At 63.8% G+C, this 56,320-nt stretch carries 51 protein-coding genes and 1 tRNA gene (2 of these 52 running past the window's edge); 28 read left to right on the top strand and 24 right to left on the bottom strand.

Annotated elements, in window-relative coordinates; all coding sequences use genetic code 11:
• Positions 1–168 carry the end of a DNA ligase D gene (gene ligD, locus FJ979_RS06420; protein ID WP_140580273.1) on the top strand. 2,346 nt of this gene lie to the left of the window's left edge, so only the last 168 of its 2,514 coding nucleotides appear in the window; the start codon falls outside the window, past its left edge; its stop codon occupies positions 166–168.
• A gap of 78 nt (positions 169–246) precedes the next feature.
• Here ligD and FJ979_RS06425 read toward each other — a convergent pair whose 3' ends face one another.
• Positions 247–921 carry a winged helix-turn-helix domain-containing protein gene (locus FJ979_RS06425; RefSeq protein ID WP_140554711.1) on the bottom strand — a complete coding sequence of 225 codons (675 nt, stop codon included), beginning with the start codon at positions 919–921 and terminating at the stop codon, positions 247–249.
• A gap of 162 nt (positions 922–1,083) precedes the next feature.
• On the opposite strand from FJ979_RS06425, the gene FJ979_RS06430 reads away from it, so the two are divergent.
• Both FJ979_RS06430 and FJ979_RS06435 read left to right on the top strand, forming a co-directional pair.
• Positions 1,084–1,416 carry an NIPSNAP family protein gene (locus FJ979_RS06430; protein WP_140491782.1) on the top strand — a complete coding sequence of 111 codons (333 nt, stop codon included), beginning with the start codon at positions 1,084–1,086 and terminating at the stop codon, positions 1,414–1,416.
• Positions 1,413–1,757, top strand: a complete 345-nt coding sequence (locus FJ979_RS06435) for an antibiotic biosynthesis monooxygenase (protein WP_140580275.1) — start codon at positions 1,413–1,415, stop codon at positions 1,755–1,757. The genes FJ979_RS06430 and FJ979_RS06435 overlap by 4 nt, the downstream gene beginning before the upstream one ends.
• A gap of 17 nt (positions 1,758–1,774) precedes the next feature.
• Here FJ979_RS06435 and mbfA read toward each other — a convergent pair whose 3' ends face one another.
• On the bottom strand, positions 1,775–2,758 hold the full coding sequence (gene mbfA / locus FJ979_RS06440; protein WP_140491779.1) for an iron exporter MbfA: 984 nt from the start codon (positions 2,756–2,758) through the stop codon (positions 1,775–1,777).
• Between the two features lie 177 nt (positions 2,759–2,935).
• Between mbfA and FJ979_RS06445 the strand changes: the two genes are divergently transcribed.
• Both FJ979_RS06445 and FJ979_RS06450 read left to right on the top strand, forming a co-directional pair.
• Positions 2,936–3,259, top strand: a complete 324-nt coding sequence (locus FJ979_RS06445; protein WP_140491777.1) for a hypothetical protein — start codon at positions 2,936–2,938, stop codon at positions 3,257–3,259.
• Between the two features lie 147 nt (positions 3,260–3,406).
• A complete protein-coding gene (locus tag FJ979_RS06450; protein ID WP_140580276.1) occupies positions 3,407–4,387 on the top strand; it encodes a threonine/serine dehydratase in 981 nt (326 codons plus the stop codon).
• Positions 4,388–4,499: 112 nt separating this feature from the next.
• Here the strand turns inward: FJ979_RS06450 and FJ979_RS06455 are convergent, their stop codons facing one another.
• The 5 genes from FJ979_RS06455 to FJ979_RS06475 form a co-directional block, all read right to left on the bottom strand.
• A complete protein-coding gene (locus FJ979_RS06455) occupies positions 4,500–4,805 on the bottom strand; it encodes a DUF1236 domain-containing protein (protein WP_140491773.1) in 306 nt (101 codons plus the stop codon).
• 257 nt (positions 4,806–5,062) lie between these two features.
• A complete protein-coding gene (locus FJ979_RS06460; protein WP_140559144.1) occupies positions 5,063–6,199 on the bottom strand; it encodes an ABC transporter permease in 1,137 nt (378 codons plus the stop codon).
• Positions 6,196–7,116 (bottom strand): ABC transporter ATP-binding protein, encoded by a 921-nt coding sequence (locus tag FJ979_RS06465; RefSeq protein WP_140563813.1) that lies wholly within the window; start codon positions 7,114–7,116, stop codon positions 6,196–6,198. Before FJ979_RS06465 ends, FJ979_RS06460 begins: the two co-directional genes overlap by 4 nt.
• On the bottom strand, positions 7,113–8,066 hold the full coding sequence (locus FJ979_RS06470) for an HlyD family efflux transporter periplasmic adaptor subunit (protein WP_140524405.1): 954 nt from the start codon (positions 8,064–8,066) through the stop codon (positions 7,113–7,115). The genes FJ979_RS06465 and FJ979_RS06470 overlap by 4 nt, the downstream gene beginning before the upstream one ends.
• On the bottom strand, positions 8,063–8,722 hold the full coding sequence (locus FJ979_RS06475) for a CerR family C-terminal domain-containing protein (protein WP_140580278.1): 660 nt from the start codon (positions 8,720–8,722) through the stop codon (positions 8,063–8,065). Before FJ979_RS06475 ends, FJ979_RS06470 begins: the two co-directional genes overlap by 4 nt.
• A 92-nt stretch (positions 8,723–8,814) precedes the next feature.
• Between FJ979_RS06475 and FJ979_RS06480 the strand changes: the two genes are divergently transcribed.
• From FJ979_RS06480 to FJ979_RS06490, 3 genes are all read left to right on the top strand, one after another.
• Positions 8,815–9,288: a CYTH domain-containing protein gene (locus FJ979_RS06480; RefSeq protein ID WP_140559142.1), complete on the top strand. Its 474-nt coding sequence runs from the start codon at positions 8,815–8,817 to the stop codon at positions 9,286–9,288.
• Positions 9,285–10,223 (top strand): CHAD domain-containing protein, encoded by a 939-nt coding sequence (locus tag FJ979_RS06485; protein ID WP_140554707.1) that lies wholly within the window; start codon positions 9,285–9,287, stop codon positions 10,221–10,223. The genes FJ979_RS06480 and FJ979_RS06485 overlap by 4 nt, the downstream gene beginning before the upstream one ends.
• A 237-nt stretch (positions 10,224–10,460) precedes the next feature.
• Positions 10,461–11,060 (top strand): DNA-3-methyladenine glycosylase, encoded by a 600-nt coding sequence (locus FJ979_RS06490; protein ID WP_140580320.1) that lies wholly within the window; start codon positions 10,461–10,463, stop codon positions 11,058–11,060.
• A 40-nt stretch (positions 11,061–11,100) separates the two neighbouring features.
• Here the strand turns inward: FJ979_RS06490 and FJ979_RS06495 are convergent, their stop codons facing one another.
• The 4 genes from FJ979_RS06495 to FJ979_RS06510 form a co-directional block, all read right to left on the bottom strand.
• Entirely contained in the window at positions 11,101–12,834 is a 1,734-nt protein-coding gene (locus tag FJ979_RS06495) for a SulP family inorganic anion transporter (protein ID WP_140491759.1), read from the bottom strand.
• 67 nt (positions 12,835–12,901) lie between these two features.
• Positions 12,902–13,180: a helix-turn-helix transcriptional regulator gene (locus tag FJ979_RS06500; RefSeq protein ID WP_140491757.1), complete on the bottom strand. Its 279-nt coding sequence runs from the start codon at positions 13,178–13,180 to the stop codon at positions 12,902–12,904.
• A gap of 290 nt (positions 13,181–13,470) precedes the next feature.
• Entirely contained in the window at positions 13,471–14,172 is a 702-nt protein-coding gene (locus FJ979_RS06505) for a phosphatase PAP2 family protein (protein WP_140563805.1), read from the bottom strand.
• 31 nt (positions 14,173–14,203) lie between these two features.
• Positions 14,204–14,542 carry a hypothetical protein gene (locus tag FJ979_RS06510; RefSeq protein ID WP_140493450.1) on the bottom strand — a complete coding sequence of 113 codons (339 nt, stop codon included), beginning with the start codon at positions 14,540–14,542 and terminating at the stop codon, positions 14,204–14,206.
• A 159-nt stretch (positions 14,543–14,701) separates the two neighbouring features.
• Here FJ979_RS06510 and FJ979_RS06515 point away from each other — a divergent pair, with 159 nt between their 5' ends.
• Positions 14,702–16,093, top strand: coding sequence for a sensor histidine kinase (locus FJ979_RS06515; protein WP_140491753.1), 1,392 nt, complete (start codon positions 14,702–14,704; stop codon positions 16,091–16,093).
• Positions 16,090–16,746 (top strand): response regulator transcription factor, encoded by a 657-nt coding sequence (locus FJ979_RS06520; RefSeq protein ID WP_140491751.1) that lies wholly within the window; start codon positions 16,090–16,092, stop codon positions 16,744–16,746. Before FJ979_RS06515 ends, FJ979_RS06520 begins: the two co-directional genes overlap by 4 nt.
• A gap of 190 nt (positions 16,747–16,936) precedes the next feature.
• Here FJ979_RS06520 and FJ979_RS06525 read toward each other — a convergent pair whose 3' ends face one another.
• On the bottom strand, positions 16,937–17,431 hold the full coding sequence (locus FJ979_RS06525) for a hypothetical protein (RefSeq protein ID WP_140580279.1): 495 nt from the start codon (positions 17,429–17,431) through the stop codon (positions 16,937–16,939).
• Positions 17,432–17,712: 281 nt separating this feature from the next.
• On the opposite strand from FJ979_RS06525, the gene FJ979_RS06530 reads away from it, so the two are divergent.
• Positions 17,713–19,716, top strand: a complete 2,004-nt coding sequence (locus FJ979_RS06530) for a PhoX family phosphatase (RefSeq protein ID WP_140580281.1) — start codon at positions 17,713–17,715, stop codon at positions 19,714–19,716.
• Between the two features lie 59 nt (positions 19,717–19,775).
• On the opposite strand, the gene FJ979_RS06535 is transcribed toward FJ979_RS06530, so the two are convergent.
• Positions 19,776–20,957 (bottom strand): NAD(P)/FAD-dependent oxidoreductase, encoded by a 1,182-nt coding sequence (locus tag FJ979_RS06535; protein ID WP_140580283.1) that lies wholly within the window; start codon positions 20,955–20,957, stop codon positions 19,776–19,778.
• 331 nt (positions 20,958–21,288) lie between these two features.
• Here FJ979_RS06535 and FJ979_RS06540 point away from each other — a divergent pair, with 331 nt between their 5' ends.
• Positions 21,289–22,326 (top strand): phosphatidylglycerol lysyltransferase domain-containing protein, encoded by a 1,038-nt coding sequence (locus FJ979_RS06540; RefSeq protein WP_140491743.1) that lies wholly within the window; start codon positions 21,289–21,291, stop codon positions 22,324–22,326.
• A gap of 31 nt (positions 22,327–22,357) precedes the next feature.
• On the opposite strand, the gene FJ979_RS06545 is transcribed toward FJ979_RS06540, so the two are convergent.
• Complete coding sequence (locus FJ979_RS06545; protein ID WP_140491741.1) at positions 22,358–23,119, bottom strand: ABC transporter permease; 762 nt, start codon at positions 23,117–23,119, stop codon at positions 22,358–22,360.
• Complete coding sequence (locus FJ979_RS06550) at positions 23,116–24,042, bottom strand: ABC transporter ATP-binding protein (protein WP_140491739.1); 927 nt, start codon at positions 24,040–24,042, stop codon at positions 23,116–23,118. The genes FJ979_RS06545 and FJ979_RS06550 overlap by 4 nt, the downstream gene beginning before the upstream one ends.
• Positions 24,043–24,244: 202 nt before the next feature.
• On the opposite strand from FJ979_RS06550, the gene FJ979_RS06555 reads away from it, so the two are divergent.
• The 3 genes from FJ979_RS06555 to FJ979_RS06565 all read left to right on the top strand — a co-directional run bounded on the left by FJ979_RS06555 (position 24,245) and on the right by FJ979_RS06565 (position 29,376).
• Complete coding sequence (locus FJ979_RS06555) at positions 24,245–25,606, top strand: cytochrome ubiquinol oxidase subunit I (protein ID WP_140524387.1); 1,362 nt, start codon at positions 24,245–24,247, stop codon at positions 25,604–25,606.
• A gap of 11 nt (positions 25,607–25,617) precedes the next feature.
• Positions 25,618–26,622, top strand: a complete 1,005-nt coding sequence (locus FJ979_RS06560; protein ID WP_140524385.1) for a cytochrome d ubiquinol oxidase subunit II — start codon at positions 25,618–25,620, stop codon at positions 26,620–26,622.
• A gap of 141 nt (positions 26,623–26,763) precedes the next feature.
• Entirely contained in the window at positions 26,764–29,376 is a 2,613-nt protein-coding gene (locus FJ979_RS06565) for a mechanosensitive ion channel family protein (RefSeq protein WP_140580284.1), read from the top strand.
• A 228-nt stretch (positions 29,377–29,604) separates the two neighbouring features.
• Here FJ979_RS06565 and msrA read toward each other — a convergent pair whose 3' ends face one another.
• The 4 genes from msrA to FJ979_RS06585 form a co-directional block, all read right to left on the bottom strand.
• The gene (gene msrA / locus FJ979_RS06570; RefSeq protein WP_140580286.1) at positions 29,605–30,330 is read right to left on the bottom strand and encodes a peptide-methionine (S)-S-oxide reductase MsrA; all 726 of its coding nucleotides are present in this window, start codon (positions 30,328–30,330) and stop codon (positions 29,605–29,607) included.
• Between the two features lie 133 nt (positions 30,331–30,463).
• Complete coding sequence (locus FJ979_RS06575) at positions 30,464–30,733, bottom strand: hypothetical protein (RefSeq protein ID WP_140580287.1); 270 nt, start codon at positions 30,731–30,733, stop codon at positions 30,464–30,466.
• A gap of 127 nt (positions 30,734–30,860) precedes the next feature.
• Complete coding sequence (locus tag FJ979_RS06580; protein WP_140580289.1) at positions 30,861–31,565, bottom strand: DUF1223 domain-containing protein; 705 nt, start codon at positions 31,563–31,565, stop codon at positions 30,861–30,863.
• Between the two features lie 366 nt (positions 31,566–31,931).
• Complete coding sequence (locus FJ979_RS06585) at positions 31,932–33,011, bottom strand: TadE/TadG family type IV pilus assembly protein (protein WP_140580290.1); 1,080 nt, start codon at positions 33,009–33,011, stop codon at positions 31,932–31,934.
• A 210-nt stretch (positions 33,012–33,221) separates the two neighbouring features.
• Between FJ979_RS06585 and lepA the strand changes: the two genes are divergently transcribed.
• The gene (lepA, locus tag FJ979_RS06590) at positions 33,222–35,027 is read left to right on the top strand and encodes a translation elongation factor 4 (protein ID WP_140514160.1); all 1,806 of its coding nucleotides are present in this window, start codon (positions 33,222–33,224) and stop codon (positions 35,025–35,027) included.
• A 74-nt stretch (positions 35,028–35,101) separates the two neighbouring features.
• On the opposite strand, the gene FJ979_RS06595 is transcribed toward lepA, so the two are convergent.
• Positions 35,102–36,931, bottom strand: coding sequence for an ATP-binding protein (locus FJ979_RS06595; RefSeq protein WP_140580292.1), 1,830 nt, complete (start codon positions 36,929–36,931; stop codon positions 35,102–35,104).
• Positions 36,932–37,692: 761 nt separating this feature from the next.
• On the opposite strand from FJ979_RS06595, the gene FJ979_RS06600 reads away from it, so the two are divergent.
• A complete protein-coding gene (locus tag FJ979_RS06600) occupies positions 37,693–37,884 on the top strand; it encodes a hypothetical protein (protein WP_246679277.1) in 192 nt (63 codons plus the stop codon).
• 417 nt (positions 37,885–38,301) lie between these two features.
• Here the strand turns inward: FJ979_RS06600 and FJ979_RS06605 are convergent, their stop codons facing one another.
• Both FJ979_RS06605 and FJ979_RS06610 read right to left on the bottom strand, forming a co-directional pair.
• On the bottom strand, positions 38,302–39,942 hold the full coding sequence (locus FJ979_RS06605; protein ID WP_140580294.1) for an ABC transporter substrate-binding protein: 1,641 nt from the start codon (positions 39,940–39,942) through the stop codon (positions 38,302–38,304).
• A 244-nt stretch (positions 39,943–40,186) separates the two neighbouring features.
• Positions 40,187–40,993: an undecaprenyl-diphosphate phosphatase gene (locus FJ979_RS06610; RefSeq protein ID WP_140580296.1), complete on the bottom strand. Its 807-nt coding sequence runs from the start codon at positions 40,991–40,993 to the stop codon at positions 40,187–40,189.
• A 317-nt stretch (positions 40,994–41,310) separates the two neighbouring features.
• On the opposite strand from FJ979_RS06610, the gene FJ979_RS06615 reads away from it, so the two are divergent.
• The 11 genes from FJ979_RS06615 (at position 41,311) to FJ979_RS06670 (ending at position 55,009) form a co-directional block, all read left to right on the top strand.
• Positions 41,311–42,003, top strand: a complete 693-nt coding sequence (locus FJ979_RS06615; RefSeq protein WP_140491712.1) for a glutathione S-transferase family protein — start codon at positions 41,311–41,313, stop codon at positions 42,001–42,003.
• Positions 41,984–43,138, top strand: a complete 1,155-nt coding sequence (queG, locus tag FJ979_RS06620) for a tRNA epoxyqueuosine(34) reductase QueG (protein ID WP_140580298.1) — start codon at positions 41,984–41,986, stop codon at positions 43,136–43,138. Before FJ979_RS06615 ends, queG begins: the two co-directional genes overlap by 20 nt.
• Complete coding sequence (locus tag FJ979_RS06625) at positions 43,135–44,037, top strand: SDR family oxidoreductase (protein WP_140580300.1); 903 nt, start codon at positions 43,135–43,137, stop codon at positions 44,035–44,037. Before queG ends, FJ979_RS06625 begins: the two co-directional genes overlap by 4 nt.
• Positions 44,038–44,183: 146 nt before the next feature.
• The gene (gene mepA, locus FJ979_RS06630) at positions 44,184–45,266 is read left to right on the top strand and encodes a penicillin-insensitive murein endopeptidase (protein ID WP_140580301.1); all 1,083 of its coding nucleotides are present in this window, start codon (positions 44,184–44,186) and stop codon (positions 45,264–45,266) included.
• A 67-nt stretch (positions 45,267–45,333) separates the two neighbouring features.
• Positions 45,334–45,924, top strand: a complete 591-nt coding sequence (locus FJ979_RS06635) for a cation transporter (RefSeq protein WP_140491703.1) — start codon at positions 45,334–45,336, stop codon at positions 45,922–45,924.
• 133 nt (positions 45,925–46,057) lie between these two features.
• Positions 46,058–47,083: a glucokinase gene (locus tag FJ979_RS06640; protein WP_140554690.1), complete on the top strand. Its 1,026-nt coding sequence runs from the start codon at positions 46,058–46,060 to the stop codon at positions 47,081–47,083.
• Between the two features lie 108 nt (positions 47,084–47,191).
• On the top strand, positions 47,192–49,114 hold the full coding sequence (locus FJ979_RS06645) for an ABC transporter ATP-binding protein (RefSeq protein ID WP_140524356.1): 1,923 nt from the start codon (positions 47,192–47,194) through the stop codon (positions 49,112–49,114).
• Positions 49,111–49,953, top strand: a complete 843-nt coding sequence (gene dapB, locus FJ979_RS06650; RefSeq protein WP_140554689.1) for a 4-hydroxy-tetrahydrodipicolinate reductase — start codon at positions 49,111–49,113, stop codon at positions 49,951–49,953. Before FJ979_RS06645 ends, dapB begins: the two co-directional genes overlap by 4 nt.
• Positions 49,954–50,046: 93 nt before the next feature.
• Positions 50,047–50,667 (top strand): 2,3-bisphosphoglycerate-dependent phosphoglycerate mutase, encoded by a 621-nt coding sequence (locus FJ979_RS06655; protein ID WP_140559122.1) that lies wholly within the window; start codon positions 50,047–50,049, stop codon positions 50,665–50,667.
• Positions 50,668–50,952: 285 nt separating this feature from the next.
• Positions 50,953–51,037, top strand: a tRNA-Leu gene (locus FJ979_RS06665).
• A gap of 171 nt (positions 51,038–51,208) precedes the next feature.
• On the top strand, positions 51,209–55,009 hold the full coding sequence (locus FJ979_RS06670; RefSeq protein ID WP_140580303.1) for a hypothetical protein: 3,801 nt from the start codon (positions 51,209–51,211) through the stop codon (positions 55,007–55,009).
• Positions 55,010–55,227: 218 nt separating this feature from the next.
• On the opposite strand, the gene FJ979_RS06675 is transcribed toward FJ979_RS06670, so the two are convergent.
• Both FJ979_RS06675 and FJ979_RS06680 read right to left on the bottom strand, forming a co-directional pair.
• Positions 55,228–55,404 carry a hypothetical protein gene (locus FJ979_RS06675; protein WP_181165187.1) on the bottom strand — a complete coding sequence of 59 codons (177 nt, stop codon included), beginning with the start codon at positions 55,402–55,404 and terminating at the stop codon, positions 55,228–55,230.
• A gap of 97 nt (positions 55,405–55,501) precedes the next feature.
• Positions 55,502–56,320, bottom strand: partial view of a transcriptional regulator gene (locus tag FJ979_RS06680; protein WP_140580322.1) — the 3' end only. It continues 1,266 nt past the right edge of the window; the window shows 819 of its 2,085 coding nt (coding positions 1,267–2,085); its start codon lies beyond the right edge, outside the window; its stop codon occupies positions 55,502–55,504.

Consider the following 56,320-nt stretch of genomic DNA (forward strand, 5'->3'; position numbering starts at 1 on the left):
GCCAAGAAGGGTGCCACGGTGTCGATGCCGGTGACCTGGGCCGAGATCGAGGCCGGCCTGCCGCCGAACGCATTCCCCATCGGCGACAAGACGACGCTGAAGCAACTCGCGGAAGCCGATCCGTGGAAGGATTTCTTCAAGAAGGGGAAGGTGTTGAAGCGGGGGTAATCCTGCCCGCATTTGCAGTGCGGCGATCCTTCGCGCCTGTCCCGCCGACGAATCGATGCTGGCAACAGCGCCGATAGCTCAAGCCAAAAACACCTTCTCGAACGCCTGTTTGCCGGGCGGCGAAAAAATCACGGCGCGGCTGTCCTTCTCCCGGCGCGCCCATTTCTCGGTGAGGATCTTGTCGAGGATGGCGGCGCCCAGCGTGCCGGCGAGATGCGAGCGCCGTACGCTCCAGTCGAGGCAGGCGCGGCACACCGGCCGCCGGGCCTTCGCCTCCACATCGATCCCTAGCGCCGCGAAATGCGAGGCGGCCGAAGGCGCCAAGCGGATTTCGCCGTGGTCTCGCAGCAGCAGTCTCCGGTCGATGAGGCGGTCGAGCATCGCCACCGCCTGCTCGCCGGCAAGATGATCGTAGCAGACGCGCGCCACGCGCATCGCCCCGTCGCGCGGGCCCGGCCGCACGCGCCTGGGGCCGATGGTTTCGGCGACGCCGGCGATGGCTTCGATCATTTCAGCCACCTGCGGCCCGGCGAGCCCGTAATAGCGATGCCGGCCCTGGCTTGCCACGGTCAGCAGCCCGCCTTCCATCAGTTTCGACAGATGCGAGGAGGCGGTCGGCATCGAGACGCCGGCCTCGAGCGCCAGTTCGCTTGCCGTCAGCGCCGTGCCGCCCATCAGTGCGTTGAGCATGTTGGCGCGGGCCGGGTCGCCGATCAGGCTGGCGATGCGGGCAATGTCGGGTCCTTCGCGTATAGTTTCATCCCTATCGAAGCATTCTCGCCAGATAATCACTATCCTTCGCTGAGCTCAAGGAGCGCTGACGATGCTCCTGACAGGAAACTGCTTAGCACACCGGCGTGGGCGACGTTTCGACAGAGATCGAATTATCTGTGCGTCAAATTCAGGGAGACCGAAATGACCATCACCTGCTTCATCCGCTACGAGATCGATCCGTTCGGCAAGGCCGCGTTCGAGGAATATGCCCGCAACTGGGGCCAGGCCATTCCGCGCTGCGGCGCCGACCTGATCGGCTACTACGCGCCGCATGAAGGCTCGGCCACGACCGCCTATGCCGCCTACAACATAGAAAGCCTGGCTGCCTATGAAGCCTATAGGGCCCGGCTTGCCGCCGACCCGGCCGGCAAGGCAAACTACGAATTCGCCCGCCGTGAAAAATTCATCCTCAAGGAGGACCGCATGTTCCTGAAACTGGCGTCCGGCCCGCACGCGAAGCTGGTGCTGCCGTGATCGCCGTCATCTTCGAGGTCGAGCCGGCCGCGGGCAGGCGCGATGCCTATCTGGACATCGCCGCGCAGTTGCGGCCGCTGCTTGAAAGCATCGATGGCTTCATCTCGGTCGAGCGCTTCCAGAGCCTCGCCAATCCGGACCGCATCCTGTCACTATCGTTCTGGCGCGACGAGGAAGCGGTAAAGGCCTGGCGCAACACGCAAGAACACCGGCAGGCCCAGCAGGCCGGGCGCGGCGGCATCTTTGCCGGCTACCGCCTGCGCATCGCGCACGTCGTGCGCGATTATGGCTTGAGTGAAAGGCAACAGGCGCCGGTGGATAGCCGGGCGGTGCACGGGTAATCGGCAGGTCCTTCCCCCTATGCGTTCCCGATCAGCACGCCCGCCGCGAACACCAGCGCGCCGCCGAGCACCACCTGGAAGGCCGCGCGCAGGAAGGGTGTCTGCATGTAGCGGTTCTGGACGAAGGCGATGGCCCAGAGTTCGAAGAACACCACCACGGCGGCAACCGCTGTCGCCGTCCAGAAATGCGGGATCAGGTAGGGCAGCGCATGGCCGAGGCCGCCGAGCGTCGTCATGATGCCCACGGTCAGGCCGCGCTTGACCGGCGAACCCCGACCCGACAGCTTGCCGTCGTCGGAGGCGACCTCGGTGAAGCCCATCGAGATGCCGGCGCCGATCGAGGCGGCGAGGCCGACGAGAAGCGTCTGCCACGTGTCATGCGTGGCAAAGGCGGCGGCGAAGATCGGCGCCAGCGTCGATACCGAGCCGTCCATCAGTCCGGCCAGTCCCGGCTGCACATAGGTGAGGATGAACTGGCGCTGCTCGGCCGTCGCCTCCTCGACCTTCACGGTGCCCGGCACGTGCTGCTGCTCCAGCCGCTGCGCCATGCTCTCATGGCTCTGTTCCGCCGCCGCCAGTTCGTCGAGCAGCTTTCTGGTCGAGGCATCGGTGGTGCGCCTGGCCGCCTCGACATAGAACAGATAGGCCTGCCGCTCCATCGCCTCGGCCTGGCGGCGTACCTGCTCGATGCCGAGCGGCTTGACCAGCCAGTCGGGCTTGCGCTCGTAATAGCCCTTCACATGCTCGCGCCGGATCAGCGGAATGCGCTCCCCGAAACGCCTGCGGAAAAGCTCGATCAGCGCGTCGCGATGACCGTCCTCCTCCTCGGCCATGTCCTCGAACATCTTGGCCGATTGCGGAAAATCCTCCGCCAGCCCATCCGCATAGGCGCGATAGATGCGCCCGTCGTCTTCTTCCGACGAGATGGCAAGCGCCAGGATCTCCTGTTCGGAGAGCGAATCGAAGGAGCGGCGGCCGAAGCCGAAAACACGGGAAAGCATGAGGAAATCACCCTAGTTTAGAATTGTTCTAAACTAAAGTTTGCTGCCGCATCGGTCAATCGTGCGCCTGGGCAGCGGTCAAGATTTGTTGAAGCCGCCATTCGGCGCCGGCTCTTCATTATCGGCAAATGTTCACTTATATGACCAAACTCAAGCCAACAACCGAGGAAGCCGCCGATGACTGCAAAGCCGCACGCCCATCACTTCGACCCGAAACCCGTCCTCGACCTCATAGCCAGCATCGAGGCCGATCTGCAGCGCCTGAAAGGTCTGGTCGAGCAGCAGATCGAGAAGTTCGATCCCGCCAACCCGCACAACAAGACCCTCGACGGCAAGCTGACCGAGGAAGGCGTCGAGTGCTGCTACCGCATGTTCGACGAAGGCAAGTCGCGCTATTCGGTCTCCCAGCAGATGAAGATTTCCTTTGCCGCCGCCACCCATCGCTTCAATGCCTGGCGCAAGGCCGGCGGCAACAAGCGGCAGCGGACGTTGTTGGGGTGAGGGTTGAACTGGACGGACCGGCAGGCAGGTGACTGCCAGCACTGCCGGCCGTCGTGATCCCAAACCTTGTGACGGTTACATTTTTTTGTTGGCCTCGCGCGGCCCTTTGCGTGCACCATGGCCGGACCACATCTTACAGGACCCGCCATGACCACGCCTCCCGGCATCGCCGATATCCACGCCGCCGCCGCCCGGCTCTCCGGCCTTATCGTCGAGACGCCGCTGATCGAATCGCCCGAGCTCAACAGCCGCTTCGGCGGCCGCATCCTGTTCAAGCCGGAAACGCTGCAGCGTACCGGCTCGTTCAAGTTCCGCGGCGCCTACAACAAGCTGTCCTCGCTATCGGCCGAGGAGCGTGGCCGCGGCGTGGTCGCCTTTTCCTCGGGTAATCATGCGCAAGGCGTTGCCGCTTCCGCCGCCATGTTCGGCGTCAGGGCGGTCATCGCCATGCCGTCGGACGCACCGGCCATGAAGATCGGCAATGTCCGCAAGATGGGCGCCGAAGTGGTCGCCTTCGATCGCGTCCGCGAAGACCGCGTGGCCGTGGTTCGGCCTTACGTGGAGAAGGGCATGGTCCTGGTGCCGCCCTATGACGATCCCGCCATCATCGCCGGCCAGGGCACGATCGGCCTCGAACTGCTGCGTCAGGCCAAGGCGCTTGGCGTGAGCCTCGACGCCGTCATCGTTCCCTGTGGCGGCGGCGGGCTGAGCAGCGGGATTTCGATCGCGGTCAAGGACGGTTCGCCCCCCACCGCCGTCTGGGCGGCAGAGCCGGAATTTTTCGACGACACCAGCCGGTCGCTGGCCAAGGGCACCAGGGTAGCGAATGAGCCCGGCCACACCTCGATCTGCGATTCACTTCTCGTCGCCGAGCCGGGCGCGCTCACTTTCGAGATCAATCGCAAGACGCTGGCCGGCGGGATTGCCGTCTCGGAGGAGGCGACGAAGCAGGCCATGCGCGACGCCATGGCCCATCTCAAGCTCGTCGTGGAGCCCGGCGGCTGCGTCGGGCTCGCCGCGCTCTCGTCGGGCAGGATCGACTTGGCCGGCAAATGCGTGGCCGTGGTGCTGTCTGGCGGCAATGTCGATTTCGACGCCTATGCCAAGATCATGGCTGCTGCCGCTTGACGCCCGCCCTGCATGGCAGGGCGGGCAGCCTTGTTGTTTCGCAATTCCGGATGGAAACCGCTGCGCACTTTTCCTGGAATTGCCCAGTGCCCGTCAGCTGATGACGGTGCCGTCAGTCGATGACTTTCACGATGCGACGGGTTCCGGGATCGACGAGGACGGTCTGACCGTTGACGACGACATAGCGGTACTGCACATCAGGAACATCGATCGCATGCAGCTCAACAGTGTCCGGCAAGGTCGAGCCGATGGCCAGCTGGACGCCCAGCAGGTCGACCGAGGCGATCGGCTTCTTGTGCACATATTCGCGGATAACGGTCTCCTGCTGCGGCTCGATGATCACGTCCTGAGCAGCGGCGGCACCGATGCCGGCGGCTAGCAGAAGCCCGGCCGCGGTGGCGGAAAGATACAGTCTCATCATTGCCTCCATTGCTGGTCGATAGAGCGCAATACACTTGCAAGTCTGCGCTCTATCTCGTTGTTTTGATGGCGTTCCGCCTCCCGCCAGATGATCCGGCCGGACTTCGGAGTGCCAAAGGCTTCGCTTGCACTGAGGGGGCCGTCTTGGCCCGCAAGTGGCAGCGGCGAGGCTGATCGACAACGCCGGGGCAGAAGCATGGTTCCAACGGGAGGGTCCAGGTTCGATGGAACCCTGGACCGCCCCAGCGGCTGTTTTCAGTCCAGTGTGCGGCGGAAGCGGACAAGGGCGACGCCGGCAAACAGCGCCACGAATACCACCAGCCAGCCGATCTCCACGGCCACCGCCGGCAGCTGCGCGCCCTTCAGCATGACGGCACGGGTAATGCGCAGGAAATGCGTGAGTGGAAAGATCTCGCCGAAGATCTGCGCCCAGCCCGGCATGCCGCGATAGGGAAACATGAAGCCTGAAAGCATGATCGACGGCAGGAAGAAGAAGAAGGTGAGCTGCAACGCCTGCATCTGCGTGCGCGCAACGGTCGAAATCGTGTAGCCGAGCAGCACCAGGGACAGCACGAACACCAGCACCGCCGACAAGAGCAGCGTCATCGACCCCGTGAAAGGGATGGCGAACAGAAGCTTCGACGCCGCCAGCACCACCACGACCTGCACCGCGCCGACCGCCAGATAGGGCAGCACCTTGCCCAGCATGATCTCGAGCGGGCTCGACGGCATGGCGAGCAGGTTCTCCATCGTGCCGCGCTCTGTCTCGCGTGTCAGCGCGATCGAGGTCATCATCACCATCGTCATCTGCAGGATGACGCCGAGCAGGCCGGGGACGATGTTGTATTGCGAGATGCCCTCCGGATTGTATCGCCGGTGCACGACCACATCGAGCTGGCCCCGGGCGGCCTCGGCGGCGGCCTCCTGCATGCCTTGCGCTCTGAGCAGCGCCTGGCCGGCGACGGTGCTGAGCGTCGAGATGGCGCCGCTGGCAACCGCCGGGTCGGTGGCGTCGGCCTCGATCAGGATCTGCGGATTGTCGCCGCGCTCCACCCGCCGCGCGAAATCGGCCGGAATGGTGACGACGAAGGCGACGTCGCCGCGCGCCATCAGGAATTCGGCCTCCTCGGCACTTTGCGCCACATGGTCGAAACGGTAGTAGCCGGTGGTCTGCAGCGCCGAGACCATGGCGCGCGTATAGGGATCGCTGCTCGTCGCCACGAGTGCCGCCGGCAGGCTCTTCGGGTCGTTGTTGATGGCGTAGCCGAACAGCACCAGCTGGATCAGCGGCACGCCCAGCATCATGGCGAAGGTGATGCGGTCGCGGCGCATCTGGATGAACTCCTTGATCAGCAGCGCGCCGAGCCGGGCGAAGGAGAAGACCGCGTTCATGCCATGTTGTCCTTCGAGCCGGACATGAACTGGATGAAGACGTCCTCGAGGCTGGTTTCGCCCGGCGCCACCGTCACGCCCTTGTGCTCCTTCTCGACATCGGCCAGCGCCGCCTCCAGCTTCTTCTTGTCGGCTCCCACGACATGCAGCGTCGCGCCGAACGGCGCCACCTGGTCGACGCCCGGCCGGCCTTCGAGCGCTTGCGCCACCTGGTCGAGGCGCGGGCCCTGCAGGACGAAAGTGGTCAGGCCGGCATTCCTGACCACCTCGGCGACGGTGCCCGTCGCCAGCATCTTGCCGTAGGAGATATAGCTGATGCGATGGCACCGCTCGGCCTCGTCCATGTAGTGGGTGGAGACCAGCACGGTCAGCCCGCCGCTCGCCAGCCGGTGGATCTCGTCCCAGAACTCGCGCCGCGCCTTGGGGTCGACGCCGGCCGTCGGCTCGTCGAGCAGAAGCAGCTTGGGCTTGTGCATGATGCAAGCGGCCAGCGCCAGCCGCTGCTTCCAGCCGCCCGACAGCGTCCCGGCGAGCTGGTTGCGGCGTGTCGTCAGGCCGAGTTCCTCCAGGGTCCTGGCGACATGCTCCTCGACCGGCTTCAGCCGGTAGAGCCGCGCCACGAATTCGAGGTTCTCGCCGATCGTCAGATCCTCGTAGAACGAGAATTTCTGCGTCATGTAGCCGACCTCGCGCTTGATGCGCAGGCTGTCGGTGAGGATGTCGAAACCCAGCACCGTGCCTTCGCCCTCGTCCGGGGTCAGCAGGCCGCACATGATGCGGATGGTGGTGGTCTTGCCCGAGCCGTTGGGGCCGAGGAAGCCGACGATCTCGCCTTCCGCCACCGTCATCGTGACATGGTCGACGACGGTCTTGTCGCCGAAGCGCTTGACCAGGCCGTGCACGTCGATGACGTTCATTTCCCTGAAACCGCCAGCTCGACGTCGACGATCTGGCCCGGCTGCAAGGCGCCGGCGCCGCCCTCCGGCCGCGCCTCGACGAGGTAGACCAGCTTCTGCCGGTTCTCCAGCGAATAGATCACCGGCGGGGTGAATTCCGGATCGGGCGAGACATAGCTGACGCGCGCCTTTACATCCGGGCCGCAGCCGTCGCAATGGACGCGGAGCAAGGTGCCGACCTTGACCGAGGAGAAGGCGGCTTCCGGTATATAGACGCTGAGCTTCACCGCGCCGTCGGGCAGCACGGAGATGACGGGCGCGGTCGGACCTGCCGTGTCGCCCGGATTGCGAATGACGTCGCTGACGCGGCCCGGAGAAGGGGCCGCCAGGGTGCGCTTGGATAGCCGCCACGCCGCTTGGTCGAGCGCGGCCTGTGCCTGCTTGACCTGACTTTCGGCGGCCTTGATCGTCTCGGGACGCGCCGGCAGGCCGCCGGCGGCGAGATTGGCCTGCGCCTGTCCGACCTGCGCGTTGGCCGTCTCCAGCGTGGCCGAGGCGGTGTCGTAGTCGGCCTGCGTGCCGGTGCCGCGCTTGAAGAGGTCGGCGGCGCGGTCGTATTTGCGTCTGGCGTCGTCAGCCTGAGCCTTGGCCATGTCGACCTGGGCCTTGAGGGCCGCGATTTCTTCCGGCCGCTTGCCTACCTGCAGATCGGCAAGCTGCGCCCGCGCCTGGGCGAGACTTGCCGTGGCCTGTGCGACCGCGATTTTCGCGTCGGCGTTTTCCAGCGTCACGATCGTGGTGCCCGATGTGACGCGATCGCCGCGCTTGACCGCGACGGTCTCGACCTGCGCCACCTCGATCGGCGCCAGCAGCACATAGTCGCCTTCGACATAGCCGACGGCCAGCGGCGAAGCCGGTGCGCAGGCGCCGAAGAGTTGAGCGGCAAGCGGCAGCGAACAAAGAAAGCTCATCGTCTCGATCCCTTCCGGGCGGCCAGTATGGCGCTGAGGTTGTCCGATGTGACGGCCGCCACCTTGGCGGCCTCGGCGGCGCCGATCTCGCGCCAGCCCATTCGGCGCATGACCGCCTCGCGGCCGATGCGGAAATAGATGACCTGTCCGATCAGCGTGAACACGGTGAGCCGGGTCGCCTCGCTCTCGGCCGCCTCGCCGGTCGCCTGTTCCCAGAGCAGGCAGAGGCGCCGATGCGTCGGCTCGAACACGCCGTCATAGATGCGGTCGAGCGCCGCGGTCGGGTGCGAGAGCTCGCGCAGCACGAACTGCACGATCTCACCGGCCTGCGGCTGCGCCACGACGAATGCCACCATCCGCTCCAGCGCGGCGAACAGCTGCGCGCGCGCCGTCTCGGCGTTCGCGATTGCCGGCGCCCGCGTCTCGCCGAGTGCCTGGCCGGCGACCGATTGTATGGTGTCCACGATATGGTCGGCGGCGGCGAGGCGCAGCCCCTCCTTGCTGCCGAAGTGATAGGCGATGGAACCGATATTGGCCTTGGCCTCCGCCGCGATTTCGCGCGTGGAGGTGCCGTCGAAGCCTTGTCGTCCGAACAGCTTGAGCGCCGCGCGGACCAGCGCTTCACGCGTCATCTCCGCAGCGGGCGGCTTGATCATGTGGCATACTTTAATCAATCGATTGATTAAAGTCAAATCCGAGTTCGGACATGGCTTGCCATGCCGGCCCGCGCGGGCTTTAGTGCGCGGCCATGGGCAAGGAAGTCGAGCGCAAGTTCCTGGTCTCCGGCACGGCATGGCGGGATCTGGTCGAGACGGACGTCCGCATCCTCCAGTTCTATCTCGCCGCCGCGCCAGGACGCACGGTGCGCGTGCGCATCAGCAACGGCGCCTCGGCCAGGTTGACGCTCAAATTCGGCAGCACGGCGCGGGAGCGCGACGAATTCGAATATCCCATTCCGCTGGCCGACGCCGTGGAGATGCTCGGCTTCGCCATCGGGCGTGTCATCGAGAAGACACGTCATCATGTTAGGCATGGCGGCTATCTCTACGAAGTCGATGTCTTCGGCGGCGCGCTGGCGGGGCTTGTGATGGCCGAACTCGAAACGCCGGACGATGTTCCGGATGAAATGCTGCCAGACTGGCTCGGCCGCGAAGTGACTGGCGAACAGAAATTCTACAACGCGTCGCTCGCCCTCGGGGGGATTCCGGAGATCGCCGCATGAGCTTTCGCATCGATCCGCGCCTGCCGCTGACCGGCGAGGTCAGGCGTATCCTGGCCGAGGAAATCGGCAAGGCGCTTGCTCATCTCGACATGGCGCGTGACAGGCCGGAACAGGGACTGCACAAATCCCGCAAACGACTGAAGAGCGTGCGTGCCTTGTTGCGTCTGGTTCGTTCCGGTGACGAAACATTCTGCCGCACGGAGAATGAATGTTACAGGCAGGTCTCGGCATTGCTCGCCGGACCGCGCGAGGCGACCGCCTTGATCGAGACGATCGACCGCCTGGCCGACACCTTTCCGGGGCAAAGCGCCGGTCACGGCCTCGGCCCCGCCCGCGATCGCCTGGTGATGCGCCAGCACGCGCTTCATGCCGGCGCCGGTCTCGACGCGGCCATAAAAGCTGCCATCGCCGCCTGCCAGGAGGGCCTCGAACGCGTCGACAGGCTGTCCTTGCCGGACCAGCCGGAGCAGGCCGCCGACATTCTGGCGGAGGGCGCCCGCGCCACATTGCGGCGCGCGCGCAAAGCACTGGACAAGGCGGCCTCGAGCGGCGGGGCCGAGGATTTCCACGACCTGCGCAAGGCGGCCAAGACCCACAGCATGCATCTGTCGCTGCTCGGCCGCCTGTGGCCGACGCCAATCAAGGCTCGTCGCAAGGCGGTCGACAAGCTCGCAGAGCAACTCGGCGAACTGCACGACGTCTTCGTCATGCGCGCGATGCTGGAGGCCGGCGGCGAGCCGCTTGGGCCGCCCGGGGATACGAAACTCCTTGGCAAACTCCTGAAGCATTCCGAAAAGAGCCTGAGGAAGTCCTGCCTTGCCGAGGCGGCCGAACTGTTCGGCGACAGTCCCAGGCGCTCGACGAAGAAGCTGGCCCGCAAGGCGCGCGACGATCTTGCCGGCGCTCCGCCCGCGGAGGAATTGGCGGCGAGGTGACGCAACGGCATTCATCGCCGGTCATGCCGGCATTGGCCGTGTATGGCTCGCCGGGAGGGGCTGGCCCTTCATTCGCGCACCGGCATCGGTACCGACGGCAAGTCGATCCTCTATATCCCGCTGATGAACGAGGGCGAAGTCGCGGCGCTGAAGCTGGATTGAGAAGATTTTCGGAGCCGGCCGCACGAGAGCCTTTGCCACATGGGCCGGGCGGATCTAAAACCAGCCGCCATGAGGATGGTCGTCCGCCGCCCGCTCGCTCGTTCGGAACTGCCGCACGATACGGCCGCTCTCGCGCGCTATCTCATCGGCAAGATCGTGGTCCGGGAATTGCCCGAAGGCATTGCCAGCGGCCGCATCGTCGAGACCGAGGCGTATGTCGCCGGCGATGCTGCCGGGCACGGCTTCAGGGGAATGACCCCGCGCAATCGCTCGCTGTTCCTCGAGCGCGGGCATGCCTATGTCTATCTCGCCTACGGCATCTCATACATGCTGAATGTCTCGAGCGAGATGCCCGGCATCGGAACCGGCGTCCTGATCAGGGCACTGGAGCCGCTCGACGGCATTCCGATCATGCAGCTCAATCGCGGCATCGAGCGCCTGCGTGACCTGGCGCGAGGACCGGGAAGGCTCGCCATGGCGTTGCGGATCGACCGTTCGCTCGACGGGCTCGATCTTTGCCGGGAAGGCCCTCTATGGCTTGCAAGCGATGGCCGCGACCCCGGCGAAATCGGGCAGAGCGTTCGGATCGGCATTTCGAAGGATGCCGACCGCCTGCTGCGATTTTACGTCCGGGAAAGTCCGTTTGTCAGCGGTTCACGATCGCTCAACCCATGAGAGGTGCTTCCCGGCGCGTTGAAAGGAAGAAGAATGCAAGCTACTGCGCTGCCCTTTTTCCCTCCAACTGCGCCTGCGCTGCCCGGATCGAGGCGGCGTAGGTCACCAGCGGGCGCTTGAGGCCGTGGTTGATCAGCGTGCGTCTTGTCTGCGGCGAAGCGCCAGATATGACAAAGCGCACGCCGGCGCGCCTGGCCTTGTGCGCCGCACCCTCGATGACATTGGCCGCGGTCGAATCGAAGAACGGCACCGCCGAGCAGTCGAGGATGAAGTTCTTGCGCTGGTCGGCGATGCGGTCGAGCACCGCGCCGACGGTCGAAGCGGCGCCGAAGAAGAATGCGCCGGAGATGCGGTAGACGACGGTGTCGGCGTCGGTCGCGTCCCTGGAATCATAGACGCTCTCGCGGTCGGCGACGTCCTCGGGCACCAGCGTCTGGTCGGCCTCGACGGCGATGGATTTCGCCATGCGGTCGATGAACAGGATCGAGCCCAGCGCGAATCCGACAACGATGCCTTCGGTCAAGTCGCGGAAGACCACGATCAGGAAGGTGGCCATCAGCACCAGCGCATCGCCGCGCGAGGCGCGCAGCAGCGTGGCGAAAGCCTGCTTCTCGAACATGTTCCAGCACACCACCGCCAGCACGCCGGCGAGGGCGGAGAGCGGGATGTAGCTGGCGAGCGGCGCTGCCGCCAGCATCAGGACGAGCAGGATCATGGAGTGGATCATGCCCGAAACCGGCCCGTGCGCGCCGGCCCGCACATTGGTGGCGGTACGGGCAATGGTGCCGGTGGTGCAGATGCCGCCGAACAGGGCCGAGGCGATGTTGGCGAAGCCTTGCGCCACCAGTTCGCAGTTGGAACGGTGCCGGCGGCCGGTCATGCCGTCGGCGACGACGGCCGACAGCAAGGATTCGATGGCGCCCAGCAACGCGAAGGCGATGGCGTCCGGCAGCACGTCGATCATCCTGTCGAGGCTGACGGGGGGAAGCGCCGGCCATTGCAGGCTGCGCGGGATCCCGCCAAAGCGCGTGCCGATCGTCTCGGCCGGCAGCGCAAACAGCGCCACCGCGAGCGACGCCAGACCGATGGCGATCAACATCGCCGGCCATTTCGGCCGCCAGCGCTTCAGGAAAGCGATGGTTGCGATTGTCAGCACCGCCACGAAGGTCGCCGCGAGATTGATCGTGCCGGCCGCCTCGCCGATCGCCGTCAGCTTCGGCACCAGCGGGCCTGGCTCCTTGCCGGCGAGCTTCAGCCCGAACAGTTCGACGATCTGGCCCGAGAAGATGATGACGGCGATACCGGCGGTAAAGCCGACCGTCACCGGATAGGGAATGAACTTTATGTAGGTGCCGAGCCGCAGGTACCCGATGGCGATGAGGAAGATGCCGGCCATCATCGTCGCCAGCAACAGCCCGTCCACGCCGACCCGCGCGACCGTCGCCGCCACCAGCACGATGAAGGCGCCCGCGGGGCCGCCGATCTGGAAACGGCTGCCGCCGAACGCCGAGATGATGAAGCCGCCGATGATCGATGTGTAGAGCCCGCGCTCCGGCGTCACCCCTGATGCGATGGCGATTGCCATCGACAGCGGCAAGGCGACGATGGCAACGGTCAGCCCGGCAATGGCATCGGCCCTGAGATGTTCGAGCCTGTAGCCTTCGCGCCAGACCGTCACCAGTTTCGGTGTGAACAGTTCGGAAAAAGTCGGCTTTGCCGGCCCATGGGTCGGTTTGCGCGCGGTTTCGTTGAGCGTCTGCCCGATCTCGTCCATGGACTTCCTTCCGCACCTGAAAGGCGGCGGGATCGTCGGCAGGACTGTCGGCGGTCGCCGTCGCGACTTATGCCGGCTCAGCTTTCGGATTGGGCGGCACGGCAGGCTTGAGGCGCACGCCCCGGCCGCCGCGCTCACTGGGTTGATTCTCGCCGATCAGCTCCACCCCGGCCTCGTCGAGGGCCTGGATGACCTTCATCAGCGTATCGACCACACCCCTGACCACGCCGTCGCTCGCTTCCATGCGCTGGATGGTGGGAAGCGAAACGCCGGCGCGCTCGGCGAGCGTCTTCTGATCGATGCCGGCCAGCGCCCTCGCGGCGCGCATCTGCGCGGCAGTGATCATCGGCCGGGATCCCCGTCTGAGTCTGCGGATATGATGTATAATACGATCATTATGATGTTTCAAGCATCAGGATGTACGCTTGAGCCTTGATCATCATCGCTATCGAGCATTTTTCGGATACTTCCCGAGCATTGAGAGCTATGGTGTTCCATCTGGGGCAGGGGATAACGTGGTTGACCATTTTCAAGACATTGACGACATCGGCATGCCTGGTATCGGTGGTCCTTCTGCTAACGGGCTGCGGACACTTGATCAACCGGCTGATCTGACCGCTTCCCGGTCGAGCGTCGTCAGACGTCGTCACGCACCACCCTGCGCCGTTGCAGGACCCTTGCCGCCAACCAGCACAGCATGGCCCAGGCAAAGCCCGCGCACCAGCCGGCCAGCACGTCCGACGGCCAGTGGACGCCGAGATAGATGCGGCTGATGCCGACCAGCACCGTCGTCAGCACGGCGAGCGCCAGAACATAGATCTTCGTCGTCCGGCCCTGCAGGAAGCGCGCCGCAAGCGAGCCCAATGTGAGATAGGTCACCGCCGAAAGCATCGCGTGGCCGCTCGGGAAGGAAAGCGAGGTCTCGTTGACCAGATGCGAGACGAGTTCGGGCCGCGGCCGGTCGACGCCGAGCTTCAGCAGGCTCGACAGCATCTGGCCGCCCGCCACGGCGACGAAGATGAGAAGCGCGGTCCCGGGCCTGCGGATCAACAGCAGATAGATGATCGTCGCCGCCGTGATCAGCACCAGCACGCTGGTGCTGCCGAGGCTGGTGATGTCGCGCATCGCCCCTTCCATCCATGGCGGGCCGATCGGGATACCGGGTTGGCCGGCCTGGCGGAAGGCAAGCATGATTTCAGCGTCGAAGGCGTGCGGCGTGGTGGCCCGTGCCACCTCCATCAACTCCACGAAGCCCCACAGGCCGGCGGCGACGACAAGGCCGGCCAGCAGCACCGGGAATTCGACCCGGCTCAGCAGAGCCTTTGCCGCAGTTCTCATCGGACCTCGTTTCGCAACCATGGTTTGCCGGTCATCGCCCTTGCACATAGGGCCCGAGCGTGATCAGCGCCACGGCGGCAATCGCCAGCACGATGCCGGCCGCCTGCAGCGTATTGATGCGCTCGCCGAAGAATATCAGCGCCACCAGATTGACCGATACCAGCTGGATGACCGCCGACAGGCTGAACGACACCGACATGCCGAACTCGCGAATCAGCCGCAGCATGATCAGGTTGCCCAGCGAATAGAGCGCAAGCGTCAGCACGATCTTGCCCAGGCTGGGCGCCATCCCCCATTGCTTGGCGGCCGCCGCCGCCAGCAGAAAGATCACGGTCGAAAGACCGAGCTGAAGTAACCCCGAAAAACTCACGCTGCCCTCGATATTGATGCCGGTCGTCCGTGCCTTGTTTCGCAAGCGCGTCGCGACGTCAAGCAGCTGCCGTGGGACCAGGCTCTTGTGTCGGCAGGACCGAAGCGCCAAAGTCGCGGCCACTACCCTGCCCCTGCGGGTGGGGGCGAGGAGCGTGGCGTGCGATTTCTCGAAACCTTGTCGCGGCGCTGGAACGGGCTTACGCTGGCGCTGCAGTTCATCATTGCCGGCGGCTTCGGGCTGCTTGCGGTGATGCTGGTGGTCGGCTTCTGGGTCACCGCGCAAATCCGCGAAAGCGTGCTCCACAATTCGGCGGCCACGACTGCCCTTTATGTCGACAGCGTGATCGCTCCGCTGCTCCCCGATCTGCGCACGAACCATCAGCTCGATGACGCCGTCAAACGGGCGCTTGACGAGACCCTCGGCCAAGGCGCGCTCGGCAAACGGCTGTTTTCCTTCAAGTTGTGGCGTCGGGACGGCACGGTGCTGTATTCGAAGGACACGGCCTTGATCGGCCGGCAGTTCGGCCCGAGCGCCAACCTGCGTGCCGCCTTCGCCGGTAATGTCGTCGCCGAGTTCAACGAGCTAGGCGACGAGGACGACAAGGAGGAGAGGGCCGCGGGCGTGCCGCTGCTGGAAATCTACAATCCAGTCCGCGAACCCTGGTCGGGCGAGGTGGTCGCCGTCACCGAATTCTACGAGATCGCCGACGATTTCCAGGCGGCTCTGGCTTCCGCCTTGCTGTCGAGCTGGCTGATCGTGGCCGGCGCCACGCTGACGGCGCTGCTGCTGTTGTCGGGGATCGTCATACGTGGCAGCCGCACCATCGACAAGCAGCGCGGCGTTCTGCAGGGCCAGGTCTCCGAGCTGCAGGCGCTGGTCTCGCAAAACCGGGCGCTGCGCCTGCGCGTCCAGCAGGCGTCGCGCCGTGCCACGGCGCTCAATGAACGATACCTGCGTCGCATCGGTGCCGACCTTCATGACGGGCCGGCTCAGCTCGTCGCGCTGGCGGCGCTGCGTGTGGACAGCCCCGCCATTTCCGGCGAGGGTGCCTCCAGCGACAGCCGCAACGCCGAGATCGCCATGATCCGCATGGCGCTGGACGACGCGATGCGTGAAATCCGCGGCATCTGCAACGGCCTCGTCCTGCCGCAGATAGAAACGGCCGCGACCGGCGACATTCTGCGTCTTGCCGTCGACGAGCATCAACGCAGGACCCGCAGTTCCGTGGCGCTGACCCTATCCAGGCAGTTGCCCGAACTGGGCGCTTCGGAGAAGATCAGCATCTATCGCTTCGTCCAGGAGGGGCTGAACAACGCTTATCGTCATGGGCAGGGCAAGGATCAGGAGGTGAAGGCCGGGATGACAGGCGGCAAGTTCTTCGTTGAAGTGTCGGATGGCGGGCCCGGATTCGACCCGAGGCGAGCCGAGGGCCTGGGGCTCGCCGGCATCAGGGAACGTATCGAAAGCATTGGTGGCCAGTTCGAGACCACGACCGGGCCACAGGGAACACGATTGATGATTACGCTAGCCGTCGAGGATCAACCATGATCGGTACCATCCGTGTCGCCATTGTCGACGACCACCCGCTGTTTCGCGAAGGCGTTACCCGCAGCCTGTCGGAGATCGGCGGCTTCGAAATGGTGGCCCAGGGCGCCACGGCGCAGGATGCCGAACGCATCGCCTCGACTTTGCAGCCCGACATACTGCTGCTCGACATCAGCATGCCGGGTGACGGCCTTGCGTCGGTGGCCGGCATACTGGGTGCCAATCCCGGGCAGAAGATCGTCATGCTGACGGTCTCGGAGGCCAATGCCGACGTGGCGCGGGCGCTGAACGCCGGTGTGCGCGGCTATGTGCTGAAGGGGGTCGGCTCGCGCATGCTGGCCGAAATCCTGCATGGTGTCGCGGCCGGCGAGACCTATGTGTCGCCGACCCTGTCGGCCCGCCTGCTTTCGGACCTGCAATCGCTGCAGCCGGCCAACGGCAGGACGGATCGCCTGCGTCAGCTCACCGGACGCGAGGCCGAGATCCTGCAGCTGGTGGCGGAAGGGCTGAGCAACAAGGAAGTGGCGCTGCGGCTGGCACTGCAGGAAAAAACGGTCAAGCATCACATGACCGGTGTGCTGTCCAAGCTCAACGTCCGCAATCGCACCGAGGCGGCGCTGCTGATGCGCGAAGCGCGGGATCGGGCCGGCAGCTAATCCTGGTCGGCCGCAAGGGATCCCCGGTTTGGGATAACGACACGCATAAATGAAAACCTGAAGCGCGGTGCAGCAGCGGAACGCTCCCGGGCAAAAAAGACGGCCCCTATACGGGGCCGGAGCGACAAGGTCACCTCCGCCGGGGGGCGGCGGAGGTGACACGTAAAGCGGGCGATGCCTATTGCCCGCTCTACAACCCCTTGAGGCGGCTTATATCCGCCGCCGTCGCAGGGCGCTCGACGATCGTGCGGCCCAGAGCGTCGGTCATTTTGAAGCGACCCTTCTCGATCTCTTCCCCGAAGCCGTTAGGGTGCTGCACCACGATCTTGTTGTCGTCTATTTCGACACGATCGCCGGTTGTTGCGTTCACATGCTTGCCGGAGCTGTTGGCACCCTTCCCCTTGCCGTTGTTGCCGCCGCCATTGTTCCCGTTGCCGCCAGCGTTGCCATTGTTGCCTCCTGCGTTGCCATTGTTGCCGCCGCCGTTATTTCCATTGCCGCCATTGCCGCCATTGCCGTTACCGCCATTGCCGCTGTTCCCGCCAGGCTTGGCTTGGGCGCTGGACGCGACAATGCCTGCGGCGGAACCGTGAAAATCGAGGTGATAGGGGGCTATGGTCAGCGCCAGTGCCGGCACTGCTCTCAGGGCCAGCCAGCAACAATGAGCCATGATCGAGCTGCGCATCAGTCCCTCACTTGATCGGGCCGGCGAATTCAAGGGCCATCTCGTGCAGGTACGCGACCATCGGCGACATGGCGTGTTCGTGTAAGTGGCCCACGACCGATGCCGCGGCAATCCGGACCTTCGCCCGATCGGTTTAGGACCTTGGTCCGAGTTTCAAACCGAATGTGGCGCGAGGTTCGCGGTCAGCTGGCGGGTGCACGAATGTCACGAAAGTGTGACCGATCGTCTATAAGGGGTCGAAACGCGTGACACGCTCCAGCCATCCAGCCAGAGGCAGACCCATGACCGACCATCGCTCGCCCGACGCCCGATTCCGCACCAGCCTGCTTGAGGAAAGCAACGGTCCGGCGACCAACCCCACCGACAACAGCACCATGGGCGAAATCATCGCCGAACGGTTTTCCCGCCGCGCTTTCCTCAAGGGCTCGCTGGCCGTCTCGGCCATTGCCGCCACCGTCAGCCCGCTGGCGCTCGTGGCCGCCGACGATGCGCGTGCCGCCGAGGGCTCCGCCTTCTCGTTCGAGGAACTCGAAGCCGGTATCGACGACAAGCACCATGTCGCGCCGGGCTACGATGCTGACGTGCTGTTGCGCTGGGGCGATCCGCTGTTTGCCGATTCGCCGGAGTTCGACCCGGCCAGGCAGTCGGCTGAGGCCCAGGCAAGACAATTCGGCTACAACAATGACTATGTCGGCTATATCGGGATCGATGGCTCCGCCGAGCACGGGCTGCTGGTCGTCAACCACGAATACACCGATCCGCATCTGATGTTCCCGGGCATCGCCAAGATCGTCGAGAAGGATGGCAAGAAGGCGGCCGAACTCGCGCCGCTCTCGAAGGAGCAGGTCGATGTCGAGATGGCGGCGCATGGCGGCACCATCGTCGAGATCCGCAAGGAAGGCGGCAAGTGGCAGGTGGTGCGCGACGGCAAGTTGAACCGCCGCATCACCTCCAACACCGAAATGGCGCTGTCGGGCCCGGTCGCCGGCCATGGCCGCGCCAAGACCAATGCCGACCCATCCGGCACCAAGGTCATCGGCACATTCAACAACTGCGCCGGCGGCGTCACGCCTTGGGGCACCTATGTCATGGCCGAGGAGAACATCCACGGCTATTTCTCCGGTGAACTGCCGGCAGGCCATAAGGAAGCCGCCAATTACAAGCGCCTCGGCATTCCGGAAGGCGCCTATGAATGGGGCGCACATTACGATCGCTTCGACCTCGCCAAGGAGCCGAACGAGCCCAACCGTTTCGGCTGGATCGTAGAGGTCGACGTAAACGATCCGACATCCACGCCGAGGAAGCGCACCGCAATGGGCCGCTTCAAGCATGAAGGCGCCGAATCGATCATCGCCAAGGATGGCCGCGTCGTCTTCTATCTCGGCGACGACGAGCGCTTCGAGTACGTCTACAAATTCGTCACCGCGGGCCGTTTCGATCAGGACGACCGCGCCGCCAACATGAACCTGCTCGACGACGGCACGCTGCATGTCGCCAAGTTCGCCGCCGACGGTACGGTGGAGTGGCTGCCGATCGTCTTCGGCCAGGGTCCGCTGACCACCGAGAACGGCTTCGCCGGCCAGGCCGACGTGCTGATCGAGACGCGGCGTGCCGCCGACCTGCTCGGCGCCACCAAGATGGACCGTCCCGAGGACATCCAGCCCAATGGTGTCAACGGCAAGGTCTATGTCATGCTGACCAACAATTCCAAACGCAAGGCCGACCAGGTCGACGCCGCCAATCCGCGCGCCGACAACGCTTTCGGCCACATCATCGAGATATCGGAAGATGGCGGCGATTTCGCCGGCACCAGGGGCAGATGGGAAGTGCTCCTGAAATGCGGCGATCCGGCGGTTGCCGATGTCGGCGCCACCTTCTCCACCGCCACCACGGCCAATGGCTGGTTCGGCATGCCCGATAATTGCGCGGTCGATTCGGCCGGGCGCCTGTGGGTCGCCACCGACGGCCAGGGCCCGAAGGCCACCGGCCGCACCGACGGCCTGTGGGCGGTCGACACCGAAGGGCCGGCGCGCGCGACGTCAAAACTGTTCTTCCGCGTGCCGATCGGCGCTGAAATGTGCGGGCCGCTGTTTGCGCCCGACGATCAGACCGCCTTCGTCGCCGTCCAGCATCCGGGCGACGGCGGCGAGGACTGGGAGGCGTTCGGCCGCCCGTCCTATTATGAGGATCCGTCGACGCGCTGGCCCGATTTCAAGCCGGACATGCCGGTGCGGCCGGCGGTTGTCGCCATTACCAAACAAGGCGGCGGCAAGATCGCGATTTAGAGGGCAATTCCAGGAAAGTGGGGTTCCGTCCGACGCGTAAAACGAACCTCCAGCCCGGTTCAGGGGCCCGAATTGGCGATCCGCCGGGCAATCCGCTCGGCGATCGCCTTGGCCTGGATGGCGGCATTGGCGAAGCAGCCGCGGATGCTCGGCCGCATGCCGGTGAACCAGAGGCCAGGCAGTTTCGGATCCGCATCGCCGCCGTTGAAGACCGGAACGCCCTTGCCGTCGAGCACGCCGAGATTGCCGACCATCTGCTCAAGCCCGGTGCGGTAGCCCGTCGCGGCAATGACGATGTCGGGATCGATCAGGCTGCCGTTGGCCAGGATGACGCCGTCGCGGGTGAATTCTCGCACCCCCGGCACGACGGTGATCCTGCCCGAGCGGATGGCGTCGATCGCGCCCTCGTCGGCGGCGATCGCTGTGTAGTCGGTGGTCAGGCGGCTGGCGCCGCCCACCGGTGCCGGCGGCACGCCGAATTTCGTCAGGTCGCCGAAAACCAGGCGCTGCGTCAAGGCGATCACCGCATCGGCGACCCGCAAAGGCAACCGCGCCATCAGCGGCGACAGCCGGTGCACGGCAATCTTGCCGATGCGCTTGGGCAGGACCGACGGACCGTTGCGGGCCGACAGCCACAGCGAGGCGGCGCCTGCCTGCGCCAGGTGGTTGAGCGCGTCTATACCCGAGTTGCCGGCGCCGACGACCAGCACCTTCTTGCCGGCATAGTCCTTCGCGTCGCCGAAATCCGCCGAATGGATGATGCGGCCGGCGAAATCCCGCATTCCTTTCCAGTCGGGGATGAACGGCTGTCTGTCGCGGCCGGTGGCGATCACGACGTGGCGCGCCAGGCGCATCCCGGCGCTGGTCTCTATCGCCCAGTGGTCGCCCCTGAACAGGACCGCCTCGACGGCGACGCCGAGCTCCACCGGCAGCCGGTTCGCCTCGCTGAAATCGTTCAGATAGCGGATGACGGCGGTTCTGTGGGGGAAGGCGAGCGTGCCCTTCGGATAGGCAAGGCCGGGAAGTGCCGAAAGGTCGCGGTGAGTATTGAGGCGCAGCTGCTGGTGACGCCGATGCCATGGCTCGGCCAACCGGCTCTCCTTTTCCAGGATCGCCGTCGCCACGCCGGCCTTGACCAGCGCCTGCGCTGCCGCGAGACCGGCGGCGCCCGCGCCGATGACGATCGCCGGTTCGATGGTTACCGTCTGGTGCGCTGCCGGTCTGATTGTCGTATCTGCCATTCGCTCACGAACCCCGTTCCACCCTTGTGGCGCTTCCGCCGACACCAGCAGAACGCCCTCCCGCGCATGATCCATACAGCAGATCGGCCCCGGATTTCGAGGCCATGCGCCGCACCGCGGTTGCGTCCTATATGGCATATACGCGAGATCGGCGATAATCAGGTCGCGGCAATGTGATTGATTCGAGATCCGGGGGCTGGCGGATCTCTGTTACCGGTACAGGAATCCGAAGTCCTCGAAACGCTTTTTTCGGCTTCCTGTGCAAAATCAAGGCGCCACGGCGTATAGCGTACCCGGGTGCGCGCCGCAGATGCACGCGGAATCTCGACCCATGCCCTCCTTGCGGATCTATCTCGACAAAATCCTCGAGCGTGCCTCGCCAAAGGTCGAGCGCCAGGCGTTCACCCATGCCGAACGGCTGGCGCTGGTGCGCCGCCACGGCGACTTCTCACTCGCCTACTCCTCCGCCGTGCAAGGCAGGCTCTCCTATTTCGGCGACGCCGACGGCTACATCGCTTTCGGCACCAAGATGAAGCATCATTTCGCGCTCGGTGACCCGGTCGCCGATCCGGCCCATCGGGCCGACTACATCAGGCGCTTCGTCGAGACCGCCGGCAGCCCCTGGTTCGTGCAGATCGGCGAACAGTCGGCGCGGGTGCTGGCCGGGCTCGGCTACAAGGTCAACCGGCTGGGCATCGACACCCGTCTGCCGCTGCCCGAACACGATTTTTCCGGCAAGCGCAACGAAACCGTGCGCTACTCCGAGCGCTGGCTGTTGAAGAAGGGCTTTTCGTTCGCCGAGGACAAGCGGACGATCTTTCTCGACGAGATCTCCCGGCTTTCGGCGAACTGGCGCGGCGACCGCATCGTCAAGCGTTGGGAAATGGGCTTCCTCAACCGGCACTTCGCCGATCATGTGGGCGTCGACATGCGCCGCTTCGTGCTGCACGGCCCCGATGGCGAACTGGTCGCCCTGCTCGACTTCGATCCGCTGTTTCGCGGCGGCAAGGTCATCGGCTACACCACAGCCTTCAAGCGCAAGCACATCGACGCCTCGCCGCATGCCGAGGTCGGCCTGACCAAATTCGCCGTCGACCGCTTTCGCGAGGAAGGCATTTCGGTCGTCACGCTCGGGCTGTCGCCGCTGGTCGACGTCGGCCCCAGCGGATTCGCCGAAAGCGATTTCTGGCGCAACGCCTTCCAGCGCGCCTATGATTCGCCCTGGGTCAACCGCCGCCGCTTCAACCTGCAGGGGCAGGCGGCGTTCAAGCGCCGTTTCCACGGCATCGAGGAGCCGGTCTACGTCGCCTTCCGCAAGGGAACCTATGTCGAGATGCTGGGCCTGCTGCGGCTGGTGAAGGCGATCTAGCTCTGACCGCGGCTCAGCGTGGCTTCGCCCCTCAATTCCTCAGCCGGTAGCCGGTCCTGAATATCCAGGCGACGGTCGCCACGCAGATCAGCAGAAAAACCACGGTCATGCCGAGGCTGATGCCGACCGAAACGTCCGATTTTCCGAAAAAGCTCCAGCGGAAGCCGCTGATCAGATAGACGACCGGATTGAACAGCGTCACCGTGCGCCAGGCGCCCGGCAGCATGTTGATGGAATAGAAGCTGCCACCCAGGAAGGTCAGCGGCGTGATGATCAGCAGCGGCACCAGTTGCAACTGCTCGAAGCTCCTGGCCCAGATTCCGATGATGAAGCCGAACAGGCTGAAGGTCACCGCCGTCAGCACCAGGAAGGCCAGCATCCAGAACGGATGCTGGATGGAGAGCGGCACGAACAGCGAGGCCGTCGCCAGAATGATCAGGCCGAGGATGATCGACTTTGTGGCGGCGCCCCCGACATAGGCGAGGACGATCTCGAGATAGGAGACCGGAGCCGACAACAGCTCGTAGATTGAGCCGACGAATTTCGGGAAGTAGATGGCGAAGGAGGCGTTGGAGATCGACTGCGTCAAAAGCGACAGCATGATCAGCCCGGGCACGATGAAGGCGCCGTAGCTGATGCCGTCGATCTCGGTGATGCGCGAACCGATGGCCGAGCCGAAGACGACGAAATACAGCGACGTCGACAGCACGGGTGAGACGATGCTCTGCAAAACGGTGCGCAGCGCGCGCGCCATCTCCACCCGGTAGATCGCCCATACCGCGCGCAGGTTCATGGCTCTTGCCTCAGAAGATTGACGAAGATCTCCTCCAGCGAACTGTTCTGCGTGTCCAGGTCGCGGAACTGGATGCCGGCGGCCTCGAGATCGCGGATTAGCGACGCCACGCCCGGCCGGGCGCTCTGGTTGTCATAGGTGTAGGTGATCTGCCCGCCATCCGGCGACAATTCCAGGGCGTAGTGCGAGAAGGCGTCCGGAATGGCGCCGAGCGGGCTGCGCAGTTCCATCACCAGGCGCTTGCGGCCGAGCTTGCGCATCAGTTCGGCCTTGCCCTCGACCAGGATGATCTCGCCTCGGTTGATGACGCCGACGCGGTCGGCCATCGCCTCGGCCTCCTCGATATAGTGGGTGGTGAGGATGATGGTGACCCCGTCCTCGCGCAGCCGCCGCACCATCGCCCACATGTCCTGGCGCAGTTCGACGTCGACGCCGGCCGTCGGCTCGTCGAGGAACAGCACGCGCGGTTCGTGCGACAGCGCCTTGGCGATCATCAGCCGCCGCTTCATGCCGCCCGAAAGCGTGATCGCCTTGGCGTCCTTCTTGTCCCACAGCGACAGGTCGCGCAGCACCTTCTCGACAAAGGCATGGTTTGCCGGCTTGCCGAACAGGCCGCGGCTGTAGTTGACCGTCGCCCAGACGCTCTCGAAGGCGTCGATGGTCAGCTCCTGCGGCACCAGCCCGATCAGGCCGCGCGCGGCGCGATAGTCTCTGGTGATGTCGTGGCCATCCACCGTGACGCTGCCAGACGAACGGTTGACGATGCCGCAGACGATGGAGATCAGCGTCGTCTTGCCGGCGCCGTTGGGGCCAAGCAGCGCGAAAATCTCGCCGCGCTCGATGTCGAGATTGATTTCCTTCAGCGCCTTGAAGCCGGTGGCGTAGGTCTTGGTGACCCCGGAAATGGAGATGACAGGCTGCATGGCTGAAAACGGCTGCTTGAAAGAGGACCCCAGATATAGGACGAATGTCGCCGCATGCAACCGCAAGTCAATGCCGTTGCTGACAGTTCTCGACATTGCCGCCGCATGGCGCTGCGGCGTTCCGCCTCGCGGCGGGACGCCGCTTTGACCGGCCGGCCCTACAAGCCTATTCTCCGCTTATTAGAAGCAGCCGGAGCCCGCCATGGACCCGCTCATCCTTTCGCGCATTCAGTTCGGTGCGAATATTTCGTTTCATATTCTGTTTCCAGCCATCACCATCGCACTCGGCTGGGTGCTGCTTTTCTTCAAGCTCCGCTACAACGCGACCAATGATTCGGCCTGGATGCGCGCCTATTTCACCTGGGTGAAGGTGTTCGCATTGTCTTTCGCCATGGGCGTGGTTTCCGGCGTCACCATGAGCTTTCAGTTCGGCACCAACTGGCCGGGCTACATGGAAACGGTCGGCAACATCGCCGGGCCGCTGCTGGCCTACGAAATCCTCACCGCCTTTTTCCTCGAGGCAGCCTTCCTCGGCATCATGCTGTTCGGCTTCCGCCGCGTTTCCAACCGCATCCACACGCTGGCGACCGTGCTGGTGGCCGGCGGCACCACCGTGTCGGCCTTCTGGATCATCGCGCTGAACTCGTGGATGCAGACGCCGGTCGGCTTCGAGATGCGCGACGGCGTCGCCCACGCCGTCGACTGGTGGGCGATCCTCTTCAATCCCTCCATGCCCTACCGTCTCGTCCATATGCTGCTCGCCTCCGGGCTTACGGTATCGTTTCTCATCGCCGGCCTGTCGGCGCTGCGCTACCTCAAGGGCGACCGCTCGGAATCGATGTGGAAGGCGCTGCGCACCGGCGTCTTCACCGCCGCCATCCTCATTCCCATCCAGATCCTTGCCGGCGACCAGCACGGCCTGAACACGCTCGAGCACCAGCCGCAGAAAATCGCCGCCATGGAGGCCAACTGGAACACCGGCCCCAACGTGCCGCTGGTGCTGTTTGCCATTCCGGATGAAGCGGCCAGGGAAAACAGGTTCGAGGTGACCATTCCCAACGGGGCGAGCTGGATCCTGCGGCACAGTGCCAGGGGCGTGGTACCGGGACTCAACGACTATCCCGGCAACCATCCGCCCGTCTTCCCGGTGTTCTGGGGTTTTCGCGTCATGGTCGGCACCGGCCTGTTGATGCTCGCCGTCTCCTGGTCGGCCGCCTTCTTCCTCAAGCGCCGTCATAGCCTGCCGAGGCCGCTGGCGTTGCTCATGGTGCCGATGACCATCTCCGGTTGGGTGGCGACGCTCGCCGGCTGGTATACGACGGAGATCGGCCGCCAGCCCTGGCTGGTGACGGGCGTGCTGAGGACCGCCGACGCCGTCGGCCCGGTGGCCGGCGGCCATGTGGCGCTGACGCTGGCCGTCTATCTCGCTCTCTACGTGCTGTTGCTGATCGCCTATCTCGGCGTTCTGGTGCACCTGGCGCTGAAGGCGGCCAAGGACGGCGACACCTCGCCGCTGCCGGGCGTGCTCAACAAGCCGATGTCGCAGCCCGCGGCTGGCGAGTAGGAGACAGAGAAATGACCTATGACTGGCCGACCCTGCTCCCCCTCATCTTCGCCGGCCTGATGGGCCTCGCCATCCTGATCTATGTCATTCTCGACGGCTTCGATCTCGGCATCGGCATCCTGTTCGCGGCGGCCGAGGACGCCGAGCAGGACACCATGATCGCCGCCATCGGCCCGTTCTGGGATGCCAACGAGACCTGGCTGGTGCTGGCCGTCGGCCTTCTGCTGGTCGCCTTCCCGATGGCGCATGGTGTCATCCTCAGCGCGCTCTATATCCCGGTGTTCGTGCTTCTGGTCGGCCTCATCCTGCGCGGTGTCGCCTTCGACTTCCGCGCCAAGGTGGCGACGGAGCGCAAGCATCGCTGGAACCGCATCTTCTTCCTCGGCTCGCTCATCGCCTCGCTGGCGCAAGGCTATATGCTGGGCGTCTATGTGCTTGGCCTCGACTTCGGCCTGGGCGGCATGGCGTTCGGCGTGCTGGTGGCGTTCTGCCTGGCGGCGGCCTACGCCGCGATGGGGGCGGCCTGGGTCATCTACAAGGCCGAAGGCGACTTGCAGAAGAAGGCGGTGCGCTGGCTGCGCACCACATTGGTGCTGACCGCGCTCGGCATGGCTGCCGTGTCGCTGGCCACGCCCTTCGCCAGCCCGCGCATCTTCGCCAAATGGTTCGTCCTGCCCGAAATGCTCTATCTGTCGCCGCTGCCGATCCTGTCGGCGCTGCTGTTCCTGTGGCTGTGGCGGCAGACCTCTCATCTGCCCAGGCCCGACGACCGCCATTCGCTGACGCCGTTCCTGACGCTGGCCGCCATCTTCGCGCTGGGCTTTGCCGGGCTCGCCTGGTCGTTCTATCCGTTCGTGGTGCCCGACAGGCTGACCATCTGGCAGGCGGCTTCCGCACCCGAAAGCCTGGCCATCATCCTGGCCGGCACCGTGGTCGTGCTGCCGATCATCATCTTCTATTCCTTCTATGCCTACCGCGTGTTCGGCGGCAAGGCGAGGGACCTGACCTACGATTGAAGGGCCAGGCGACGGCGCGAAATCATCGCCTCCGCCTGCCGCCTGTCGCCTGCCGGAAAGACAATATTCATCTTCACGCGGAATAACCTTCCGCGACATGCTGCGGCCTGATGGCAGCGGTCCGAGAAGAAGGGCAATGCAATGCGCGGTGTCCCGGTTGCCTCGATAGAACACGATCCGCAGGCGCGGCAGCGCTACGCAGTTTTCCTGGGAAAATCGCTACGCCGCTTTCCTGGAATTGCTCTGGTCCTGATCCGCCTGGTCACGCTGATCGCCGCGCTTGCGCTGGCCGGCCTGCTGCCTGTCATTCAGCCCGCTCATGCCCAGCAGACGGCCAACTGGGCCGGTGTCTGGGACACCAAATGGCGCGGCGGCGGCGCCCAGATCACCTTCGAGCAGGACGGCGCCGAGGTGAAGGGCGTCTATCCCCTGTATGGCGGCCGCATCGAAGCCAAGACCGAAGGCGAAAAGCTGTTCGGCCGCTGGTTCGAGGGCAGTCGCCAGGGCGAGTTCAGCTTCGTCATGGCGCCGGACGGCGCCAGCTTCATGGGCCGTTTCGAATCCGCCACCGCCGAATGGTGGACGGGCGTGCGCGTCGACGCCGCCGAGACCCTCAAGGTCGACCAGACCAGCCCGATGACGACGATGCGCTCATTCCTGCAGACCATGAACGAGAGCGGCGCCGACAATGTGCCGCGCGCCACCGGCGGCGGCATGGGCCTTGCCGCGCTGGCGGCCGGCCTTGTCGACGTCACGGAGGCCGATCGCGGCGGCCTCAACATGCCCGATTACACCAAGCTCCTGTTTTCGGTGATCGACAACGCCACCTTGCGCCTGTGGAACCTGCCGCATGATGCGATCCCCGGCGACGAGGTGACAGCCAGGCTGCAGCAATATGGCAGCAAGGTTTTCTTCGACGTCACCTTCCGCCGCAAGGCCGGCGAATGGTTCATCGTCGGGCCGCAGCTCGCCGTGCTGCAGGCCAAGCTCGCCGAGTTCCAGGCGGCGCGTGGCGAAGCCCCCGACATGGTCGACGATCCGGCCAAGCTCGCCTCGCCGCGCGACACGTTCAAGATGCTGCTCGGCGGCATCGCCGACCAGAATGGCGGTTCGACGCAAACGGCGCTCGACATGCGCGGTTACAATCCGGCGGTGCGGTCCGACGAGGCGGTTCTGCTCGAGAGCTATCTCAAGAAAGTCATCGACCGCATCGGCTACGTCTACTGGCAGGAAATTCCCGACGATCCCCAAAGCAACACGCCCTATGTGTATTTCGAGCACCCGGCCGGCAACATCGTCGTCGCTCCGGTGGGGACCGAGAAAGGCGGCAAGCTGTGGAAATTCACGCCGGAAACGCTGGCCAACATCCGCACGCTCTATGCCGATATCGAGGATGCGCCGGTGGCGCCGGAATTCACCGCCTTCGCCAGCAACGATCCCTTCTTCGCCACGAGGGGCCTTGCCCGTGAGATCAGCCCTGCCCTTTTGACCCGCGCCGGGCCGATCGAACGCTGGCAATGGCTGGGGCTCGGCATTGCCGTGCTTGCCGGCATCGCCTTCGGCTTCCTTGCCAACGCCGTCATCGTGTTCTTCGCCCGCCGCGGCAGGAGTTCGGGGCGGGCCGGCTTCTTCCGCGTCGTCGAATGGGCGGTGCGCTCGATCTTCCTCGGCCTGTTCCTGCTGTTTGCGCTGCGGCCGCTCGGCTTGCCGCAGGTGATCGCGGCATCCGCCAAGGCGGCGGCCTGGAGCCTGATCCTGATCGGCGCGGTTCCCGTCGTCTGGCACCTGATCGGCAAGATCGCCGAGCGCTACCGCGCCACCTTCAACGTGCCCGGCTACCACGAGACGCTGATCTCGCTGCTGACCGGCGTGGCGCGCATCGCCGCCCTGGTGGTCGCCTTCCTGCTCCTGGCTGAGGTGCTGGCGATCCCCTATCAGGGCGTGCTGGCCGGCCTCGGCATTGGCGGCCTGGCGGTGGCGCTGGCGGCGCAGCCGACGCTGCAGAATTTTCTTTCCGGCCTGACGCTCTATGCCGACCGGCCGGTCAGCGTCGGTGACTTCTGCAAGTTCGGCAGCCAGTCCGGCACCATCGAGCATATCGGCATGCGCTCGACCCGCATCCGCTCGGTCGACCGCACGGTGATCTCGGTGCCCAATTCCGACTTCGCCGGCATGCAGATCGAGAACTACGCCCATCGCGACCGCACCCGCTTCGCCACCACGCTGCAATTGCGCTACGAGACGACGCCCGACCAGCTGCGCTACACGCTGGCGGCGCTGCGCAAGCTCCTGATCGCTCATCCGCGCGTCATCGACGACCCGTGCCGCGTGCGCTTCGTCGGCTTCGGCCCCTATTCACTCGACATCGAGGTCTTCACCTACATCACGACCGCGGATGGCTCGGAGTTTCTCGCCATCCGCGAGGACATATTGCTGTCGATGATCGCGGTGATGGACGAGGCCGGCGCCCAGTTCGCCTTCCCGGCGCAGTTGGAATACAGCGCCGCCGACCTGCCGCTCGACCAGGAAAAGCGCATCGCCGCGGAAAAGCGGGTCAGCGCCTGGCGCGAGGAGGAAAAACTGCCTTTCCCCGATTTCAGCCAGCTCGACAGGCTGGAGCTCAACGACAGCCTGCCCTATCCGCCGCGGGGCTCGGTGCAATACCGCGAAGCCCAGGCTGCCCCGGCCACGGTCGAAGCCAAGGCCTCGCTGGAGAAGGCGCGCTGGAGCCTGCCGTGGCGGAAGAGGGTGTAGCCTTCTTCGCAGGAGAGGCCGCGATCCCTCGCGCCCCCCTCTGGCCTGCCGGCCATCTCCCCCACGAGGGGGGAGATTGGATGTCGCGACGGCTTTCGCCAATTTCTAACGTTGACAGCGGGGCGGGACGGCGAGGCCGCCGATCTCCCCCCTCGTGGGGGAGATGCCCGGCAGGGCAGAGGGGGGCGCCGTCCCGCCGACCTGTCGTTCTTCTCACCCTGCGAAGACTCAATTGCTGGCCGACAGCACCAGCACCGGCTTGTCGCTGTAAAGCTTCGGGAACAGCGTCTTCAAATTCGCCACCTTTGGCAGGTCGTTGTAGACGATGTAGGGATAGGTCGGGTTGAGCGTCAGGAAATCCTGGTGGTACTCCTCGGCCGGATAGAAGGTCTTGCCGGTTTCGATCGTGGTGACGATGGGTTTGCCGAACAGCTTGGCCTGGTCGAGCTGGGCGATGTAGCTCTGCGCGATCTTCTTCTGCGCCTCGTTCTCCGCAAAGATAGTCGAGCGGTACTGCGTGCCCTGGTCCGGACCCTGGTAGTTGAGCTGGGTCGGATTGTGGGCGACCGAGAAATACACCTGCAGCAGCTGGCCATAGGTGACTTTGGAGGGATCGTAGGTGATCTCGACGGATTCGGCATGGCCGGTGCGGCCGGTGCCCACGGTCTCGTAGACGGCGTCGTCCTTGGCGCCGCCGGTATAGCCCGAGACCGCCTTGGTGACGCCCTTGACGTGCTGGAACACGCCCTGCACGCCCCAGAAGCAGCCGCCGGCGAAGACTGCCGTCTCGCTGCCGCCCGCTGCCTTTTCATCGAGCGCCGGCGGCGGGATCACCACGGCGTCTTCCGCCGAGACGGCCGGCGTCAGCCAGAAGGCGGCGCCCGCGACGGCGAGCGCGAAAGCTGCGAGCGCGCCGCGGACGAGGCCGCTCGAACGGTTCTTGATGTCGGTCATGATTGCACTCCTCATGGCTTGCATAGGGTCCAGTCTATTGAATTAGCGGAGCCGGTGCGATGCGCGAGTTGCGGCGGAGGCTCACATTCTCGTGCGGCCCCAGCGGGTGCGTAACTCTCCGCCGCGGCTTGACCTAGTTGGCAGGCTTCATCGCATCCGTCGCCGGCTTCATCGCGTCAGCCGCCGGCTTCATGGCGTCCGCCGGTTTCATCGCATCGGCGGCGGGCTTCATGGCATTGGTGGCCATCGGGTCGGCCGGCTTCATCGCATCGGTTGCCGGTTTCATCGCGTCGGCGGCGGGTTTCATGGCCTCGTCGGCCCGGGCGATGCCGCCGGCCAGCAATGCCGTCGAGCACAAAGCGAGCGCAAGCGCCGGCAGCGTCAGGCGGGAAAGAACGGTCATGATGGTCTCCTTGGTTGGGTGGCGCGCCCTCGCGGCGGCCGGCTGTTGCGGCGCCGCAGGCGCGGCGTTGCGCAATTTCTGATCGGGCATGGTCTCTCCCCGCAACCGGGAAGTTCCCGGAGGTAAGCTAATCGGCGGCGGCGGCCAGGATCGGCCCGCCGCCGGGCGATTGCACCAGCACTGCGGTGCTGAGGCCATGGGCGGCGGCCGGCACGTCGAGCGTCGTGGCCTCTCCGGTCCAGCTGCCGAGCTTTTTCAGCGCATGCACGACATTGCCGTGCGGCAAGGTGCGGCCGGTGTTCTCGCCGCGCGCCACGGGCACCTCGACGACGCCCCTGGCATAGCGCACCAGCCAGATGTCGGCTTTGCCGCCCGGCACGCTCCCCGCGCCGATGCTGGCCTTGCCGCCATCGAGCGACAGCGACGGCCCCTTGATGCGGCCGCTCGCCGCAATCAGCCGTTCGATCTCGCCGGGCGCGGCGCCGACCGCATCGGCACGGCCGTTGACCACCACCTGCGGCGTGAACGGCCCGTCACGGCCGAGCGGCGGCTCGTAGCTCACCTGGCGCTGCGTGAACTCCTGCCGGCCGAAAATGTCCTTCCAGCCGAGATAGTCCCAGTAGGTGACATTGAAGGACAGCGCCAGCACGCCAGGCTGGTCCTTGACCTTGATCAGATTGGCATTGGCCGGCGGGCAGGACGAGCAGCCCTGGCTGGTGAACAGCTCGACAACGGTAAGCGGCTGCGCCGCGGCCGCGCCGAGCGACGCCGCGAGCGCAAGCGCGCCCAGGCTGGACACTGCGAGGAACCTGCTGCGTTTGGCTTGCGACATGGGATTGCTCCGTGGGCGACGGCGCCGCTGATGTCCCCACTTCGCCGCCAATTATCGCTTCGTTACAGCGCTCACCGGTTTGTGATGAAGGTTGGTCGGGCTCCAAGAGGGCGGAGATTGGCAAAGGCCGTCGCGACAGCCGATCTCCCCCCTCGTGGGGGAGATGTCCGGCAGGACAGAGGGGGGCGCCGTAGAGCCCCTACCTGGATGCGGTTCGACAGCCGTTGTCGCGACGGCAGAGAGTAGGCGGCAGATCGGGAAAGTGGAGGACGAGTTCCGTGGACCCAGGCAAGGCCGGCGGGGCAGCGCCCCCCTCTGGCCTGCCGGCCATCTCCCCCACGAGGGGGGAGATCGGCAGCTTCGCCTCTATTGCGTCAGCACCGTTTGCGAGGGGCGCTGGTTGAAGTCGCACTTGCCCATCACGGTGTAGAAGAAGTCGGCGTTGACGACAGGCGCCGGCACGGCCGAGCCGCCGTCTTCCCAGGCCTGGTAGCCCGTCTGGCCGCACGGCACGGCGGTGAAGATATCGACGGTCTGGCCCGTGGCGATTTCGGGCATGTCGGTCGGGCTGGTGCCGATATAGAGCCGGTTCGAGGTGTTCGGGTCGTTCGACCTGAGCGTGGTCGGCTGGGCCGGTTTGGCCGTCGCGGCGGAGGGCACGTCCATCTCCAGATAGAGCTGGTCCATCTGGCTGACGTCGATGACCGCGCCGGTGCTGTTGGCCGGCGTGGTGGTGCAGACGGTCTGCCGCATGACGCCGTTGCCGTCGGTGCTGGTGATGGCGCCAGAGGGCGTGTTGTCGAAATTGGCGACCGTCGTGGTGTTGCACACCTGCTGCTGCACCTGGGTAAGCGTGGTGCCGCTGACGGTTGAGACGGTGGTGGTGCCATAGCCCTTGGGATCGCCGCCCTTGTTGTAGACATAGCTGATCTGCATCAGCTTCTGCTTCGTGGTCGAGCCAAATCGCGTGCCGTAGAGATACATCGTCTTGTCCCACCAGCCCGACGCCTTCTCGATCTTGAAGGTGGTCTGCACCAGGGCCGCCGCCTTGTTGACCGCCGAGGTGACGCCGACCGGCACGGTGTCGATCCTGGCGATCTGCATGAAGTCGGTCGGCATGGCGAAGCTCGCGGAGGCCTGCGCCGTGGCGGTGCCGTTGGCCGCGATGGTGAAGCTCACCAGCGTGGCGGTGCCTTGCCCGCCATTGGCGGCAAAGGTGTCCCGGAGCATCTGCTGGCGGGCCGCCAGCGCCGTCGTCTTCGGCAGCGTGGTGATGGCCAGCGTCGCCGCGTCGAGCGCCTGCTGCATGTTGGACCGGGTCTGGACCGCCGACGTATAATCGACCGAGAAGCCGACGACGGTGACCAGCGGCACCAGGCTGATGAAGAACAGCGGCATCATCGAGCCGCCGCGAGAGCGGGCGAACCTTCCTGCAAGCCCCGGCATTTTTTCTTACCCCAAAAAACGGTTACCTGCGGGGGAACTAACATGCGCCGGCAAACCGGGGTCTAAGAGGATCGTTCAAAGTTTAAGCATCCGGCCGTGCCCGCCGGCCGTTTCGGGCTTTTCCGCCCGGCTCACCGCTTTGTGATGACCGGGGGGCGCCTTGCGCCGCAAGCCTTGCCGCAGCAAGCCGCCCCTGCTAAAGCGCGCGGCATGAGCACGCCCCTCGACCACATCAGGAATTTCTCCATCGTCGCCCATATCGACCATGGCAAATCCACCCTTGCCGACCGCCTGATCCAGCTGACCGGCGGCCTGGAGCTGCGCGACATGAAGGAGCAGGTGCTGGACTCGATGGACATCGAGCGCGAGCGCGGCATCACCATCAAGGCGCAGACGGTGCGGTTGAAGTACCGCGCCAACAATGGCGAGGACTATATCCTCAACCTCATCGACACGCCCGGCCATGTCGACTTCGCCTATGAAGTGTCGCGCTCGCTCGCCGCCTGCGAGGGCTCGCTGCTGGTGGTCGACGCCTCTCAGGGCGTCGAGGCGCAGACGCTCGCCAATGTGTACCAGGCGATCGACAACAACCACGAGATCGTCGTGGTGCTGAACAAGGTCGACCTGCCGGCCGCCGAGCCCGAGCGCATCCGCGAGCAGGTCGAGGAGGTGATCGGCATCGACGCTTCCAACGCCGTGCTGATCTCGGCCAAGACCGGCCTTGGCATTCCCGACGTGCTGGAGGCCATCGTCCACCAATTGCCGCCGCCGCGCGAGGGCGACGCGACCGCGCCCTTGAAGGCGATGCTGGTCGACAGCTGGTACGACGCCTATCTCGGCGTCATCGTTTTGGTGCGCGTCATCGACGGCGTCTTGAAGAAGGGCCAGACCATCCGCATGATGGGCACCGGCGCCAAATATCTGGTCGAACGGACCGGCGTGTTCACGCCCGCCCGCATCAATGTCGAGGAGCTCGGCCCCGGCGAGTTCGGCTTCTTCACCGGCTCGATCAAGGAAGTGGCCGACACGCGCGTCGGCGACACCATCACCGAGGACAAGCGCCAGACCGCGCACGCTTTGCCCGGCTTCAAGCCGGCGCAGCCGGTGGTGTTCTGCGGCCTGTTCCCGGTCGACGCCGCCGATTTCGAGGATCTGCGCGCCGCCGTCGGCAAATTGCGCCTCAACGACGCCTCCTTCTCCTATGAAATGGAAACCAGTGCCGCGCTCGGCTTCGGCTATCGCTGCGGCTTCCTCGGCTTGCTGCATCTGGAAATCATCCAGGAGCGGCTGGAGCGCGAGTTCAACCTCGACCTGATCGCCACCGCGCCATCGGTCGTCTACCGGCTGCTGCTCAATGACGGCTCGGTGAAGGAACTGCACAACCCGGCCGACATGCCCGACGTGGTCAAGATCTCGGCCATCGAGGAGCCGTGGATCCGCGCCACCATCCTGACCCCCGACGACTATCTCGGCGGCATTCTGAAGCTCTGCCAGGACCGGCGCGGCATCCAGGCCGACCTCTCCTATGTCGGCAAGCGCGCCATGCTGACCTACGACCTGCCGCTCAACGAAGTGGTCTTCGATTTCTACGACCGCCTGAAGTCGATCTCCAAGGGCTATGCCTCGTTCGACTATCACCTCACCGACTATCGCGAGGGCGACCTAGTGAAGATGTCGATCCTGGTCAACGAGGAGCCGGTCGACGCGCTCTCCATGCTGGTCCACCGCACGGCGGCGGAAAAGCGCGGCCGCCAGATGTGCGAGAAGCTGAAGGAGCTGATCCCGCACCATCTGTTCAAGATCCCGATCCAGGCGGCGATAGGCGGCAAGGTCATCGCCCGCGAAACCATCTCGGCCCTGCGCAAGGACGTGACCGCGAAGTGCTATGGCGGCGACGTGAGCCGCAAGCGCAAGCTGCTGGACAAGCAGAAAGAGGGCAAGAAGCGGATGCGGCAGTTCGGCAAGGTGGATATTCCGCAGGAGGCGTTTATCCAGGCGCTGAAGATGGGGGATTGAAGGGGGCGGTTGACGGGCACAGTGAGCTGCATAGTGGAGAGAAGGCACGCTCTGCGCGACGCGTCGATATCGAACTACTCCTCAGCGAAATATCGATTTACTTCTGTAAGCATCTCACAGAATTCCACATCGAGCTCCGACGCGTGGAATTCATCCAAAACCTGGAACAACGAGATAGATACCCCGAAGGCCTCTTCGAGCGCTCGATTTAAAGCGGAAAAGAACTCCTTTCCCGAAATCCGATAGCCGAACCCGCGGGTCGTCCAATCTTTATCAAATTCGCTCTTAGCCAACTTTAGAATAGTTTGAGTGTCTCTCCCATCTCGCTTGAGCTGGTAGTATTTGCTCGTGGAAGACTGCACGTTTATAAGGCAGTCTTCTCGAGACTCGGAAGAGATGGCGGACAGCAGATCATTCAGCCAATCGTCTTCAATAACTTTATTCTTCTTTTTGGCAGCTTTTTGCACAGCCCTGCAGACCGCATCGCGGGCGATGACATAGTTCTCGATCTCTTTGCGCCGGAGGACGTGGCAAAAGACCCCCGACTTTCGCAGCTTCTGCTCGTGGCCTTCAATTTCCTCTAAGCATCGATAATCCCTGTCAAAGATCGCGGCAATCTTTGGCTGAATTCCAAACAACTCCTGAAACGCCCAAGGCAAATTTCCAACCCGAGGCCATTGCTCATACCCACCGATCTTGAGCAGCATCGTATCAGGGTCGCTGAATACCCCGTCGGAAATCAGCATCTGCTCGAACCTGCGATAGATGGAGCGATCATTTCCCTCGAATGCTATTATTCTTTTGGCTCTGGAAAGACGGGCAAAGTCAGCGTTTTCAGACGAACCCAATAGCGCATGCGCGCTCCGGTAGCCCTCTTCAGTCGTGATTCGTTTTCCGGTCTGAAACTCTGTCCTTACCAGAACGACGTCGCCCGAATTTGCTTCATTCATGATCTCCGCAGAGTGCGTGGCAAGAAATATTTGCGAAAATCTTTTCTTAGCAATACTGTATAGTTTTCTCTGAAGGTCAGCATGAAGATAAACGTCTGGTTCGTCCAAAACGAGGATGTCTCCCCCCGACCCTCGAAGAAAATGGGTCATGATTTGCATCCACGCCTGAAATCCAAAACCAGACAAATATATTTCTCGCGGATACTCGTTTTCGATGTAGATCATCTCCAGCGTTGAGGGCACCCCGACAACTACCTTTGGCTTTTGAACCTCAATACCCTTCCAATTTCCTTCGACCAGCATCGAGAAGTCCTGAAATTCACTGTGGCTCTTCTGTCGCCAAATGTTTCTAAAATTCCTTGCGGCAAGTCTAGTATGCTCGACGCTCTTAACGTAGTCGAGGCCGTTTGGTTTCTCCGTCTCTTCAAACTGGCCTAACGTTGGAACAACAATTATAGCTTCCGGGAAGCACTCTTTAAAATAGGCCTTCGTGCTTTTGGCCCTCTTATCCGATTGAATAAAAACTATTGGCTGGCGATCGACATTCAGTACAAGATGAAGTGCCGAACCATTGTCATGGTATATCGAAACTTTAACATCGCTCTCGGAATCGTTCGTCGGTATGTTCGCTATCGGGAGGCAAAAATTCTTGTTGGTCATTTCGTACGTTGCGCAGACGCCGTACGGAGCTTGTGTCTTCAAAACCGGGAGTCTGTATTCTGCATAACGTGCGACGTCTGCGAACAACCGAAGCGCGTCGAGGACAGAGGATTTGCCAGCATTGTTGGGACCTACAAAGATATTTCTTTCTTTGCAGACAACACGAAATTTGGAGTGCTTCCTAAAATTTTCAAACTCGATTCGCCTTAGAATGTATGCCTCCCCCTCGATTACGGCCGAGAGTCGGATGTTTACACGATTCTGCGAGAGTCGTAACGGTGCACCACCGTGCATTCCCTGCCGGCAACGCGCAGGCTTCCCGGTCCAGCGCTACTTGTCTCCATCGATGTCTCCCTCGTCCCAATCGATGACACCCTCTCGGATCAGCATCTTAATCTGATCCCAGATTAGTACTCGAGCTACCTCACTCGCGGTCTTGCCATGTACGCCCGTCTTTGTAAGCCTCTTCAGATACTTGATCGTCTCTGGAGGCAGACTCGGATTGAGCGGTGACGCCTTTTGTTGCCCCTTCGCCATAACTAATTAGTAGCGGATTAGTTATTGACGGTCGAATCCGACCGTGACACGAATTGGACTCGACACCGCTTTTGATTCGTGGTGCGCTAAAAAATGAGCGGACGGTCTCTTATGAAACCGCCCGCCCCGTCTCACTTCGATACCTTAGTAGGTCGTCACGTTGCACCGTGGCGGCCTACGAAAATGGCAGACAACCATCTCCCATCTTCCGTATCTGAGACGAAGGTATTCCCGCACAAAGACGGTTTTAGCTTCGTCCCACACAAATCGCATCTGCATCGCAATCACCTCCTTCCTCGGAGCAGTCGCCCCGGGCTTAAAGGGCGATGTGCGAGAAGGTGGCGATCCGAATCGAACTCGAATCGTGCGTTTCCAATATGGCTGATTCAATTGTTGGCCACCAGCCCTAGCTAATTTGACACTCGCACCGTTTTTAAGTGGGGCGGTCATCAGGCGCTGGCGTTCCAGACAAGGAGCCCACACTTGCGTATCCTTTTTTCGGCTTGAGGAGAAATCACATGCGCTCCACTTCGGACACCAGCGCAGCGATCGGCCTCGCCGGCACCTTCGTCGCCAGTGCCCCGCTGCGCGGGAGGCTGGAGGCCAACGTGCCCTGCTATCTCGGCGCCATCCTGCTCTGGGCGGCGGCGCTCGTCATGGTCAGCAAGCCCAGCAGTTTTGCGCTCTGGATGCGGCTCATAAGCGCTTAGGCGCGCTTCAATTTCAGGCGCTGGCGCCGCCCCTCATCTGGCTGCCGCCATCTTCTCCCCGTGAACGGGGCGAAGGACGCTGTTGTCGCCGCTTTCGTCCATCGCCAGCGTTGCAGGGATAAAGCCGGCGTTGCGGCCCGCTTGCCTTCTCCCCTTGTGGGGCCCGAAGGGCGGGCGAGGCCCGTGACTCGCCCAGGGCGGTGGATCGGCGCGCAGCGCCGAGACGGTTGAGGGGTGTTCCAGCGGAGTGAGGCGTTGGGGTTTTCTGGTTTGGTTCGCTGTTGACGTGGCGCCAAGCTGGAGCACCCCTCATCCGACCTCGCTTCGCGAGGCCACCGCCCTGGGGCGAGCCACGGGTCTCGCCCGTCCTTCGGACCCCCGCTTTCGCGGGGCGAGGAAATCAGGTCGGCGCTGGCCTCACCCCTCAATCCAAACCTTCTCGAAATGCTGTTCCAGCGCCTGGTGCTGCTCGCACCCTTCGATGCCCTTGCGATAGGTCCGGTAGACCGAGCGCCAGTAGGGTTGGATGATGATGCCTGAATCGCGCAGATTCTTCTCGATGCCGGCCATGATCTCCTTGCGCTGGGCGGCGTCGGGGGTGGCGAGCGCCTTGTCGAGCAGTTCGTCGAACTCCTTGTTGGCGTAGGCGCTTTCGTTCCAGGCGGCGCCCGATTTATACGCCAGCGCCAGCACCTGGACGCCGAGCGGGCGGCCGAGCCATTCGGTGCAGGAGAAGGGATATTTGCTCCAGTCGTTCCAGAAGGTGGCGGCGGGCAGCACGGTGCGCTTGATCTTGAGGCCGGCCTCGCGCATCTGCGCCGCTATGGCGTCGCCGGTGCTCTTTTGCCATTCGACGTCGACCGAGATGAGGTCGTATTCATGGTCCGCCTTGCCGGATTCGGCGAGCAGCTTCTTCGAGGCGTCCACGTCGCGCTTGGCCGGGCCGATATCGGCATATTCTGGGTGCATGGGGCCGACATGGTGGTTGTCGGCGGGCTTGCCGCGGCCGCCGAGGCCGAGCGCCAGCACGGCGGAGTTGTCGACGGCGAGCTGGGCGGCGCGGCGCACCTTGACGTCGTCATAGGGCGCGTTGGCGACGTTGAAGCGGGCGACGATGGTGGAGCCGGTGGCGATCTCGGAATTCTTCAGGCCCATCTGCTCGGTCTGCGAGACGGCATCGGAGGCGGTTTCGTGGTCGGTATCGATCTCGCCGGATTCGAACGCCGACAGCATGGCGTTGGGGTCGGAGCCGTAGTCGATCCACTGGATGCCATCCAGGTAGAATTCGCCCTTCCACCAGGGCTTGTCCTTGCGCTTTACCTCGGCTCCCGTCTCGGCGTCCCACTTCACCAGCTCGCAAGGGCCGGTGGTGATCGAAAGTGCCTTCAGCGGGTCGCCATCGCCCTCATAAGAGCGGTGCATGATCAGCGCGGGATAATCGGCCATGCCGGCGATCAGCGAAATGTCCGGCTTGGGCAGGTTGAGCTTGATGGTGAAGTCGTCGACCTTCTCGATGCCGCCATCGACCACCTTCTTGGTGTCGGCATTGACCAGCGCGCCCATGCGCGCGGCGACCGAATTGCCGGCAACGCCGGCCTCGCACCAGCGGGTGAGGTTGTGGACGACATCGTCGGCGTCGAAGGCGTCGCCGTTCGACCAGGAGATGCCCTTGCGCACGTGAAGCGTGAGCGTCTTGGCGTCGTCGCTCATCTCCCATTTTTCGAGCAGCCAGGGCTCGAAGGAGAAATCGGTGTTCCAGCGCACGAGATATTCGTTGCAGTGCCGCGCGACGTTGGACATTTCGACGCCGTCGAAGGTGCGCGGATCCTTGAAACCCTTGACGTTCATGGCGACGCGCAGCACGCCGCCCTTCTTGGGCTCCGCCGCGCGGGCGGGCGTGGGCGCCAGCCCGCCCAGGGCAAAAGCGCCGGCGGCGCTGACGCCGAGCCCGGCCATCAGCGCAAAATATTCGCGCCGGTTGATGGCGCCGCTCCTGAAATCCTCGGCGACGGGTTTGGCTTTCGGGTGCAGTTTCCTGCCGGTCAGCATGAATTTCATCGTCGTTCCCTCTTGTTGGGCGCCCGGCCGACCGCGTGCGCGGGGGCGAATGCGGCTCGCCGGACGCCATTGCCTGAGGGATGATAGAGCGAGCTTACGCAGCGGAGTGTTCTGGAATCCGCAGGACTTGTGCGCTGCTCCGCAGGAGGTTCGCATGAAGGGGGCGCGCGAAGGCCTTCACCTTCGTCATCCACGGGTCTGCGCGGCGTCGCTGCGCTCCTTGCTTCGCCCGTGGATGACGAGATCACCCCCAGATCATCAGCGCGACGAGCCCGACGATGCCGACCACCAGCCGCCACCAGCCGAACAGCGCGTAGCCTTTGCGCGAGACGTAATCGAGCAGCAGGCGCACCACCAGCAGCGCGGTGACGAAGGCGGCGACGAAGCCGACGGCGATGATCGGCAGGTCGGCCGACGTCAGCACGTTGCGGTTCTTGAACAGGTCGAAGGCGAAGGCGCCGACCATGGTCGGGATGGCGAGGAAGAAGGAAAATTCCGCCGCCGCCCGCTTGTCGACGCCAAGCAGCAGCGCGCCGACGATGGTCGATCCCGAGCGCGAGGTGCCGGGGATCAGCGACAGGCACTGGAACAGCCCGATCTGCAAATAGAGCCGCGTCGGGAAGCGTTCGACGTCGCGGTACATCGGCTTCAGCTTCATGCGATCGACGGCGAGCAGCACCACGCCGCCGATGATCAGCATGATGCAGATCAACCGCGGCGATTCGAACAGGATGGTCTTGATGAAATCATGCGCCAGCGCGCCGATGACGGCCGCCGGCAGGAAGGCGATGAGGATGCCGATGACGAAATGCCGCGTCAGCCGGTCATGCGGCAGGTCGAGCAGCATCTGCCACAACCGCCGGAAATAGACGCTCAGAATGGCCAGGATGGCGCCGAGCTGGATCAGGATCTCGAAGGCCTTGCCCGTCGAGTGGAAGCCGAGAAAGTGGCCGGCGAGCAGGATATGCCCGGTCGAGGACACCGGAATGAACTCGGTCAGTCCCTCCAGCAGACCGAGCAGCAGGGCTTCGACGATTGTCTGGCTTTCCATTGGCTACCTCGGCATTCGCTGGATGGGCTGACAGGGCTTGCTTGTCATGGCGCCGAACTCCCCCTATAGGTCGCAACACCCTGACGGCCCGCTTACCGGGCGGCCAAGACTTACCGGTGCGCCCGGCGATTCGCCAGTGTGGCAATCCGGAATTCGCCACACCCGGGAGGAGCGCGATGCGCGAATTCCGGATTCTGAGCCACACTGCCAACTTTAGTTCTGGTGTGGTTTGGATTTGAAGTTCCTGAGCGCGGATGCCGTTGAGGGGACAGGAACTTCAAATCCAAACCACCAGTGCGCTTTATCATCGCGGAACCATGCTGACGCTTTTCCATCATCCCATGTTCGCCTCCTGCCGGTTCGTGCGCCTCGCTTTCGGCGAGTATGGCGAGGAGTTGGCGCTGATCGAGGAGAAGCCGTGGACGCGGCGCAAGGAGTTCTTGGCGCTGAACCCGGCCGGCACGCTGCCGATCCTTTTGGCCGAGGGCGATGTGCCGATCGTCGGCGCCACGGTCATCTCTGAATATCTCGACGAGACGCGCGGCGTCCTGAAGCGCGACAAGCGCCTGTTCGCCGAGGACCCGATGCAGCGCGCCGAGATCCGCCGGCTGACCGACTGGTATCTCCACAAGGCCGAGAGCGAGGTCACCCGGCATCTGGTGCGCGAGCGCGTGCTGAAGCCGGTCATGCCGGAAACCGCCGGCGGCGGCTCGCCCGATTCGGCCGCCATCCGCGCGGCGCGGGCCAACATCCGCCAGCACATGAAATACACCAACTGGCTGGCCGGCACCCGCCACTGGCTGGCCGGCTCGAGGGTCACCTATGCCGACCTCGCCGCCGCCGCCACCCTTTCGGTGCTCGACTATCTCGGCGAGATCGACTGGCGCGAGCACACCGCCGCGCGCGAATGGTACACGCGGGTGAAGTCGCGGCCTTCGTTCCGGCCGCTGTTGACCGACCGCGTGCGCGGCCTGTCGCCGGTGTCGCATTATGCGGACCTCGACTTCTGACGCCGCAAAACTGCGCGCGCTGATCGACGCGCAGGCGCGGCGCGCCGGTTTCGAGGCGGTCGCCGTCACCACCCCCGATGCGATCCCGCTGGCGCCGGCCCGGCTCGCCGCCTTTGTCGCGGACGGGTTCCATGGCTCCATGGGCTGGATCGCCGAGACGCTGCAACGCCGCAGCGAGCCGTCAAGCCTGTGGCCGCAGGTGCGTTCGATCGTCGTGCTGGCGATGAACTACGGGCCGGACCACGATCCGCGTGACCTGTTGGCCAGGCGCGACCGGGGCGCGATCTCGGTCTATGCGCAAAACCGCGACTATCACGATGTGATGAAGGGCCGGCTGAAGGAAATCGCCGGCAAGATCGTGGCGCGGGCGGGAGGCGACGTCAAAGTCTTCGTCGATACCGCGCCCGTCATGGAAAAGCCGCTGGCCGAGGCCGCCGGGCTCGGCTGGCAAGGCAAGCACACCAACCTGGTCAGCCGGCAGCACGGTTCCTGGCTGTTCCTCGGCACCATTTTCACAACCGCCGAACTGGTCCCCGACATGCCGGAGGAGGACCATTGCGGCTCCTGCCGCGCCTGCCTCGACGCCTGCCCGACCGATGCCTTCCCGGCGCCCTATCGGCTCGATGCGCGGCGCTGCATCTCCTATCTCACCATCGAGAACAAGGAGCCGATCCCGCATGAATTCCGCGAGGCGATCGGCAACCGCATCTATGGCTGCGACGACTGTCTCGCCGCCTGCCCATGGAACAAGTTCGCCAAGGTGGCGTCCGAGGCCAAGCTCGCCGCGCGCGACGATCTACGCGAGCCGGCGCTGGCCGATCTCCTGCGGCTGGACGACACGGCGTTTCGCGCCTTCTTTTCCGGTTCGCCGGTCAAGCGCATCGGCCGCGACCGCTTTGTCCGCAACGTGCTGATCGCCGCCGGCAATTCCCGCGATGCCGGGCTTGCCGGCGCCGTGCGCGCCTTGCTCGCCGACGCCTCGCCGCTGGTGCGGGGCGCGGCAATATGGGCGCTGGCGCGGCTGGTGCCGGAGGCCGAATATTGCGAACGCGCCGCAGCCGGCCTGAAAACCGAGAGCGACGCGGCCGTGCGCGAGGAATGGGCGCGGCCGGTTCCAGCCAGGGCGCCTGCATGAGCGAAAAGCGGATATTCATCTTCGGCGCCGGCTATTCGGGCAAGGCTTTTGCGCGCGCCAACCGGGAGCCTGCCAGGACGGTCGGCGGCACGACGCGCTCCGCGGAAAAATTCGAGGCGCTCCGCCAGGCCGGCATCGCGCCGCTGCTGTTCGATGGCGCGCTGACCGGCGAAATCGGCGATGCGCTCGCAACAACAACCCATCTGGTGATCTCGATCGCGCCCGAGGAGGCCGGCGATCCCGTGCTGAATGCCGCCCGCGAGGCGATCGTGCGGATGCCCGCGCTCGAATGGGTCGGCTATCTCTCCACCGTCGGTGTCTATGGCGACCATGGCGGCGCCTGGGTCGACGAGACGGCGCAATGCCGGCCGGTGTCGAAACGCTCGGCGATGCGCGTGGCGGCCGAGCAGGACTGGCTGCGGCTTGGCCGCGAGATCGGCCGGCCGGTGGCGGTGCTGCGGCTCTCCGGCATCTACGGTCCCGGCCGCAACGCCTTGGTCAATCTGGAAAACGCCACCGCGCGGCGGCTGGTCAAGCCCGGCCAGGTGTTCAACCGCATCCATTGCGACGATATAGCTGGCGCGCTGTGGCATCTCATCGGGGATGATGCAGGCGGCATCTTCAACGTCACCGACGATGAGCCCGCGCCGCCGCAGGACGTCGTGGCCTATGCCGCCGCGCTGATGGGCATCACACCGCCGCCCGAAATTCCCTTCGAGGCCGCCCAACTTTCGCCCATGGCGCGGTCCTTCTATGGCGAGAACAAGCGCGTCGCCAACGCGGCGCTCAAGGCGACGGGCTACCGGTTCCGCTTCCCGGATTACCGCGCCGCCTTCGACCATATGTGGGCAAGCGGCGACTGGCGCGACGGCGCGCCGCGCAGCCCGATGAAGCGCTGACGCATTCGTGACACGGTTTCGGGCCGGAATGCGTCGGAAAAGAAAACAGGGCGGTTGACCGGTTTGTGAAAAACGGAACCGCTCCGGCGATCGAAGCAACGTCCATTGCGTGCTATGATTCGGGCTTGGGTTTGCGGCGGGGGTTCATGGAGACAGCGATGCGGCTCGGCAACCGTTCACAGCTGGCGGCTTTTGGCCTGCTCGCCCTCACAAGTCTCGCCGTGCGGCCGGCAATGGCCGAGGAACGGGCAAAGGACCTCTTCGGCGCCGAGAAACTGCCGGCTGCGACCGCCCCGCAATCCTTCGGCTTCTACTCCAAGGGCTGCTTTGCCGGCGGCGTCGCCATCCCCATGGACGGCCCCACCTGGCAGGTGATGCGGCCGTCGCGCAATCGCCGCTGGGGCCATCCGGCGATGATCGCGCTGGTCGAGAAACTGTCGCGCGATGCCGTCGCCGACGGCTGGCCGGGCCTTTTGATCGGCGACATCGCGCAGCCGCGCGGCGGCCCGATGCTGACGGGCCATGCCTCGCACCAGATCGGGCTCGATGCCGACATCTGGCTGACGCCGATGCCCCGCCGTCCGCTGTCGATGGCGCGGCGCGAGACGATGAGCGCCACCTTGATGGTCGACGAAAAGACGCATCTGGTGAAGGACGCGCTGTGGACCCCAGCGCATACGCGGCTTTTGAAGCGCGCGGCGAGCTATCCCGAGGTCGAGCGCATCCTGGTCAATCCCGGCATCAAGAAGAAGCTCTGCGACACCGTCAGGGGCGATCGCTCCTGGCTGCGCAAGATCAGGCCGTTCTGGGGCCACGACTATCATTTCCACATGCGCATCGGCTGCCAGCCGGGCTCGCCCAACTGCAAGGCGCAGGAAGCGACCCCGGCCGACGACGGCTGCGGCAAGCCGCTGGCCTGGTGGTTCACGCAGGAACCGTGGCGGCCCAACAAGAACCCGGATGCGCCCAAGGCGCGCGACCTGATGACCATGGCGAACCTGCCGAGAGAATGCCGCGCCGTGCTCGACGCGCCCGGGCCGGCTTCGGTCGAGGCCGCCACCTATCACGGCGGCGCCGTACCGGTCGCGGTCGCCGCGCCCGAACCCGAGGCGCCGTCGCTGCCCGCCACCGCGGCCAGCGGCACGGCCGGCCTGCCAGGCATGGTGAACGCCTTCACCGCGACGCCCGAGATCGGCGTGCCGGTGCCGCGGCCACGGCCGGGAAACTGACCGCGTCAGTTGACGCCCCGGCGCTTCGCCGCCGTTCATTCGTTCCCCGCGAGCAGGAGGGCCGGCATTGCAAACGCAGGATATAGGCCTTCGCCGCGTCGTCCGGTGGGTGGCCCTTCTGAACCTGGGCTACTTCATCGTCGAGTTCGCCGTGGCATCTGCGATCGGCTCCGTGTCGCTGTTCGCGGACAGCGTCGATTTCCTGGAAGATGCCTCGCTCAATTTGCTTATTCTCGTTGCCCTGGGCTGGGGCGCCCGCAGTCGCGCAAGGGTCGGCATGGCTCTGGCGGCGATTCTTCTGGTGCCCGCGTTGGCAACGCTCTGGACGGCTTGGGCCAAGTTCAACCTGCCGGTCGCGCCGTCGCCGCTGCCGCTGTCTCTTGCGGGCGCCGGGGCTTTGGCCGTGAATCTGTCTTGCGCGTTCATGCTGGCGCGCTTCCGCCATCACGGCGGCAGCCTGACAAAGGCCGCGTTCCTCTCCGCGCGGAACGACGCCTTTGCCAACGTCGCCATAATCGCCGCGGGCCTTCTCACCGCGGTGATCTGGCATTCCGCGTGGCCCGACCTGATTGTCGGCCTGGGAATTGCCGCCATGAACGCCGATGCGGCCCGCGAGGTCTGGTCCGCTGCCCGCGAGGAGCACAAGGCGGCAGCCTAGTCGCGGCCGTTCGACTTCATAAATCGGTCGTGCGCACCATCGGTTTCGAAAACCGTTTCCCTTTTCAAACTCATGCGCTAGTCAACGGGAGAACGGCAATGAGCCGTCGGGCGCCGGGGACGGACGAGAAAGCATGCCAAACACAGGCGACGACGACACGGCGCTGCGGTTCCCGATCCTGATCGGCGACATCGGCGGCACCAATGCGCGCTTCTCGGTCGTGCTCGACGCCAATTCGGAAGCCGGCGAGCCGGCGATCGTCCAGACCGCCAGCTACAACACAATCGACGAGGCGATCCAAGCGGCGGTGCTCGACCGCTCCTCGGTCCGCCCCAATTCGGCGGTGCTGGCGGTGGCCGGCCCGGTCGATGGCGACGAGATCGAGCTCACCAATTGCCCGTGGATCGTCAAGCCCCGGCAGATGTTCGCCAGCCTCGGCCTCAGCGACATCGTCGTGCTCAACGATTTCGAGGCGCAGGCGCTGGCCGTCGTGGCGCTCGGCGAAGAGCACATGGAAAAGATCGGCGGCGGCGCGCCGGAGCCCAATGCCGGCCGCGTGGTGCTCGGTCCCGGAACCGGGCTCGGCGTCGCCGGGCTGGTGCACGCGCTGCGCCACTGGATCCCGGTGCCCGGCGAGGGCGGCCATATGGACATCGGCCCGCGTTCTAGCAGGGATTTCGAGGTTTTCCCGCATATCGAGAAGATCGAGGGCCGCATTTCGGGCGAGCAGATCCTGTGCGGACGCGGTCTGGTCAACGTCTACCGGGCGGTGGCCAAGGCGGACGGCAAGCCGTCGCCCTTCACCACGCCGGCCGAGATAACCGCAGCGGCACTTGCCAGGGCCGATCCGGTTGCGCAGGAAGCGCTGGAGATATTCGTCACCTGCCTTGGGCGCACCGCCGGCGATCTCGCCTTGGTGTTCATGAGCCGCGGCGGTGTGTTTCTCACCGGCGGCATCGCGCAGAAGATCGTGCCGGCGCTGAAACAGGGCAATTTCCGCGCCGCCTTCGAGGACAAGGCCCCGCACAGCGAATTGATGCGCACCATGCCCGTCTATGTCATCACCCATCCGCTGGCGGCCCTTCTGGGCCTCGCCGCCTACGCCAGGAACCCTTCGCTGTTCGGCGTGCAGACCGCGGGCCGCCGCTGGCAGGCCTAGGCTGGGTCGCATGACGGACCAGGCGTCCGTCCGGTCCCCGCGACGAAGTTAATCAGCCGCAGGCATAGGCAAGCCGGCCGCTTGGCGCTAAGAGGGGCGCCAGAAGGGATGCCGTGTGCAGCCCGTCCCACCAAGCGGAAACCACGAAGCGCTCCCGATTTGACACTCCAAGCTCCACATAAGCAGAAAGCCACCCCTGGCGAGGTCTGGGCGGTGCTGCGCCGTATCATCGCCGAGAACGGCCGCGACTATTTGTGGTCCTACATCTTTGCCGGGGCCTGCCTGCTGGCGGTGTCCGCCACGACCGCTTTCACCGCCTGGATCATGAGCCCGGTCGTCAACCAGATCTTCTATGAGCGGCGCGGCGATCTGATCGTGTGGATTTGCGCCGGCGTCATGGGCGCCTTTCTCGTGCGCGGTTTCGCCGGCTACGGCCAGGCGGTGACGCTGGCGACCGTCGGCAACAATCTGGTTGCGCGCTACCAGCGCCGCATCTTCGATCACCTGATGAAGCTCGGCGTCGGTTTCTTCAACGACACGAGATCGGGCCGGCTGGCGGCGCAGGTCAACGAGAACGTCAACGGCATTCGCGACCTGCTGTCGATGACGCTGACGTCGATCGCGCGCGACGGGGTGACGCTGTTCGGGCTGCTCGGCGTCATGATCTACCAGGATCCGGTCCTGTCGCTCAGCTCGCTGGTGATCGGGCCGCCGCTCATCTACACCGTTGTCTACCTGATGCGCCGGGTGCGCCGCATCACCCGCGAATCGGTGCAGATCAACTCCCGGCTGATCGGCGCCATGCAGGAAGCCACGCAAGGCATCGCCATCGTCAAGGCCTTCACCATGGAGGACGAGCTATCGCGACGCATCAGCCAGCTCGCCAACAGCGCCGAGCACCGCGGCAACAAGATCGCCCGGGTTTCGGAACGGCTGTCGCCGATTTCCGACATGCTGGCCGGTCTCGCCGTCACCGGCGTCATCGCCTATTCCGGCTATCGTGCGCTCGTCCTCGGGCAGCCGCCGGGCGCCGTCTTCTCCTTCATCACCGCGCTGATGCTGGCCTACGACCCGGCAAGGCGGCTGGCGCGCATGCAGGTCGGCATGGAGCGCGCTTTGGTCAATGCGCGCATGATCTACGAAATCCTCGATCTCGAGCCGCAGCAGGGCGATGCGCCGGGAGCCGCCGAGGCCAATTTCACCACGGGCGAAGTGCGGTTCAACAATGTGAGCTTCCGCTATGTCGAGGAGGCACCGGTCCTGCAGGACCTCAGTTTCGTCGCCGCCGCCGGCAAGATGACGGCCATCGTCGGCGCCTCCGGCGCCGGCAAGACGACGCTGGTGGCGCTGCTGCAGCGTTTCTACGACGTCGAGTCGGGCACGATCGAGATCGACGGCCAGGACATTTCCAAGATCACCAAGCAATCGCTGCGCAGCTCCATCGCCTATGTTTCGCAGCAGCCCTATCTGTTCGAAGGCACCATCCGCGATAACATCCGCTATGGCCGGCTCTCCGCCACAGATGCCGAGATCGAGCAGGCCGCGCGACTGGCCCAGGCCGACGGCTTCATCCGCCAGCAGCCGCTGGGCTACGACACGCCCGTCGGCGAAAACGGCGCGTCGCTGTCGGGCGGCCAGCGCCAGCGTGTGTCGATCGCCCGCGCCATCGTCCGCCAGGCGCCGATCCTGCTGCTCGACGAGGCGACCTCGGCGCTTGACAATGAGGCGGAAGCCAAGGTCCAGGAAGCGCTGACCCACGTCATGGAGGGGCGCACCACCATCGTCATCGCCCACCGGCTGTCGACGGTGGTCAATGCCGACCACATCATCGTGCTGGAACAGGGCCATCTGGTCGAACAGGGCACCCATGCCTCGCTGATGGCCGACCCGCACAGCGTCTATTCCCGCTTCCACCGGGTGCAGGGCAGGAAGGGCCTGGGGCTTGTCGATGACGGCGCGCCGATCCAAACTCCGGCGCCAGGGCCGACGCAACCTATCGAGACGCAGGGCATCGCCGGGAGCGCGAGATGAGTGAAACGCCGACAGCCGACAGACCCGCGGGCGATATGGGCCTGGTGGTGGTGGGCGCCGCCGGCCGCATGGGCCAGACGCTGATCCGCGCCATCCACACAATGCCGGGCGCACGCGTCGCCGGCGCGATCGAGCGGCAAGGATCGCCCTATCTCGGCAAGGATGCGGGCGAGCTTGCCGGCATCGGCATCATCAATGTGCCGATATCGGACGATCCGCTGCCGGCCTTCGCCGGGGCGGACGGCGTGCTCGATTTCACCGCCCCGGCTGCGACCGTCGAATTCGCCGGCTATGCGGCGCAGGCGCGCATCGTCCATGTCATCGGCACGACCGGCTGCTCGGTCGACGACAATGCCAGGATCGCCGCCGCGGCGCGCCATGCGACGATCGTCAAGTCGGGCAATATGAGCCTCGGCGTCAATCTCCTGGCGGTGCTGGTCGAACAGGCCGCGCGCGCCCTCGACGCCGGGGATTTCGACATCGAGATCCTCGAAATGCATCACAGGCACAAGGTCGACGCGCCGTCCGGCACCGCTCTGCTGCTGGGCGAAGCCGCCGCCGCGGGGCGTGGCGTGCCGCTTGCCGGCAACGATGTGCGCGTCCGCGACGGCCACACCGGCGTGCGCAAGCCGGGCTCGATAGGCTTCGCAACCCTGCGCGGCGGCTCGGTGGTCGGCGACCACAGCGTGATCCTGGCCGGCACCGGCGAACGTATCACGCTGGCCCACCATGCCGAGGACCGCACCATCTTCGCCCGCGGCGCCGTCAAGGCAGCCCTGTGGGCGCATGGCAGGAAGCCCGGCCTTTACTCGATGCGGGACGTGCTCGGGCTTGCCTGAAACGACCCCGGACCATCTTCATCCACATGCAATTCCGGACAGAAAACCGCTTCCCACTTCTGCTGGAATTGCTCAGATCCCAGAGGAGCAAAAATGTCGAGAACCCTCGTGCTCGTGCGCCATGGCCAGAGCGAATGGAATTTGAAGAACCTGTTCACCGGCTGGCGTGACGTCGACCTGACCGAACAGGGCCACGCCGAGGCCAAGGCAGCCGGCCGGAAGCTCAAGGCACGCGGCCTGAAGTTCGACATCGCCTTCACCTCGGCGCTGGTCCGGGCGCAAAAAACCTGCCAGCACATTCTTGACGCCGTCGGCCAGAGCGACCTGGAAACCGTCCGCGACCAGGCGCTGAACGAGCGCGACTATGGCGACCTCTCCGGCCTCAACAAGGACGACGCGCGCAAGAAATGGGGCGAGGAGCAGGTGCATGTCTGGCGCCGCTCCTACGACGTGCCGCCCCCCGGTGGCGAAAGCCTGAAGGACACCGGCGCCCGCGTCTGGCCTTATTACCTGCACGACCTCCAGCCGCATGTGCTGCGCGGCGGCACGGTCCTGGTCGCCGCCCACGGAAATTCGCTGCGCGCGCTGATCATGGCGCTGGACGGCAAGTCGGGCGAGGAGATCGTCAAGCTGGAGCTCGGCACCGGCGTGCCGGTTATCTACACGCTCAACGCCGATTCCACCGTGGCGTCGAAGGAAGTGCTGGAGGGCTGACCGGCAAGCGTCCCGGTCACCAAATTGTCAAAGTCGGCGCCGCCCCTCATTGTCCTGCCGGACATTTCTCCCCGTATAGTGACGGGGAGAAAGGGCTGGCCGCAACGCTGGTGATTGGCGAAACCGTTGATGAAAGCGCCCCTCTCCCCGTCACTATACGGGGAGAGGATGCCGGCAGGCAGGTGAGGGGCGGCGCCAACGCCCGAAACTGAGCCGGCGCGCGGCAGCCCTCGAAAAAAAACCGCGTTGACACGCACCGCTTGCCCGCTTATTGAGCCCGCACCAGCCCAGATGGCGGAATTGGTAGACGCGCACGGTTCAGGTCCGTGTTCCGCAAGGAGTGGAGGTTCGAGTCCTCTTCTGGGCACCAAATTCCCGTTTCGAACCGTTCGACGGTTCAGAGACTCTAAGGAAAAGCCCGGCTCGTCCGGGCTTTTTTCGTACCGCCGATTCGTCGGGCCGCCTGGTTGTCCACCACCCAGGTATAATCCGATATCTGCTACGGGTATGTTGTGCTTACCTTCATAGGTAAAGTGTCGGCATGAGCAGTTATCTCAACGTAAGCGCAGACGATGTCCAAAATCTTTCAGACTCCGACCTTCGCGAGCTCGTTGCTCGCCTTGCACAAGCGGACGTGAGGTCAGCGGGATTCTCAACCAATGCCGTGACATGGGGCGGCGACCAGCGTGCCGAAGACGGTGGTATCGACGTACGAGTTGCCCTTGGAGCTCTAGAGAAAATCTCCGGAAACATACCCGCGTCTCAGACAGGTTTTCAGGTCAAGACTGAAAATTTTGCGAGCGCCGATATCGTCGAGGAAATGATGCCAAGGGGGGCAATTCGGCCATCTATTTCGGAACTCGCGGTAAGGAAAGGGGCCTACGTAATAGTTTCCTCGAAATCGTCAGTCGCGGATAGCGCACACAAGCGCAGATTGGCGACAATGAATAAATGTCTGTCGGAAGCTGGATTGGCAGGTAAAGTAACAGTCGAGTTTTATGATCGCAGACGAATTGCCACCTGGATTGAAAAATATCCTTCACTTGTTGCGTGGGTGCGTGAACTCTGCGGGCGCAGCGCGCAGGGATGGCAATCCTTTGGCGCTTGGGCTCATCGTGAGACCGATGTGAACGCAACATATATGCTCGATGAAAAGGCCAAGGTGCTTGTCCCGGACGCAAGCGATGGCATCACGGTTGCCGCCGCAATCGATCGCATCCGGCGCGATCTCAACAAGGAAAGGGCGTCCGTTCGTATCACCGGATTATCCGGTGTAGGCAAGACCCGCCTTGTGCAAGCTCTTTTCGACGAAAGGCTGATTACGTCAAGCCCGCCCCTCAACCGGAACGAGGTCCTGTATACGGACCTTTCCGACGATCCGCGCCCAGTTCCAATACACCTAGTGGAAGCGCTGCACGCTAGAGAGGACCGTGGCCTGCTAGTCGTCGACAATTGCGGCTTCGATCTTCATCAACGCCTTACCGAGAAAGTACAGCAGCCAAACAGCGTGCTCTCGCTCGTGACTGTTGAATACGATCTTCGAGAACATATTCCGGAGGGTACGAGTTCCTATCGGCTAGAGCCGTGCTCTGATGAGTTGATAAGGCAGTTGGTCAGCAACAGGTATCCGAACCTGACACGCCAAGACGTCGAAACGATCTCGGATTTTTCAGGGGGGAATGTTCGTGTCGCCTTTGCTCTCGCGGAAACGTCATCCATTGGGGGGCAACTGTCGAAGCTTGAAGACGAGCAACTTTTTATCCGCCTCTTCCAACAAACGAAGGCCGAAGACAACGAATTGCTCAGGGCCGCAGAGGTCTGTTCGATGCTCTATTCGTTCGAAGGGGAGCTGGAGGGGGGAGACGATGCAGAGCTACCTATGCTGGCGGCCCTTGCTGGAACGTCCTTTAACCGGCTGTATGCTCATGTTGAGGAGCTGAGAAGGCGCGGGTTAGTTCAGCAGCGAGGCCGATGGCGGGCCGTGCTTCCACCAGCGATTGCCAATCGCCTCGCGCAAAGGGCATTTCAGAACTTCCCCATTCAAACGCTCCAAAGAACTTTTGTCGACAAGGCGAGCAAAAGAATAGCTCGATCGTTCTCTAGGAGGCTGGGGTATCTGCACGACGAAAAGGTGGCCATAACGATAGCATCCGAGTGGCTAGGCCGAGATGGCTTGCTTGGAAAGCCTGACACACTGAACGAATTGGGCCAAGAGATGTTCGGGAACATCGCTGCGGTCGATCCGAGCGCAGCAGTAGCCGCAATTGCTCAAGCTACAGAAAATCCCGATTTTCTTTCTACTAGAAATGCTGCGCGTTCAAAATTTGTTCGAGTGCTCAAGTCAGCCGCCTATGAGCCCCATCTTTTCGAAAAGTGTGTTGCCACATTAATGCTATTCGCGAAAGCGGAGGGGCCAGGATACAATCAGAACTCTGCCAACCAGGCGGTTAAATCGCTGTTTTACGTTCAGTTTTCAGGAACGGAAACTCCTCATCAAGCGCGGGCAGCGCTGGTCCGACGCTATCTCTCGTCAGAGGAGATCAGTGAGCGTGAATTTGGGCTTACGTTTCTCGGCGCAGCCCTCAAGACCTCAAACTTCATGCCCTCACAGGCGTTCGATTTCGGCGCTCGCACTAGGAGCTATGGCTGGCACCCGAGAACCAAGGACGATGTGCAAAAGTGGTTCTCGGGTTTCGTTGAGATAGCTATGGAGTTTGGAATTGCGAGGACCATTGTTGGTGCAAAGGTAAGATCGACATTCGCCGACAAATTTCTGGGGCTTTGGTCGCGCACCAGTCTATCAGAAAAGCTTGAAGTCGCGGCCAATGTTTTCTTCTCGATTGACGGATGGCCTGAGGGCTGGCGTGCTGTGAAAACAACCATCCGTAAGGGGGCGAGTGGAAAGGCGTCCGAACGCTTGCTTGTGCTTGAGACTGCGTTAGCACCAATCGACCTTGTGACGGAAATACGAGCGAAAGTACTGACGGGGGGCCAATTTCTGGTGGATGATCTAGCGCCGGGCAGTGATTTGACTCCCTCAGAGCAATATCGGTCCTGGTCGGAAACTATGCGCCAACTCGGACAACGGGCAGGGGCAGACCGAGATGCACTTTCAGAGTTGGCCTCAGACCTGACCATTAACTTTCAGGGGGACGGTTGGAGCTTTGGTGTGGGTGTGGGAGAGACAATTAGTGATCCCGTTTCTTACTTGGAGGAAATCAAACAAGCGATTTGCCGCTCCGGTTCTCGTGATCTGAATTTTGGGTTCATACGTCCCTTTCTACATGGCGCCGGAAAAACGCACGCCTCGGCCATTTCCAAATTTATGGATGTGGCCGTGAGCGACGTACTCTGGGGTCCGTACTTTCCAACACTGCAGACAAGTGTCGAGCTGAATGAAGACGCCGTCGAACGACTGATCTTATCCGCCGATTTGGCATTAACCGCTACCTTTCGCTTTGATAGTTTGGGCGGAGGGATGGTCACGGAGACACTATCCGCAGAGCAAATTTGTCGCCTAGTTCTTGCGATTTCCGCAGCCAGAGATGGTCAAAAATATGCAGCGCATGTTCTCGCAATGGTCATTCATCTTGCCGACGACAAGTCCGAAGATTACAGACGGGAACTTCGGAATACTTGCAGGCGATTCCTTTGCAGTCTCGACTTAGATCAAGACATACGAGACGACCATTATTTCGAAACGGTTTGCAGCTTTGCCTTCGAAGGGGGCGATGCTGAAGCAGACGCTTTGGAAATAGTGCGTAAACTTCAAAGAAAGATCAGTCGACATGAATATTATCGTCTACCTGGTCTTCTAAATCCTATGTTCAAGCATCATGCGCCTGCACTTCTAGACGAGATATTCAAACCAGACAATGATGGTGGATATCGAACCGCTGGCGCCATTATCAGCGCGACTGCTTGGGATTATCATCAGCGGCCGATAAATTCTGCGCCACCTGAAGCCGTAGTTCTTTGGTGCTCGGCGGATTTCGCTACCCGTGGTCCTTTTATTGCACATCATTGCGTCGTTTTTGATCATGATCGGGATGAAAATACAAAGGGTTGGTCCCCGCTAGCCTTGTCATTGATAGATTGTGCAGAAGACCGGTTAAGGATATTTCACATCTTTGTAGATCGGATAGAGCCAACAAGTTGGTCAGGGTCACGTGCAGCGCTCGTCAGATCTCGTGCCGCCCTGCTCGATCAACTTCATGGGAGGCATAAAGACATACCTCTTGATGAAATCAACGAAGCAAAAGCCCGCCTGGAGCAACAAGCAGCCGAATATCAGAGATATGAACGGCAACAGTATCGTGATTGGGACGAACGTTTTGAGTAGCCGCACACGAAACTGCGATCAGGGCTTTCAAATTCCCTTCGAACCGCTCGGTCTGATTCAGAGATCCAAGAAGAACCTCCCCTTCCGGTCAGTCCCCGAAACAAACCACTTCAACCCTGGCGGCCGCTTCGCTGCGGTCCAGCCATGGCCCCTTCCGGCAGCCCGACCATCTGCCGAAGGCCAGAGGTTCTTAAAGGGCTGAAAGGCTGCCGAACCGTTTATCGCACGGAGCCTGTCACCGTCCGGTCGACGGCGGGAACGGATTTGCGGTCGTTGCCGGCAAGTGCGGCGATGATCAGCAGGCTGGCGACGACCGGGACGAACAGAACCGCCACGCGGGCTTGTACGTAAAGAATGGCGCGCCATTCATTGCGCTTGTCAGGGCTGTCGCTCATCATACACTCTCTGTCATGCCCCTCCCGGGCGGTGACATAGCGACGAACGGTTAAACAACCCCTTCCGAAATCGTTAACCGGCGGGAATTGCGCTGGCTCAGTTCAATCCGATCCGCTTTGCGCCTTGCCGGAACAATGCCTCCGCGTCCGCCTCGAAACGGAACGTGCCGATGAAATCGTCGGCGCGGTAGTCCGGCAGCGCCTTGCGGAGGGCGGCGGCGAAATTGTGTGCCTCGTCGAGCCGCCCGGCCAGCGCCAGGCAGTGTGCTGCGATCGCCAGGATGATGGCGTGGGCATTGGGCCGCGCCGCCGCCTTTAGCGCCCATTCTGCCGCTTCCTCGAACTGGCCGAGCCGCACATGCGACATGGCGCGCGCGCCCAGCATGCCGAACAGCAGCGGGTCGAAAGGGCTGAGATGGCGCGAATGGTCGGAAGAGCCGATCGCCGCCTGCGGATCGCCTGACTGCGAGTGGACGAAGGACAGCGCATAGTGGCCGAGCGCGAAATTGGGGCTGAGCTCCACTGCCCGTTCCAATTCGAAGAGCGATCCGTCCTGTTCGCCGCGCAGCCACAGCGCCCGGCCCATCGCCCAGTGCGCGGCAGGGTTCTGTTCGTCAACCAGGAGACTGTGCCCCGCTGTCTCGTAGGCTAGCGCGCTTTCGTGGTCGCGGTCGCCCCAGCGCTGGAAAGCGCTTTGCCAATGGGTGAAGGACAGGCCGGCATGGGCGCGGGCGAAGGTCGGGTCGAGCGCCGTCGCCACGCCGAAGAAATGCTGCGCCAACTCGTTTTCCGGCTGGGTGAAGCGATACATGTGCCAGAGGCCGCGGTGATAGGCCTCCCAGGCGTTGAGCGAGTTGGGCGCCTTCAGCATGGCGCGGTTGCGCTCGACCGTCTCGATCTCGGCCGAGATAGACGA

Origin of the sequence: Mesorhizobium sp. B1-1-6, from assembly GCF_006443035.1 — a bacterium.
Taxonomy (GTDB): Bacteria; Pseudomonadota; Alphaproteobacteria; order Rhizobiales; family Rhizobiaceae; genus Mesorhizobium.

Excerpts from the sequence above, each read along its gene's own strand:
- FJ979_RS06430 (WP_140491782.1), top strand. The coding sequence starts at position 1,084 with ATGACCATCACCTGCTTCATCCGCTACGAGATCGATCCGTTCGGCAAG.
- mbfA (WP_140491779.1), bottom strand. The coding sequence starts at position 2,758 with ATGCTTTCCCGTGTTTTCGGCTTCGGCCGCCGCTCCTTCGATTCGCTC.
- FJ979_RS06445 (WP_140491777.1), top strand. The coding sequence starts at position 2,936 with ATGACTGCAAAGCCGCACGCCCATCACTTCGACCCGAAACCCGTCCTC.
- FJ979_RS06450 (WP_140580276.1), top strand. The coding sequence starts at position 3,407 with ATGACCACGCCTCCCGGCATCGCCGATATCCACGCCGCCGCCGCCCGG.
- FJ979_RS06455 (WP_140491773.1), bottom strand. The coding sequence starts at position 4,805 with ATGAGACTGTATCTTTCCGCCACCGCGGCCGGGCTTCTGCTAGCCGCC.
- FJ979_RS06460 (WP_140559144.1), bottom strand. The coding sequence starts at position 6,199 with ATGAACGCGGTCTTCTCCTTCGCCCGGCTCGGCGCGCTGCTGATCAAG.
- FJ979_RS06465 (WP_140563813.1), bottom strand. The coding sequence starts at position 7,116 with ATGAACGTCATCGACGTGCACGGCCTGGTCAAGCGCTTCGGCGACAAG.
- FJ979_RS06470 (WP_140524405.1), bottom strand. The coding sequence starts at position 8,066 with ATGAGCTTTCTTTGTTCGCTGCCGCTTGCCGCTCAACTCTTCGGCGCC.
- FJ979_RS06475 (WP_140580278.1), bottom strand. The coding sequence starts at position 8,722 with ATGATCAAGCCGCCCGCTGCGGAGATGACGCGTGAAGCGCTGGTCCGC.
- FJ979_RS06480 (WP_140559142.1), top strand. The coding sequence starts at position 8,815 with ATGGGCAAGGAAGTCGAGCGCAAGTTCCTGGTCTCCGGCACGGCATGG.
- FJ979_RS06485 (WP_140554707.1), top strand. The coding sequence starts at position 9,285 with ATGAGCTTTCGCATCGATCCGCGCCTGCCGCTGACCGGCGAGGTCAGG.
- FJ979_RS06490 (WP_140580320.1), top strand. The coding sequence starts at position 10,461 with ATGGTCGTCCGCCGCCCGCTCGCTCGTTCGGAACTGCCGCACGATACG.
- FJ979_RS06495 (WP_140491759.1), bottom strand. The coding sequence starts at position 12,834 with ATGGACGAGATCGGGCAGACGCTCAACGAAACCGCGCGCAAACCGACC.
- FJ979_RS06500 (WP_140491757.1), bottom strand. The coding sequence starts at position 13,180 with ATGATCACTGCCGCGCAGATGCGCGCCGCGAGGGCGCTGGCCGGCATC.
- FJ979_RS06505 (WP_140563805.1), bottom strand. The coding sequence starts at position 14,172 with ATGAGAACTGCGGCAAAGGCTCTGCTGAGCCGGGTCGAATTCCCGGTG.
- FJ979_RS06520 (WP_140491751.1), top strand. The coding sequence starts at position 16,090 with ATGATCGGTACCATCCGTGTCGCCATTGTCGACGACCACCCGCTGTTT.
- FJ979_RS06525 (WP_140580279.1), bottom strand. The coding sequence starts at position 17,431 with ATGCGCAGCTCGATCATGGCTCATTGTTGCTGGCTGGCCCTGAGAGCA.
- FJ979_RS06530 (WP_140580281.1), top strand. The coding sequence starts at position 17,713 with ATGACCGACCATCGCTCGCCCGACGCCCGATTCCGCACCAGCCTGCTT.
- FJ979_RS06535 (WP_140580283.1), bottom strand. The coding sequence starts at position 20,957 with ATGGCAGATACGACAATCAGACCGGCAGCGCACCAGACGGTAACCATC.
- FJ979_RS06540 (WP_140491743.1), top strand. The coding sequence starts at position 21,289 with ATGCCCTCCTTGCGGATCTATCTCGACAAAATCCTCGAGCGTGCCTCG.
- FJ979_RS06545 (WP_140491741.1), bottom strand. The coding sequence starts at position 23,119 with ATGAACCTGCGCGCGGTATGGGCGATCTACCGGGTGGAGATGGCGCGC.
- FJ979_RS06550 (WP_140491739.1), bottom strand. The coding sequence starts at position 24,042 with ATGCAGCCTGTCATCTCCATTTCCGGGGTCACCAAGACCTACGCCACC.
- FJ979_RS06555 (WP_140524387.1), top strand. The coding sequence starts at position 24,245 with ATGGACCCGCTCATCCTTTCGCGCATTCAGTTCGGTGCGAATATTTCG.
- FJ979_RS06560 (WP_140524385.1), top strand. The coding sequence starts at position 25,618 with ATGACCTATGACTGGCCGACCCTGCTCCCCCTCATCTTCGCCGGCCTG.
- FJ979_RS06565 (WP_140580284.1), top strand. The coding sequence starts at position 26,764 with ATGCGCGGTGTCCCGGTTGCCTCGATAGAACACGATCCGCAGGCGCGG.
- msrA (WP_140580286.1), bottom strand. The coding sequence starts at position 30,330 with ATGACCGACATCAAGAACCGTTCGAGCGGCCTCGTCCGCGGCGCGCTC.
- FJ979_RS06575 (WP_140580287.1), bottom strand. The coding sequence starts at position 30,733 with ATGACCGTTCTTTCCCGCCTGACGCTGCCGGCGCTTGCGCTCGCTTTG.
- FJ979_RS06580 (WP_140580289.1), bottom strand. The coding sequence starts at position 31,565 with ATGTCGCAAGCCAAACGCAGCAGGTTCCTCGCAGTGTCCAGCCTGGGC.
- FJ979_RS06585 (WP_140580290.1), bottom strand. The coding sequence starts at position 33,011 with ATGCCGGGGCTTGCAGGAAGGTTCGCCCGCTCTCGCGGCGGCTCGATG.
- lepA (WP_140514160.1), top strand. The coding sequence starts at position 33,222 with ATGAGCACGCCCCTCGACCACATCAGGAATTTCTCCATCGTCGCCCAT.
- FJ979_RS06595 (WP_140580292.1), bottom strand. The coding sequence starts at position 36,931 with ATGCACGGTGGTGCACCGTTACGACTCTCGCAGAATCGTGTAAACATC.
- FJ979_RS06600 (WP_246679277.1), top strand. The coding sequence starts at position 37,693 with ATGCGCTCCACTTCGGACACCAGCGCAGCGATCGGCCTCGCCGGCACC.
- FJ979_RS06605 (WP_140580294.1), bottom strand. The coding sequence starts at position 39,942 with ATGAAATTCATGCTGACCGGCAGGAAACTGCACCCGAAAGCCAAACCC.
- FJ979_RS06610 (WP_140580296.1), bottom strand. The coding sequence starts at position 40,993 with ATGGAAAGCCAGACAATCGTCGAAGCCCTGCTGCTCGGTCTGCTGGAG.
- FJ979_RS06615 (WP_140491712.1), top strand. The coding sequence starts at position 41,311 with ATGCTGACGCTTTTCCATCATCCCATGTTCGCCTCCTGCCGGTTCGTG.
- queG (WP_140580298.1), top strand. The coding sequence starts at position 41,984 with ATGCGGACCTCGACTTCTGACGCCGCAAAACTGCGCGCGCTGATCGAC.
- FJ979_RS06625 (WP_140580300.1), top strand. The coding sequence starts at position 43,135 with ATGAGCGAAAAGCGGATATTCATCTTCGGCGCCGGCTATTCGGGCAAG.
- mepA (WP_140580301.1), top strand. The coding sequence starts at position 44,184 with ATGGAGACAGCGATGCGGCTCGGCAACCGTTCACAGCTGGCGGCTTTT.
- FJ979_RS06640 (WP_140554690.1), top strand. The coding sequence starts at position 46,058 with ATGCCAAACACAGGCGACGACGACACGGCGCTGCGGTTCCCGATCCTG.
- FJ979_RS06645 (WP_140524356.1), top strand. The coding sequence starts at position 47,192 with ATGCCGTGTGCAGCCCGTCCCACCAAGCGGAAACCACGAAGCGCTCCC.
- dapB (WP_140554689.1), top strand. The coding sequence starts at position 49,111 with ATGAGTGAAACGCCGACAGCCGACAGACCCGCGGGCGATATGGGCCTG.
- FJ979_RS06655 (WP_140559122.1), top strand. The coding sequence starts at position 50,047 with ATGTCGAGAACCCTCGTGCTCGTGCGCCATGGCCAGAGCGAATGGAAT.
- FJ979_RS06670 (WP_140580303.1), top strand. The coding sequence starts at position 51,209 with ATGAGCAGTTATCTCAACGTAAGCGCAGACGATGTCCAAAATCTTTCA.
- FJ979_RS06675 (WP_181165187.1), bottom strand. The coding sequence starts at position 55,404 with ATGAGCGACAGCCCTGACAAGCGCAATGAATGGCGCGCCATTCTTTAC.